Consider the following 56,956-nt stretch of genomic DNA (forward strand, 5'->3'; position numbering starts at 1 on the left):
ACCCAAGCGTTCCGCCTCTATAGCAAGCTCAGCGGTCTTTTGTAATGCCTGCGCATGCGTCATGCCTTCCGATACCGGAGATTGGTCAAGAATGCTGAGTTTTATCATAAAAGTCTGACCTTTCTATTTGGGAATAAGGATAGGCATTAATTATAGCACGCGTAGCCACAGTTACCCAAGAGGGGCCCCTATCAATTTTATAGTGGAAAAGTTTATTTTTCGTAAAGACTTGCGTTCCCTTTATCCGCCTCATAGAGATGCGAACGCTTTTTAAAGAAACTATACAAATGTGTAACGATTACTTTCAAGACGGCATACCCCGGAACCGCCAGTACAATTCCCACCACACCAAACAAATTGCCTGCGGTCAGAATAACGAAGATAATCGTGATCGGATGTACCCGAAGAGATTTGCCCATAATTTGTGGAGAAATTAATTTACCCTCAATGAGCTGTACGACTGTCCACACGATAACCATCTTGAGCAGCATAATCGGTGAGGTGACCAAGGCTACAATTAACGCAGGTGTAATGGCAATGACGGGACCTAAGTAGGGGACAACGCTCGTAAAGGATGCAATGACTGCAAGCGTCAGAGAGTAGTCTAATCCAATGATTAGGTAACCAATATACAACAGCGCCCCAATACAGAAGCTGACAATAATCTGCCCACGAATATAGGAACTGACCTGATGATTCATCTCGGTCATAATGCGATCTGTTTCTTTACGAAACATAGGCGGGAGCATTTTCAGGATAAACTGTGGTAGCTTGTGTCCATCTTTTAGCAAGTAGAACAGAATAAATGGAACCGTGGCAATCGCAAGTACCGTTTCTGTAACCACGCCCAAAAAGCTGCCCACACCCGTCCATGCATTATTAATAAAGCTAGATAACTTTTCAGAAGCTTTGGAGGCCAGCTCAGATGGATTAATTTGAATCGTGTTCTGGAACTGGTTTACAAAATCGCTGCCGATCAGTTTCTCGAATTGTCGTTGTACTTGCTCGCTATAGGCAGGGAAATTTTGAATAAGCCCCTGTATTTGATCACGGATCACAGGCACCACCGATGTAACCACAATCGCAATAACCCCTATAATAAGCAAAAACAATACAACAATGGAGTATACTCGTTTCACCTTGTTACGCTCCAGTACATCAACCAACGGATTGAACAGATAGTACAACACGCCGGATAAAATGACAGGGAGAATGATCGTTTTTAACAGCACCATGACAGGTGTGAATATGTATGAAATTTTGGTAAGCACCAAGATATTCAAGCCGATCAGCAGCAGTACCAGCAGGAATAACACAAACTTGTTGTTCAGAAAAAACTTCTTGAATCGGTCTTTCCATGCCGGAGTTATTTCCACACCACATTCCCCTTCTCTTTACACAAATGAGTATACGTTCTTCATAGATACGATATATTTTTGGAACAAAATATACAAGGTTATACCCAAATAAACACAAAAGCAAACAAAGTTGTACGTCATCGTACGAACTTCGCTTGCTTTCGAGGGTTATGGAGTATCATTTATCGTGGTTGCAGCATCCACCGTCGTGGTCACAGGTTTGTTCTCCTGTTCAAAAAGATTCTGTATGAAGCGCTTGAGCTTTCTTTCGTCTACACCCAATACCTGCGCACCCTTAATGGTTTCCCCGCGCACCAATTCATTCGGCGGGATTTGCTGCTTCGCTACTGTTGTTGCATCGATATTAAAGCCCAATGAAGCCAATTGCAGCATTTCCGTAGTACTCAGGTTCGTTTCAATATAAGGAGAAATGCTATTTAAAATACTCGGCAGTTTAATTAGAGATGAGGTTGACTGAATTTTACCGCCAAGCTCGGTAATGAATTTGCGTTGCCGCTCCGTACGCGTAAAATCGGAAGTCGCATCATGACGGAAGCGTACATATTGCAAGGCTGTTTTACCGTCCATGTGCTGCATTCCCTTTTTCAAATCAATATCAAACTGGTGTTTATCTGCCTTGGAGGTATAATGCATATCTTTTTCAACATCCAGGTCAATACCACCCACAGAATCAACCAGCGCAATAAAACCATTGAAATCAGTATATACATAATATTGAATCGGTATGCCCAGCAGGTCGCTCACGGTCTGTCTAGTCAAATCCGGTCCCCCGTAGGAAAAGGCAGCATTCAATCGACTTTGCCCATGACCTGGGATATTGACGTACGTATCACGAAGAATCGACATCAGTGTAGCCTTTTTCGTAACCGGATCAATAGAAGCAACCATAACGGAGTCAGAACGCCCTGAATCCTCTCCACGGGAGTCGCCGCCTAGCAGCAGAATATTCACTCTTTCTGTCCCATCCCATTCCGGTGGGAGCGATACCTCTACAGGTTGTACATTGGTTTGAGTTTGTGCCTGCGGTTTGAATTTCGAATCCTGTCCGGAAGCAACTGAAATTTGATTCGTAAAATGATATATAGAATACGTATAATATCCGCCCACTAAAAGAACCGCCGCAGTCACAGAAATGCCTAACCATTTTAAAAATTTTCGCATATTTTCGGGTAACCTCGCTTTTATTCATCATCGTTCGGCTTTTAAAAGCATACCCTTCCTGCAAGTTATCTGTCAATTCGCGCCGTCTGTTCTAATGGTCGTCCGCATACCATGGATTCAAATGAACAAGCACCTCATAAACCCGCGGTTCCCGCTTCATGACAGCCCCCTTAATCAGTCGGATAATATCGTGTCCCTGCTGAATCGTCAAAGAGGCATCCACTGAAGCGCGGATATCCACGATGATATAATGGCCGTGCTCACGAGCACGGATACGGTCAATACGTTGAACCTCGGCTACACTCAGTGCGGCTGCGGCGTAGCTTTCAATTTCCTCCGTTGCAATCGCTTTTTCCATAAGTACATCTATGGATTCACGGCCCATTTCCCACGCCAATTTCAGAACTAGCAATGCTACTACGAATCCCGCAATAGGGTCGCCGTAAGATAAAATTGAAATGCTCCAGTGCTCCCCAATCAGCCCCAAGCCGATACCCAGTACAGCAGCCCCAGAGGCGTACACATCAGCGAGATGATCTTTTGCCGTTGCAATAAGACCCTGACTATTGGCCGCTCTCCCGATACGAATCGTGTAGATATACAGCCACTGTTTCCAGAGCAAGGAAATAATGGCGGCCACCAATGCCAGTATATGCTCCTGTGGCATCGGTTCGAACAGTGCTGCAATCGAATGATAGCCGATAAATATACCCGCTCCAAACAATATGACCGCCACCACGCTTGCACCGATCACTTCTGCCTTGCCGTGACCATAAGGATGGTCCTCATCCGGCGGCTGGCTAGATATGCGCATCGCCCCCAGTGCCGTTGCAGAGGCAATCACGTCCCCGGCATTATGCACACCATCGGCTACCAGCACCTTGCTGTTGAACATAAGTCCTGTAATAATCTTAATGCCGGTTAATAGGATGTTGCTAATCAGGCTGATCCATGCTGAGACCATGGCGCGCTTGCCCATATCCTGTTCCTGCATGATGTATAACCCCTCCAAATTTATCTTTTGAATTTATCTTATGGCGCTGCTCTTTCAGCGGTATGGATGAAGATTATAATAGCCCCGGAAGATGAGCCTCCCCGGGGCTATTATGATAACCATAGTGGAGCATTCTATGAGAATACTCCTATTTTATCTATCTGGACCGTCCGCGACGGCCTCCTTGTCCTTGACCACCACGCGGGCCGCCTTTGGCTTGTCCACCGCGGCCACCTTGGCCTCCGCGTGCGGAACCGCCGCTGCTGCGGTCATACCCGCCGCGCTCGCTGCTTTGTCCCGCCGAGCGGCCTTGGCCTCCACGTGCAGAACCGCCGCTACTGCGGTCATACCCACCGCGCTCGCTGCTTTGCCCTGCCGAGCGACCTTGGCCTCCACGTGCAGAACCGCCGCTACTACGGTCATACCCGCCACGCTCGCTGCTTTGTCCCGCCGAGCGGCCTTGGCCTCCACGTGCAGAACCGCCGCTACTGCGGTCATATCCGCTGCGCTCGTTACTGCCGCGGCTAGAGCGACGTTCGCCGCCTGCACTGTCACGACGGCCCGCCTGTTCGCGGCCGCTGCCCCGGCGTCCACCGCCGGAGTCGTTGCCACCGTAGGAACGGCGGTCGTTTCTGCCCGAACGGCGTTCTCGACCCTGCCGATCAGCCGTATCGGAAGCAGGTCTACGCTGTCCGCCGCCCTCACTGCTGGTGAATGTGACACCAGCAACTTTCTGGATGTTCCGAAGCTCTGGAATATCCCTTGGCGTAGCGAGCGTCACCGCCACGCCTTTGCCTCCGGCACGGCCGGTACGCCCGATGCGGTGGATGTAGCTTTCGGCATCCTGCGGCATGTCGTAGTTGAAGACATGCGTGACGCCTTCTACATCCAGGCCGCGTGCAGCTACATCAGTCGCTACGAGCAATTGGAGTTTCGCTTCACGAAACGCCTTCATCACTTGCTCCCGCTTGTTCTGGGACAAATCCCCGTGAAGCTCACCGCTCTGAAAGCCCATTTCTTGCAGCTCTTCGTTCAGTTTGGCAGCCCGGCGCTTCGTACGGCAGAAAATAACAGCCAAGTACGGACGATCCGTATTCAGCATATCCACCAATGCCTGTTGCTTACCACGGTCTGTTGTTTGCACAACGACCTGACGGATTTGGCTCACCGGAACGGAAGAAGCGGATTTTACTTTGACATCTACAGGTTCGTTCATATATACACGAGCCAGTTTGCGAATACCGGCTGGCATCGTAGCGGAGAACAGCATCGTCTGTCTCCGGTAAGGAACTTCCTGAAGAATCGTCTCCACATCGTTCAAAAAGCCCATGTGTAACATTTGATCGGCTTCATCCAGAACCAGCATTTTAATGCCGCCTAGATCCAGCGTGCCACGTCTCAGGTGATCCAGCAGTCGCCCAGGTGTTCCAATAATCAGTTGTGCGCCGCCTTTCAGTTTACGGAGCTGACGCTCCACATCCTGTCCTCCGTATACAGCCAGTAATGACAGGTTCGGCTCCGTAGCAGCCAAGCACTTTGCTTCCTCCGTAATCTGGAGCGCCAGTTCACGCGTAGGTGCAATCACGAGTGCCTGGGGGTGTCGCTTGTCCAAATTCAGCTTTTGTAGAATCGGCAGTAAAAACGCAAGCGTCTTTCCGGTTCCCGTATGTGCCTCGGCGATAACATCCTGACCTTCCATCAGCAGTGGAATCGACTCCTGCTGTACAGGAGTTGGAGATGAAATCCCCTGTTCTTTCAAGGCTTCTACCCAATGCTGCTCTACGCCTAATGCTGCAAAATTCTTCAAGTGGTATTCACTTCCCTTATCTGTATTCAATATGTGTCACGTAAAATAGGTTCATGTGCCATATGACATCTATCGTTCCATAGTTCAGAATTCCCATTTTTGTATCGGTTCTCATTCTACCCTTTTCAGGAAGGGAGCTTATCCGTTATCGTTGAATCTGTTCATGTAACCAACATACGGCCGCAATGCGGCTCAGGACCGTTCCATGTATGACTTTCCTAGTATACGCGAAGTTGAACTGGTTTCCAAACGATTTTAATGAACAGGACCACAGTCTATATAAAAGGTGAATTCGATCTTCATGTCATATATTATGGTATAAGAATTGGTAATTCATGAATAAAGGATGGATGCTTGTGGTTAACAACTTGCATTATAATTTTATAATGACCGGTTCCTTGTCGGAGAAGCACACTTTGTTTGCTGAAGAGTGCTTTACTAACCTGTTCGATTGTTTTGAAACGCTCCTGAATATATCAGGAATCCGCAATACCCGTGTGTCTATCTATCAATCCAAGAAAGCCAAACACGGTAAGATCCGCTGGGACAAGCAGGAACTGCTCCGCATTGTGACCGATGATGAATTGACTCCTTTGATGCTGGTTATAGAGGCGCCTAGTATCAAATCGTCCTATAACAAAGGGACGACGCCGGAAGTGTACATTCTTTTGTCCAATGGCCCTATGGGTCAATCCCCCAACAATTGCGGGATGCTTGTTTCGATCCGTCAGGACGTTTATGAACGTATTGACCGAACAAGCGTGGAAGACGTTATGCTGCAGCTCAGCCAGTTAATAAAGGCAAACAAACTGTTACATAGCTCGCGCAACTTTTATGCTGGCAGTAAAGCACGCGCCATTATGGATATTCTTCCATTTATGCTCGAACAGGATACCCCGGATATGAAGTATGTTTTTCAATCGTGGACTCCGTTCCCTTTACCACACACTTAAACAATCCGTCATACTATTAACCCCAGGAGGCTGCAATTTATGCAAATTCAAGTTCAAAAGGTTGAAAAAAAAGAGAACGAATATCTCATTCATTATCAAGCCGGGGGAGCGTTGCCGTTCGTTCCGCATGATATTGTTCTGATCCATGGCAAACAGTATTTTATAGGCACGATTTTGAAAGTAGAGCCGGAACAAGCCCTTGTACGTATCAATCCGGAATATGAAGGCCAACTGGCAGGGTCCATCGGACTGGAGCTGGCTTTCTCTCCAACCGTTTCTATTCAAGGTGCAGACAGCATTGTCGAAAAGCTCGGCTATTTCCCTCCCTTTCATTATGACCGAATTACGGCTGCTAATATGACGAAAGACCAGATTACGCTGACGATTGAGCTATCCTACGCTAGCGTGCTTGTCCCTAAATCACCGGATCTGGAGCCTTCGGCTGAGGCACCTGTGATTCCTGGAGCTCCAGCAAAAGACGTTCCACGCTATGCAGTTACTTTTACATTTTTGGAAACCAAAGAGCATGTATTAACTCCTGTAGAAACAGAAAACATCATCTTGCAGCTTGATTTCCGCTATGAAGAAGCAGACATGGTCGTTGATATCGATGCATTGACGGGACTGTCAGGTAGCTTTCTATGCAGAGGTATCCAGGCAGAGATTAAGGAACTGAATGAATAAACAGGAGGCTCGTGAGCTATTACGTTGTCATTCTTTTATTCACGATGATCTGGATCATCCCAAAATGCAAAACGGATTTCTAGGGATGCTCCGTCCCTTCCAGGGAGAACTAATTGAGGATAATTTCCATGAGCTGATGACTATCATTGAAGTTCTGGCAGATGAGTTGGAGAAACCATCCGTAGAACAGGAGCTGATTGCCGCTTTGTGGGGGATCTGCCAATATACACGGGCGTGGGCATTGTATCCTGATAGTATGCTGCAGCGTAACAACCTGCTGACCATAGAGCAGATCAATACCCTCGACGATTGGATTGATACGATCTCCTATGCGGTTATGGTGCTGCTGGAGGGTGGCGGACCAGAAGAAGCTTTATCGAACTACAGACATGAGAGTTGATCCGCAGTGATACATATATCTTAGTCAAGGGGGCCGCTTTTGCATTGCTTCGCGCACATAAAAGCATGCCTTTCGCACAACATGCTCTGAAACAATTAGTAGAGCATGAGGAATTCGGTGCATCTGCCAAACGGGAGCTTTCCACATAATCGACAACCAAAGGAGAATCACTCTACTTATGCGTGTAAGAATATTTATATTCATATTGATTATCGGAATTATATGTGTGCCTGCGTATTTTATTATGAGCAGCTTTGGATTATTTCAAAATGAAAAGGTGCTTGTACATTACAAGCTTGCCATTGAGGTAAAGGATAAAAAGTATGATGCCTGGCCTTTAATCAGTAGCTATGCCGCTATAGATAAAAGAGGGGACAGTCGCCAGCTCTACTACCAGGCGGAGGGCTCAGGCTTAGAGTATCTGTTTCAGCTAGCCTATGGACAATATGAACTCCGACCCTCCAAGGAAAATCCTTTCCTCGACGGGGGAATCCACTACACCATGGACCACCCTGAGTATGTGCGTGAGGAAAAGCAGTATGAGAATGCTAACGACTACACGGAATTAACCCATTTTTATAATCAGCAGGAACGGATGATTTATACCTATAATCCCGAAGCCAAGCTCGATAAAACATACGTCCGTTCCATCATCACCGCTGGGATGACTCGCACAACTGGTAATTCAAGCCGTCCGGTTAAGGATGACTATATCAATATCAGTAAGCTGTTTAAGGATAAGCTGGGAGTGAATGTGAAGGTCGAAGTGGATGAGGACAACAAAATCGTCACCCTATCGATGACATGATCTCACAGTGATGCACCGCTGCGTCGTCTCATTTCCAAAAAAGAGATCTATGGTTTACTAGAATCAAGGGGGCTGGTTGTTGATGTCATTCGCAATTGAATCAGGGCTTTTGCCTGCCCAGATCGCAGCATTGGAGGAACAGATACAGCGTATATTGCCCGCTGGCTATAAACGTTTTCTTTCACAATATAACGGATTTTATGTAGCCGCCCCTTTTTATTGCAATGTGCCCTTCGATCGAGTGGATAACGGAGACATTGATTTGACTTGTTTTTTCGGATATGAGGTATCCAACAAAAATCATGACCTTCTAGCGATTAATGATGAATTTCTGGATGAAATCAATCATGTCGAGAGCGCTTTGTTGATTGGTGCAGATGCGGGCGACAATTTTTACGTTCTGACATGTAAGGAATACACCCCGTATGTGTACTACTGGGACCGCACACATCTTCATGCCTATGATGACAAACTGAACTATGATATTGCAGAGCAGGACGAATGTGGACATTTGTATCTGGTGGCAACAGACTTTACAACGTTTTTTAATCAGGTAATTGAACAACTCAACGAGCAGAAAGGGAGACCTACTGATGACAGAAATACATAATGCTAAATGGGGACCGGCTTACTTGGAGGGTTGGGTGGTACCCGAAAACCTGGAGACATGGGTCGAGCAGGAGTGGACAGGTACGCTTCGTTCACAGGCAGGACATACGAAATTCCACATTTTTTATTATGGAGAACTTATGGACGAGCTGATCACTGGAACTGAATTTGCCCCCCAGCTCATTATTGCAGAAGATGCAGTCACAGGTGAACAGATCGTGATTTTTGACGGAACCCGCCATGGTTACGATGCTCTGCTATGCGAAGTTTATACCAAGGAGCAGCAGAACAATCGCACTCCCCTGCTGCCCTATCTGGACGAAGATGGTGAAGATACTTTCGAGATAAGCGTAACTGCCTTTTATAATGTTGATTGGGATAACGAGTTTGCAGACGATGTAGATGAGAATGGGCAGTTAGAGCTGATCAACGGCGAACGATGCGATTTTGAAGATGCGAAGCGAAACGGCTATGATGCGATCAGCATTACGATTACCAGCGCTAAAGGTCTAAAAACAGAAATCATTCAGGAAGAGCTGGCCTGACGATGGTGTTCAAAAGAATCAAGCATCGGGAAGGCGATATTTTTGTTATCCCCCTGCATGACGGCCGATTTGCGGTATGTCAGGTGATCTGCGCACTGTATGGTAGATTCAAAAAAGCGTTCTCCTTCGGGGTTCTATCCATAGGCCAGAATCAAGCGTACGAGGGAGAAACGACATATCTTCCGTTCACTAGTTATCGCAGCCGATTTGAAGTTATATTCACCGCCACCCAAAATCTGACGAAAGGAGTATGGCCCATTATCGATCATCGCCCTCTTTCCGAGGAACAACAGCAGCTAAAATATTTTAATTGCGCGGGCCATCTATACTGTGGGGATGAATATATACGCAATCTGGAACTGGAAGAATATAATCAATATACGGTAATGGGCGTGGCTGGATATGAGTTGGTACAGCAATATTTAGCCCAACATGATGACCGCTAGGAAGAATAGCAGCACAAATAACCACCTTGAAGTTTGAATGCCAAGGTGGTTATTTGACCTGTTAAAAGGGTTCAAACGTATATGGGAATGATGTACGCTCTGTCCCCAATACCGACTTCACGCGCTCTTCATCCACCAACGCTTCGACGAGGCTATACAAATCCGAGGCTGCATACCGAAAATTGCCCCATGTGCGCAGATTCAAAGCATAGATTGGGAATTCCCCCCGTTCATCAGGCGATTGAATATCCCAGATCAGCAAGTCATCCTCTTCACTGGAAGCGAAAGGGACCGCATGCTCCAAAAGCTCCGGAAAACCATCTGGCTCCAGCGCCGCTTCTTGCAAAACCTCTTCTGATTCCAGCAAATCATCAAACCAAGCCCGCCAATCATGATAACGATGAAGCCATGAATCCGGGTGATCGCCAAGAGGAATATGAATGTTCCATAAGCCGCATAGTAGCCCGTAACCAAGAGTTTTGACATAATCTATATAAGAAGGCGGAAAGCCCATACCATTTTCAAAACGATGATCTATTAGAAAAGCCTCATCATAATAAGCCTGAAACTGCGGACGTTGCAGCCCTGTAAAAATGCTCATGTTCACCCTCTCCTTTTGCACGTCCCATTCACCTTTTACCCTTCGGCGCATTGATAAGGCCATTTTCAAGTGTTAATGTTGTTAAGGAATATTATAACATATGAAATATAAAGAGTACGTTTTTACGATCTTTCCGAAAAGGAGGAACGAACATGGAGCAAAAACGCTTCAAAGATGAATATGGATACAAATATGACTTTAGCGCCGTGATTAGAAGAGGAGAACAGGTAACTGTTCACTGCCCCCGTTGTCAGGGCCAAGCTTTTATTTCCATATCCAAAAAAGACTGTCATTACGTCGTTCGATGTTCTCATTGTTACTACACATATCAGCAGCCCGAATCTTATACATTCTATGCACGCGGCGTATGTAACCATTGCGAACGGTATTTTAATATCGAAATCCATGATGACCGAACGAAACTCCATAAAAATACGAATATAAACTGTCCGCACTGTGAAACACGCAATCAGGTTCCGGTGCATCGTGTGCAATCACGCGAATGGCATACGAACGTGATCCAAAACGGAAAAGACCCTATTTTCCAGCTCCAGTTGTACTTCCTTGATTACTATCGGGGTAAACCTGTCTGGGCTCTTAACCGGATACACCTGAATTACCTGCTCTCCTATATCTCTGCCGAGTTGCGAGAAAAGCCTACATCCGGTATGATGCGTACGGCTTCCCATTCCATTCCCAAGTACATTAAGGATGCGAAGAATCGCCAGTCCATCTTAAAGATATTACAAAAGCTACAGCATAAGCCAGCGGCTAAGAGAGGAGCCTCCATACATGAGCATACAAACTTTTGACAGCCTTGAAGCACTGGTCCATGCCGTTGACCAAACAGAAATCAATGAATGGGTATTTGCCAATCTGAAACATGTTCAAAGTAATCCGCTCAATTCTACCTATTACATCATTCCCGAGGAAGAATTGTGGGAACTGGAGGATGCCGGTCTCACCGTCACCAATCATCGTGATGAAAGTATACCTGCATCTCTGCCAGACCATCAGGTGCAATCTTGGCTGGAGGTGGCGACTGTACAGGATGTCATTGAAGTGTTACGCCACAGCGGAAGCGAGCCGGATATTGAACGCATTGCGCAAGGACTGCGATATTATCATGAATATGATGCTTTTATGGAATAAGCGTTTCCAGCAGCTCTTTTACCTCAGGGACAGCCTGCTTCAGGCTGTTTTTTAGTTTCTTCGCGCCACCCCATATACGATAAACAAGCACCTCTTGTTCGTAGTTCTCCAGCTTCTCAAGCTCCTCCACCAGTACCTGTGCCTGCTCTACGGTTTCAATTCCGGATGACTTCAGTGGTTTGGCAGACTCGTTGCCTGCCAGTAGAACCCTCGTCCAAACGGGTATCGTGTCCGGTGTCAGTCCGTGTGCGTCAGCAAATACAGCGGCGTAACCGTCCTGTACGGACTGATGTTCACTGTCCACCAGCTTCATATAACGATTCACTAATGGGAAATAGTTATTTCCTTTTAGGCCCAGTCCCATCACCGCATAGGTTCCCGGCATTGCCGACTTTTCACCGGGCTCTACATCGTTATACCACTTGAACTCTTCCATCACAACCTCAGCATATTCAGCCAGCAACGGATGCAGCGCAGGGTATTCAAGTGCATTGGCGAAGAAACGATGCAACGTAGATTTAGCCAACTTGGGTACAGGCAGGTAGTTTTTCACCTTGCTTTTGAACTTCATCCGATATTCCTTGGTAAAGCCCTTTCTTAAAATATCGCATAAATATACGAGTGCTTCTCTATAGCTCTCTTCTTCCTCTGAACGAACCTGAACCTCCAGCGTTTGCAAAATATCATTGGCTTGGCAGATGACTCGCTCACTTGTATATAACGCTGGGATGCTTCCTGATCCGTTCTTAAGCCACTGGGCTGCCTGATCCGAACCCAACTGTGCAGCAATCTCCAAATACTTCTGCCGTGCATCGGCATCGGTCGAGCCCACCCGCATGGCGGTAAGCAGGAACATCTCCATGGCTGGCGCGGGAATTTCCGAAGGGAGAATATCGGGCTTCACTTTATAATCCAGTCCATAGCTTTTTTCCCGATCCGCATACTTCAGCAGAAATTCATCCTCAGCCCAATGCTTTAAGCCACTGCTGAGCTGATACCTCCATGCTTCCTCACGCTTGCGGCTGACCTTCACTTTGGCATCCATTCGATTCAGCAACTCATTCATCCGCTGGGCGTTTACAGGGTACAAATGAGGATCAAGCAAGTGTCTCACTAAGAAAAAATCGTCCTCTTCCTTCGGGATAGCTTTACTGGAGGGGTTGAGCTTCTGCTCTACAAACTGTTGGATAGTGGCTAACAGTTGCTGCCGTTTATCTTCATTTAGGAGTGAGAATGTAAAATGATTGGCCTTATTCTCCAAGACCACTTCCAGATGAAAATCCAGCCGATAACGAAAGAACATGGAGCTGAATTCTTCCGAATTAAATAGCGCCTCTATCTTTTCCTTGAACATAGGCATCCATTCGTCCTGCACCTGCTGCAATGTTACCCCATCTGTAAACCCAGAAATTTCCGTATCCGGTCTACGACGATCCCAATCAAACGGTTCGTGGGTATCCACCCACAGCCCATCCTTCTTACAAGTAACTTTTAAGTATTTATGAATCCCTTCGTGAAGGACGCTTTTGATTTGGAATTCGGCGATGCGCTTTTGCTCAGAAGCGTATGTCTGGTCAATCTCCTCAAAAATTGGATCGATGTAGGCTTGTACCCCTGATGTCATAAGATGTGTTCCTCCTTCGTCCCCTCACAAATTGTAGTTCCTACGGAATTAAGATAGACTAATCTATAACTATTTTATTTCCTGATTATAGCATATCTCTCATTTACTTTTGGACTCTATCCCTATAGATAGAGTGCCGGAAAGCAGGTGTATTCATATGTATTGGGTTTCCACACAACATACGACGGTGGCTGCCGAAGAACTGACAACTTTCGAACATACCTATGGATTAACTTTACCACCTCCCTATGTAGCATTCCTCACCCGCTATGGGCCTGGTACCTTTTGCGGACTGCTGGTGATTGAACCGCCTGATGCTCAACTATTACAATCCTATGCGGATTACGAACTGTGGACGCATGATGATAACTGTCCGATCACCGTGCAACAGCTAGGCGAGTGCGTGGTCATCGGTAGCTCCATAGATGGGGATTTCCTAGCGGTGCACCCTCAGGTCGAAGGTTTGCTTTGGCTACCGCGACATTCGGAGGTCATTACTAAGAAGCCATTAGATGTTCAGGTTCCATTTACAGATACACTGGAGCATATACTACAGGATGAATTCGGAAGAATAGAGCCATTCCCCCGTTATTTCGAACCTGTCAGTCTGGATAGAGCAGCAACATTTCTACTATTTAATCCACCCGAGACGGCGGAAGCTTGCGGTTCAGCCCATCCGAACGATCAAGCCTTGCAAATAACTCCAGCATCTATACAGGTATTGGCTCAGCGTTTTAAACAGCATTTTGACTCAAATCTATGGATTGAAAACGAGCATATCTGCATGGCTTTTCTTCAGACTCTAGGCGGATATGTGCGTTTTAACTATGCATATGGACGCGAAGTGGCGATCATTTATGAACCCACAGCGATAGCACTTCGTGATGAAATTCTAGCATTCTTGCAAAAAGAGCATTGCCGGGTTGTAGAGTAAGAGGAGGACAAATACGAATGACAGTACATTTTGAACGAACCTTAGAAAAGCTGGGACAGATCGCCGATCGTCTGAGACAAGGTGGGATGTCTGACGTGGTATACCAATGGTCGAAGGGGATTTCTACAAGTGAACTAACTGAGTTGGAGGAACGGCTGCAGATGCCTTTGCCTGCCTCCCTGTCTGAGTTGATAAAGCGGTGTGGCAGCTTACATTTGCTATGGCGCCTCCCTCAACTCTGTATTGTAGCCGATGAACCGGCTTGTTCATATGAAAGCAGTAATGGCCTTGAACAAGAACCGAATATCCTCGACGATATCACAGGAGAATTTGGCTGGAATCATGAGTATATTGGCTATTTTACATCTTATGGGGAAGATACCGACTCAGCAGCGGACGAACAACGATATCTGATCCTTAATTATAATGGTGCGGGTGATCCGATACTGCTTGATATGGCGACATCCGCAACAGAGCCAGCGGTGTTCTGTTATGATCATGAGTTGGATCAGTTTACGCTGCTCGCGGAAAATCTACCCGCCTATATAGAAACCATGCTCACCTTGCACGGACTATGGCTATGGGATTGGTCTAATGTGTCAGACGAGCATGGCATTCAGCTAAACAGTCCACCACTACAACTGTGGCAACGCTGGTTGGACATGTTTTGTACGATGAAGCTGGAGGATGCGCAGTCGTTGGAGACGCTGATCCATTACACCACCATGCATGGCGTAGATCATCCTGCTGTGTTGCAGGCTTTTCAAGCCTATGATCCAAAGGATATTTTTCTTGCCTGGGAGCAGCACTGGCAGAACATTCAACATAGCCAGGTTCCATTCTCTACATGGGCCGTTTGGGTAGGGGAGACCGCAGGGGGTGGGGCTGCTGATTGGGTTCGCTCCTTGTGGGAACCGGAAACCGCGCAAGTATGGACATCTTTAGCTCAAAACAATCCCCTACATGCTAAGGGTGCATTTGCGTCCACACGCGCCTATCTGAGCGCCCGCTGCCTACCCGAGCAGGAAGGCTTGGTATGTGTTTGCAATCACCTGCTACAGTATTCGGTTGCAGATGGCAAATTAGAAGGATACACCGCTAATGGGCAGCTACAGCATTTTCATTCACCGCAGGTTATTAACTGGATACGGGATAAGGTCAATCATCCGGTCGATGGCTGGGCAGTACTTTTCGCCTACTCTTGTCCTACAGCTGAGCAGGTGATTGAATGGCTATCCAGTAGTGAGCTTCATCAGAAGATTGCAACGGAGGCGCTAGATATTATGATTCATCGGGATCTTCTGCCCACTCTGGAAGCAGACGCTTGGGCCAATATCTCAGATCTGCTTCTTGCTTCTTTGCAGCTCGTGATGCTCAAAAAAGATAAACGTCGTATTGAAGCCGTGCTTAAGCAGCTTTCAGATTTGGAACTTCGTTAATCTTTCGGAAGGGTCGTATGCGGATTCACATGTACAGTGATGTGAGGTAAAGAAAGTTAGCCGCTGCATCAGCGGCTTAACCCCTTGAGGAAAGTATCTATAGTAAATGAAATCAATTCATCATTTGATTGTGCCATAGGAAAATCAAAATTCAGGAGCAAAGAAGTCAAGCCGTGCAGCATACTCCATACAGAGCTGGCGAACAAGCGCTCATCTCCTTGAATGATGGAACCCTCCTCCATAACGGCTTTGAGCCCAGCTTCAAGAAGCTCAAAGCCTTTAAGGCTCCCACTGTCTATAAGACTAACCAAGCTTACAGATTCCAGGTTGCTGATAAACAGAATGTTGTAATATTCCGGGTTAGCCGTTCCAAAACGAACATACGCATCAGACACCGCCTTCAGTGTGTCCAGAGCGTTCAATCCCGCTGCCTGTGCTTCATCCGCACGTTGCTGAAGAGCCTGCAGAAACAGGGCATTTCCTTCTAGCAGGAGTTCAATTACAATGGCTTCCTTATTTTCAAAATAATGATAAATAGTTGTTGGTGAATATTCGATCTGATCCGCAATTTTGCGCATGGAGACTTCAGCATACCCTTGATTCAGAAAAAGCGATCGGGCGGCCTCAATGATTTTCCGGCGGATCTCATTGCTTTCACGTTCTCGGCGTTTGATATGTTTCATGAGTAGATGTACTTGCCCTTTCTGCCTACCCCAATTTGGCGGCGATACGATCAGCTTCCATTATACCCGATTCCATAACCCCTTGAAACCCGCCCCCAGGCTGTGTCCAGGCCCCTACCAATGATAGACGCTTTACTGCTGATTTGTGCTTGAGCCTTTTTATACCGGACTGCCGAACCGTTTGTGCGTAGCCATAAACAGCCCCGTCGGGATTAGCGGTATAACGCTGCATCGTGCGTGGTGTGCCCAATTCGGCTACCATCACTTTGCTGCTAAAACCCGGATACAGCTGTTCAAGGCATCCCAATATCTGCTGTGTCACGGCTTCTTTTTTGGCTTTGTATTCGGGACGTGCGGCAGGCCAGTTCTCCAATCTGTCCAAAAATGTAATTGCGATGACACCCTTTCCCGGTTCATTGAGCTTAGGGTCCATGGCGTTATAATTCGTGAGCATCCAGTTGCCTTTCGTATACTGGCCGCTCATCATTACTTCATAATCTGTCTCCGAATCCGGCTCATTACGCAGGATTAAGTCTTCTTCGATGATGCCAAGCTCATGAGGTTCACATGATAATCCCAGATATAGCTGGGTGAGAGACGTGCCAGTCTCCAAACTGCTGACAGCTTCCAGCTCACGACGGGCAGCATCATGGTTTTCCAGTAGACGGCCATAGGTATGATGGGGACTGATACCAGACACAATCCAGTTGGCTTTATATACATCCCCTTTTTTCAGACGGACACCAGCAGCTTTACCACGTTCGAGTATAATCTCAGATACCTGACTGCGCAGGTGAACTTCTCCTCCCGCTGACTTAATAGCGTCAACCAGTGCATTGGATAAAGCCTGTGCGCCTCCCTCAATGTAATACGTCCCCTCCATGTGGTAGCCGATCCAGGGAATAAAAAAATACAAGGCCGCAAGTCGCTTTGGAGGCAATCCGTAATAGGCCCACAGCGCGGTGAAAAATTCCGTGAAGCGGTCAGATAACCCGAACTGGCTTACAGCTTCCCAGGTGGTCATTTGCGTCCAGCGGAAAAAGGTCCCAGCTTTGAGCAGGCCAACCGCCTTGCGCCAGGAAGTGAGAGTAGAAAAAGCAGAAAAGCCTGTTTCAAAACGGCGAATGCCCGCGAATAGACTGTCAATGGCTTTCACCTCAGTAGGAAACATGTTCTTGAGGAGCTGCACATACTCCTGAACATCGGACGGAATATCAATGTTCTGGCCTTCCCAACGAATGGAGTAAGGGTGCTTTTTGCGGAGAGGAACAATTCGCTGGTCCGCATTACAGGCCTTCAGCATCTGACCAAAGCTTCCTTCCTCGAGTCCGCCAACACCATGCAAGGAGACATCAAAGGTATATCCCTTTCTTGTAAATTCAGTTGCGAAACCGCCAGGCAGAGTATGGCTCTCAAAAACAGCTGTTCGGTAACCGAGCGCAGAGAGTCTTGCTGCACAGGATAAGCCACCCAATCCTGCACCGATGACAATAACATCATATTGGTTCATGATTTCATCCCCTTTTTTTAACATCGTTATATAAGTTAACAGTGCTAAGTTAAGGAGATTATATACCATAATATTACCGTTGCGAAAGTAAAACTTTTTTAATAAAACATCAAAAAATGTAGCGCTTTCACTTGTCAGATTCCAATGAAGGTGCTATCCTTCAAGTGGGATTGTTACTGAAAAGGCAAAACCCGAGTACACTTGTGTACCCGGAGTTTGCCTTTTTTTTAATTTGTATGAATTCCACAGCATACAGTTAACCATCCCGAACATGTAGTAAGCGCTTTAAAAAATGACACCAAAGGAGATTAATCTCATGCAAAGAAGACGTTTTGCCCTTGTTTTATTATCTTTCGTGTTCCTGCTAACGATCTTTTTCCCATCCTCCAGCTCTGCCGCAGCAGCGACAGATGTCCCAGCGCCACAGGCTACCCTGTTTACACAGGTACAGCCTTTGGGTGAAGTCGTTTCTGCTGTTGTACTGAAATACAGCACCAATATTGACGGGGCATCCTTATCCACGTCTAGCTTTCAGGTTCAATCTGTACTCAATGATGTATATACAGATAGAACCGTGACCGGTGTATATACCAATGATACTGGAGCCATCACCAACCGCAGCACTCATGGTAAATATGTTGTGATTGAGCTGGATACGCAAGATAAAAATGCAAGTACCCTTACTTACGATGCAACAAGCGCAGTTAACCGCATCAACACGTTGAATTATATTATTAGTCAAAAGGAAAATATCGCAACTTCAAAGAAAACAGTCATCCCAGCCTCTGCACAGACTGTAAAGGCAACAGATAAAATTACACCGATCGTAGACGATTTCCAAAAAAACACCTTTGAAAATAAAGAAGGCTTCAAGCTGAACTACTTTACGTTTGAGCCTAAAGTTGAGCCCGGCAAAACCTACCCTCTGGTTGTATTCCTGCACGGAAACGGCGAACGTGGTGACGGAAACGGAGTAAATTTGCTGGCAAACGCCGGAGCTGTTACTTGGGCTTCTCCTGAGCAGCAAGCCAAACACCCATCCTTCGTAATCGCACCACAAAGCCCGATTGACTTGGAACATAAATTCATTTGGGCGGATGAACCACGCAACAGCGCTGTAGCCGATTTGGTACGTGAAACAGCGTTAAAATACCCAATCGACACCGACCGAATCTATATCGTTGGTATTTCTCAAGGAGCTATGGGTACGTGGAGACTGCTGGAAAAGAATCTTGACTTGTTCGCCGCAGGTGTACCCATTGCCGGTTTGACCAACTATGAAAAAGCCGTTAACATGTATGCACCTGTCGATCCTAAACACGTTGAAGTACTGAAAAACGTTCCGATTTGGGCCTTCCATGCTGCAGACGACACCACAGTTAGTCCTAAAAACTCGCAAGAAATGGTAGCTGCCATTAAAGCACAAAACGGAAACCTCATTCATTTTACTGAATACGAAGCAGGGATTATCAAACCTACAGGACACTTCTCCTGGGTACCGGCTCTGCAAAATCAGGATATGATTGAATGGCTGTTTGCACAAAAGAAATAAAAAAAAGGCACCTGCTTTCCTGTGTACCACCATCAGGAAGGCAAGTGCAATATTAAAACGAGGAGACTAAAAATTTTGACACTGGCATTGCATTTGCAGTTAACTTGAAGCTTGTTACTTCGCGCGCTTCGCAGCTTTGATCGTTCTCAAAGCCCGTCTGCGCGTGATCTTATTCGGACTGCTGAGCTGTCTTCTGGCAGTAGCCACATCCGTTTTAGCCATGTGTAAAGCACTATCCTATTCACTTAGGCTCATATTGGGAGTCTGCGCCTAAAGACTTAAATGATAATGAGAATCATAATCATTTAAAATTATATAATGAAATCTACGAGCATGCAAGAGCTTTTGGGGCATTATGTATCTCTTTTACAACGGTGTTCATTTCACCCTTTTACTCTTCTGTGTTACATTATATAAATAAGACGAGAACAAAAATTCGAAACAGAATTTATGTTCGCTATTTTTCATACCCTTTATTCCGAACTAAATCAAAGTCTATATCTTCTCGACATGTGTTCCATAACAACTCGTCTGTAAGAAAACTTAATGCATCCATGTTGCGCAACCGTTCGACTAACTCGGTAATCACATCTATGTCCTCACGTTGTACATATCTGGCAAGAGTGATGCCGCCTGTATCGCCATCAACATATAGATGCGAATGATGTCTTTCCTTTTTTACATGTCGAAGAGTAAGCACGCTATTGTCGATCATCATGACGTAACGGTCCTTGATTAGATAGCCCTCAAAAAGCTCATACATATGCGGAAGATCACAGGGACCAAGAATGACACTTACTTTTTCAAAATTATCTTTGTTCATTTAGATTAGCTCCCTTCACATCTATTAAATCGGTCTTTACTAAAGATTAGATTTGTAAATTTTATAACTTTTCAAGATTAACCTTTGTAGTTATTTTATATCCTTTAAAGATAAACTTCAATAGTTAATGCTACTTCTATTTAAATTTCTATAATGAGGTGTATGTATGGGAATTGTTTTTAAACTTGAAGAATTACTTCGAGAAATCGGGATTACTAAAAACGCTCTCGCTCGTGAGGCAAAAATCAGACCTAATACCATCTATGAGATGTGTAACAATACATCCAAGCGAATCGAATTTAAAACATTTAATACCGTGATGGAAACACTGATTCGGCTCTCTGGTCGTCCATTAACCCTACATGATGTTCTCGAATATATACCTGAGAATGAATCAGAGAAACACTGATACATTCACAGAATAGTCCGCTGCATCTTATATCTCTGCCCCTGGCAGGGATATTTTTTTCCTTGTTATTTAGCATAATTGTTATCATTATTTCAGAGTACGTGTGACTAGAATCTATACTGATAAAGGAGTATTTTCCATCATGAATGTTCATGAGAGATATCATTTTAAACTTGGCGATATTTTAGAAGAACTTGATATTTCCCGAAATAAACTAGCCGTAGAAGCAAAAATACGTCCGGCTACTGTAATAGATATGGTAAATGGCAAAACCAAAAGACTTGAATTAGAAACACTTGTCCATATACTTGATGCTTTGAACAGAATTGCCCATCAACGAAGATTTTCAAGGACTATTACTCTTGCTGATATTATAGAATACATCCCCGAAGATGAAATGGAGAGACAGTGAGACTATAATATGAGAATGAGGATTACTATTAGCCTCCAAGAGGGCATTTCCATGACGAAATAAAAGGTTGCTAAAGCCCTCTTTTCCCCATATTAAAGAAGCGTTGGGACAGCAAGCCCAACGCTTCTTTATGCTTAATAAGTAACTTATATGATGATTAATCCACCTTTCCGCCTTCTACGACCAGTTGATCTGTAAAGCCTTCTCCATAAACGGAGGTCAGTGTGTCCTTGTAGGCTTGATGGACAAAGTTTTCCTTACCCAACGTTGCCAACTCATTGTTGATCCAGTCTAACAACTCCTTATTTCCCTTTGCTACTGCGGGTGCAATCGTATCTTGACCACCAAAGGCCGGGATGGTTACGGTAAAGCCGGGGTTGGCCTTTGCCCAGGCGATCAGCTCTGTATTATCGTTGGCAATGGCAACGCCGCGTTTGTCTTTGAGGGCTGAGAAAATCTCTGTGTATTGATCGAATTTGAGCAGCTTGATGTCAGGATAATTTTTCGTAAAATAGGTTTCAGCCGTCGTTCCTTTTGCGACAATCAGCTTTTGATCCGAACCCTTCAATTGGTCAATCGTGGTGATTGGAGCGCTATCAGGCGACACAATGCCAAAGGATAATTTCATATACGGGTTGGCAAAATCGACTTTTTCTTTACGCTCATCGGTCACCGTAAAGTTAGCCATGATGATATCTACCTTGTTGGATTCCAAATAGGCGACCCGGCTGGCAGCATCCACCAGAACAAATTCCACCTTGGACTCGTCACCCAAGAGATCTTTGGCAAACCGCTTCGCAATATAGACGTCAAAGCCTTGATTTTTCCCTTCCGAATCCACGTAGCCAAAAGGCGGCTTATCTGCAAATACACCTATTCGAATCTTGCCATTCTTTTTAATATCCTCAATCGAAGCAAATTTAGCCGAGCCTGAACTACCGTTGGTATTTCCGCCTCCTGCACATCCTGCCAAACCCACAAGCAGCAAGCTCAAAGCCAGTAATAACGTCGTGAACTTCATTCCTTTTCTCATCTGTATTCCTCCCCCTGTTTGTCAGCATTTTGCATCATTCGGTTTCTTTCGCTTCTGGGTGCAATATAGAGACCAATAGAAACATTTCGATCTCTATATTGTGATTGGAAGTCGCTCATGGGATTGATGCAAAATGCTCATATCGTTTCGTACTGAAATATATCCAGAAAGTGCTGGGCACGCTCTGTTTCCGGTTGGGTAAAAAATTGCTGCGGCGTAGTCATTTCGCATATCTGTCCTTGATCCATAAAAACGATACGATCTCCTACCGACTTGGCAAATCCCATTTCATGCGTCACGATAATCATGGTCATGCCCTGTTGGGCCAGCTCTCGCATGACATCCAGCACCTCTCTGACCATTTCCGGGTCCAAGGATGCGGTGACTTCATCAAAAAGCATAATTTCCGGGTTCATACACAGGGCGCGCACAATTGCAATTCGTTGCTTTTGCCCGCCTGATAACTGTCTCGGATACGCATCTTTGCGATCCAGCAGACCCACTCGCTCCAATAGCTGCTCCGCTTGCTCAAGTGCCTCCTGCTTATTTCTCCGCTGAACTTTAAGCGGGCCGAGCAATATATTTTCCAAGACCGTCATATGCGGAAACAGCTCATAGTTTTGGAACACCATTCCGATATGCTGTCGCACCTCACGCCAATTCACTTTTATATCCGTCAGATCCTGTCCTCTGTAACGGATATCTCCGCCCTGGACCGGCTCCAGACCATTGAGACATCGAAGAAGCGTACTTTTTCCACATCCCGAAGGACCAAGAATGACCACGACTTCCCCTTTCCTTACGTCCAGACTAATCTGCTGCAGCACTTTTCGATCGCCGAAGCTTTTGTCCAGTCCTCGAATTTCCAATAAAACCTCCTCAGCCTCTCCCATGACACCACCCCATCCTGCTAATTTTGCCATCTGCGTTCAAATCTTTTGGAAAGTCTGGATAACGGATAGCATACAAGAAAATACAATATAAAAATAAAGCCATACACCCAAAAGGATGCCGAAGGCGCTTTGATTACACCTAGCTCAATAATCTGCTGTCCAACCTTCACCACTTCCACTACACCGATCAGCACCACTAATGATGTGGTTTTGATCATCCGTGTCGCCAGATTAATAGAACCCGGAAGCATTCGGCGCACCGCTTGGGGAATGAGCACATGACGGTATAATTGCCAATAGGTCAGCCCCAGTGCCTGCCCGGACTCCACCTGATGCTTAGGCAGTGATTCCAGCGCACCACGAACAATATCACCAATCTCGGCTGCTCCCCACAGGCTGAATACGATAACTGCCGTCAATTCCCCGCTGATATTCACATTCAGCAAAGGCGTAAATCCAAAATACACGACATACAACCACACCAAAATCGGTATAATGCGGAATGTCTCCAAATAGAATCTCAGCACAAATCGAATCGGTTTTGATTGTAAGGTGCGCAGCAAACCCATCAAAATGCCTAGCAGGGTACCGATAATAATGGAAAGTAATGCAATCTCCAGCGTAACGAGCAATCCTCCTAATAGACGCTCAAAATTCGAACCCTCAAAAAGCACATTAATCCCCGAACTCAGCATATCGCACCTTCCTTTCCACCCACGTCAGCAGCATCGACAAAGGTAAAAGCAGAACGAGATATGCCAATACCAGCAGAATCAACGATTCTGTCGTTTTGTAGTACATACCGATCAGGTCCTTTGCCACATTCATCAGATCTAGTAAAGCAATGGCACCCACAATGGAAGTCTCCTTGAGCAGAAAGATTGCATTGGCTCCCAAGGACGGAATACTGATGGCAAATGCCTGTGGCAAAATAACATATCTCGCCAATTGTATCTTGGACAGTCCGAGGCTCAGCCCGGATTCCGTTTGCGTCTTACTCACGGCTTCGATTCCACTACGGAACGCCTCAGCCATATAGCCACCACCCAAAAAGGTCATACCCACAACCGCACATGTCATTTCGCTCATATGCAGACCTATTTTGGTAAACCCGTAGTACAAAAAATATAACTGTACAAGCAGCGGCGTATTACGGGAAAGCTCGATATAGGCTACAATAATTCCGCTAATTCCTCTCACCCTGTAATACAGCACGATGCTGCACAGCAAACCGACGACTAGTGAAAACAGAATAGCAAAAAAGGCAATCTTTAACGTCAGCCACATGGCTTCTCCATATAGCGGCAAGCTTTCTACAATAAACTCCCAGTCTAAGTTCATATGCGTATACCTTTCAATTTTCAATTATTCCTATGTATTTGCTTTGCTTAATAACAATGATTGTATTCCTGCCCATTTATTACGTCAATACTTTGATGAAAATTTGTCATATTTATCTATGATTAAGAAAGAAAACCGTTATTTTTTTTCAGAAATAAATAAAAAAAAGCCCAAAATGGATAAGTTCCATTTTAGGCTTTGCTTTATGCTATATGATTCATCACATGATCGGCTCTGTAACTACAGGACCACCGAGCTTCTCCACAATTAAACGGCTTTCCTCATTTAACCCTTGCAGGGTAATAGTTTTACCTGAGTTTCTGTATTTTTGCAGCACCTTGCCAATGGCAGTAACCGCCGAGTGATCCCACACATGTGAATGGCTAAAGTCGACTACAACGCGGTCCGGGTCATCCGAAGGTTCAAAATGATCAACAAAATGAGACGTTGAGGCGAAAAACATCGGCCCCCTGACATGGTACACCTTTTCTTCATGATCCTCAGTCGTACTGATACGGATTTTAGCCATTTTCCAGCCAAAATGCAGAGCACTTAGCAGTACGCCCACGATTACGCCCTTGGACAAATCATGCGTAGCCACCACGATGATCACCGTGACCACCATAATCAACGTATCTGCTTTGGGAACCTTGGCAATGTTTCGCAGCGATTTCCAATCCACAGTTCCAATACACACCATGAACATAACTCCCACCAATGCGCCCATGGGTACTTCCTTCACAACTCCACCAAGTACGAGCAGCAGAAAGGCCAAGAATACCCCAGCCGTAAAAGTGGACAAGCGCCCTCTTCCGCCTGAGCTGACATTAATGACGGATTGTCCGATCATGGCACAACCACCCATACCACCAAAAAAGCCATTTACAAAGTTGGCAATCCCTTGCCCGCGGGCTTCCCGGTTTTTATTGCTTTTCGTTTCGGTCATTTCATCCAGGATACTGGCTGTCAGCAGCGATTCCAGCAGTCCAACCAGCGCCATCGTAAAAGAATACGGCAGCAAGATCAGCAACGTGTGCCATGACCACTCAATTTGCGGCAAATGGAAGGAAGGCAGCGAGCTGGTTAGCGTACCGATATCTCCTACCGTTTTGACATTCAATCCAAATACATACGTAATGATCGTCATAATGATGATTGCTGTCAACGGAGCGGGAATGCTTTTCACAAATCTCGGTAAAATATATACGATGAGCAATGTTCCTGCTACCATCGCGTACATGATCCAATTGGCTCCATGAAAGTGGGTGAGCTGCGCCATAAAGACGAGGATCGCCAGCGCATTCACAAACCCGGTCATGACTGGCTGTGAAATAAAGCTTATAAAGCGACCTATTTTCAAAACACCCAGCAGCACTTGAATGATTCCTGCCAAAATGGTAGCTGCAAACAGATATTCCACGCCATGATCCTTCACCAGACCAACGACCAGTACAGCTACGGCCCCCGTCGCTGCCGAGATCATCGCCGGACGTCCACCTGCAAAAGAGATGACAATGGCCATCGAGATGGAGGCATACAGTCCGACCATGGGATTGACCCCCGCAATGATCGAGAAGGCAATCGCCTCGGGAATTAGTGCTAGCGCCACGGTCATGCCCGCAAGTATATCGGCCCGGATATTACCGAACCATTGTTGTCTAAGATTCATACTGTCTCGTTCCAGCCTCCTATATTTACAGAGAGTAGCGTGTTGACTCGCAACCCGTGTGTTTCGGGCATCCGTCCAGCTGCCAATCGCCAAGGCTCTCCTATCATTCAGTTCGTCTCTCTCAAACGACCCGGTCCGTTACATTCAGTCCATCATTATAACGTAAGGAATTCGCAGAGACGAATGAGTTAAAAGGCTGTTTACAGAAAAAAACCATCCATTTCCTTGAAATATCGTTCATTTACTTCATCTTATTCGTTTTCTTATATTTAAAATTTTCGCAATTCCTGTACAAGCTCCGATAAAGCTTCAGCAATCTCCGAGCCTGCATGGTGCTTGAGTAAACTCTCAAAGTCAGGCAGTGCTTGCTTCAATAATCGATAGCTATAGTCATAATAACTCCAAAAAGCTACCGGATCATAACCACGTGCTTCTTCCTCTTCCCATTCCAGTTCATCTTCTTCTGGATCGCTGTCTGCTGACCATAGATATTTTTCGTCCAGCAGCATGGTTAGGGAGTCAACAGACTTCTGTGAATCCTCTTGTGCATTTTCCATATCCAATGCTCCAACAACCGCATGGTACAGTTCCAACTCACTCGGCGTGATAGCATCCGAATTTCTCGTATGCAAATTACGCAATAAGAAAAGTAACACCCACGGCGTAACCTGCCACAGTGTGCCTTGATGCTCTATCAGATCAGCAATAGCTGCGTACTCCCCATTGGATATCAATTGTGGCAACTCCGTGCCTCTACCATAAGGAGTAGTCAGGCGGTGCCAAGGCACATCTGCAATTTGGAGATCATCCATTAGGGCAGTGTTCATCTTATGAGTATCCATAACTCTCCTTTCTGGTCGGTATCTAAAACCTTCCCGATTTAAAAATGGAATACAGTAAAAAGGCAACCATTAAGAGAGCGACAACAAAGCCGATTTCAATAGCAGGTACATTCCACAGCATGGTCGCCTGATGATTCAGCGATGAACCGATAATCAGTCCGACCATAATAATGCTGAACGCTAACAGCACGATACTGAATGACAGGCGGTTGCTGATCTGATCCAGCCTGCGCAGAAGCATTTCCAGCTCCGGCACAGTAACCTCCAGCTTAAGCTTGCCCTTGCCGATAATCGAGGCTAAATGCCTCGCCTGTCCTGGCAGTTCCATCAGCGCTTCCACCAGCTCAGTCGCACCGCCGAGCAACTTGCCTCGGATACGACGACCGCTGAAGCGTTCCTTCAGCAGCTTGTTACCAAAGGGCTCAGCCAAAGCGATAATACTGAGGTCGGGGTCCAGATGCTCCACGACCCCCTCCAGTGTCAGCAACGCCTTGCCTAGCAACAGGACGTCCGAAGGCAAACCAATCCGATGGCGCTGCGCTGCGCCAAACAGGTCGTTCAAAGCATCACCAATACTGACCTGTGAAAAAGGAACGTCTGAGTAATCTTCGCGTATCTTGTCCAGATCGGCACGTAGCGCATTCAGGTTGGTATCCGGTTCGACCAGACCCAAACGTTCGATAGACCGAACCATGGCATCGGTATTTTTACGCATCAGGGCAATAATGAGGGAAGCGAGATGATTCTTCATCTCTTCGCTCAGCCTTCCCGTCATGCCAAAGTCCAAATAAGCGAGACTGCCATTTTTCAGAACGAGTAAATTCCCCGGATGGGGATCGGCATGAAAAAATCCCTCTATAAAAATTTGATGCAACATGCTGTTCACCAGCCGCTGCGCCAGTTCTTTCAAGTTATATCCACGGCGTAATAGCTCTTCACGACTACCCAAGTGAGTTCCGTCTAGAAACTCCATGGTCAGTATACGGGAAGAGGTATGATCCCAGTATATTTTCGGAATATAGATATGTGGGTCCTGCTCAAATTGGAGCGCAATCTTCTCTGTATTACGGGCTTCGTGGTTGTAATCCAGCTCCTGAACGAGCGATCTCCCCAGCTCCTCTACCATCTGGCGAAGCTGATACCGCTCTACCCATTCCCAGCGCTTGCCCGCCATTGCGGTCAGTTCCCGCAAAATGTCCAAATCTCGCCGAATGATGCGATTAACGCCAGGACGCTGGATTTTAATGGCGACCATTTCGCCGCTGTGCAGCTTGCCCAAATGCACTTGCCCGATCGAAGCAGCGGCCAGCGGAACATCGTCAAAACGAACCAGTATGTCCTCTAATGACGTGTCCAGCTCCTGCTCCAGAATGCCACGCGCCGTTTCAGATGAAAACGGCGGTACCTGATCCTGAAGCTTAACCAGCTCACGGATAATAGGCTCCGGCAGCAGGTCAGCACGTGTGCTTGCCAACTGTCCAAGCTTGATGAATGCAGGCCCCAGATCCTCCAGCACAAGTCGAATCCGTTCACCTAACGTTTTGGACTCGGGAGTTTCTCTCGTCAGCCACTTGCGAGGCAGTGACAGTAGCTGGAACAGTCCCATTTCTTCCACCATATAGCCAAAGCCATGACGCGCCAGCGCCATGGCAATTTCCCGGTAACGACCGGCGTGCTTCATACGAACCGCCATTTTAATCCAGCCGGTTCGCTTCTTCAGCGTCGCTCGAACCCGTAAGCGCCGCCTTTTCTTTTTCCAGCTCCGCTACCTGTTTTTCCAACAATGCCACACGCTGCTCCAAACTTGTGACATCATTTTCGGTAGGTACTTCCAGCTCCTGCAAAATGCGGCTAACCTGTTCGCGGATCACTGTTTTGAATTGTCCCTGTTCCTCTGCCCCTCGTTCGATCAGACGATCGACCAGTGCTTTGGATTCCGAAGGCGCAAGTTCTCCGCGGTTTACAAGATCCTCGACAGCTTTCTCCACCTTTTCTTTGCTGACAACGGTGAGGCCCCACCCCAATGAGATGGCTTTTTTGAACAAATCGCTCATAATATATCCTCCCCTACCTGTGATTACCTACTAGTATAACCTGAAAAGGGGAGCCGCATAAAGCTCGCAGCTCCCCTTCCTCAATGAATGGAATGATCTATGTTTAACCCGGAAAGCGTCCAGCCCACTTAGCAGCCTGAAGCAGCAGCTTACGGTATCCCTCATGCTGGAAACTTGGCTGATTATGTCCAGGCATCAGGTAGACGACCCGGCCCAAGCCATAGGACAATGACCATGCAGCCGGCCACCACTGACCTTCATACTCGTATTCCATCAGTAGTGTTTTTTCAGTGAATGGGTCAAAATCAAAACGATACGGCTCCTCCTGCATCTCGAACGGCTCGATTCCTTCCATAATCGGATGATCCGGCTCTGTTACCTTGAAGGAAAGCTGCTCCGCTGCCGGATGCCGCAGGAAGCGTGCTCCTATGAGCTGTGCTATTTCATAACGTCCTTGCAATGTGATTCCGTTATGCAGCACAAGCAATCCACCCCCGCCGCTAACATAGGACAGCAGTCCTGCTGTTTGTTGAGGAGACAGAACCTCCTTACGGCTATCGCAATACGAGATGCATAGATCGAATGAGGCTAGATTTTCCTTGAGCAGCATTTTACGATTTTCACTGCATTGTACCGTCATCCAATCTTGTAAAATATGGCTAATCTCTTCGTCCACCCCTTGCAGCGGGTGAAACTCCGGATACGAATAATCTCCTAACAACAATGCTTTTCTTTTTTCCATGATAAATCCTCCTTGCCTGACTTGTATATAAGGACTTTAAAGGCGGGGTCCGTGTCATTCATTCTTGTTTGTGGGGTCAAAACGCTCAGAAAATTCTGTTTGGCCCTCATTCATTTCCCATAACACCGCCATCATTGTCCGAGCTACGGCATATATAAATAATTCTACAGACGACCTATTAAATCCTTTAGCAGAAGATTATAGCATATATGTTCGCTCGGAATAAACTTATTAAAACTTATTCAAAATTTATAAATCTGAACGATGGCGATTCGGCCTCTTTATGGTATACTCGTAAGAAAAAAAGTGCGTCCATGCTTGATTAACAATAAAGGGCCGCTTTTTGTAAGAAATTTATGCTTGCGGTTATAGAATTGATAAGAATTGCCTCAAACCTTATACATTCTATAAATCTTAAAAAACCGGGGAGGTTGCATGAATGAAAAGGACTGGAATGACCCGGCCCTTGGACAGCTTGGGGCGAATTGTGCTTCCTAAAGAGTTGCGCATGACGATGGAGATTGACATCGGCGATCCATTAGAGTTTTTTATTGAAGACCAGACACTCATGCTCCGTAAGTACAAATCAACCAACTGTATATTTTGTGGTGCGGTTGATACTAACACCTATTTTAAAGATCAGTTTATCTGCGATGAATGTGCGGCCTCGATGAAAACGGAAGATTTAGTTCCGGTCACAGCGACTGAAACCCATTCACCCCCACTTAAGCAAAACATGCATATGAAAAAAATTTATCAGCGCACAGACGTTATTTTGGAGAAAATGAGAGAGCTTATGGAAGAACATCCAGCATCTTCACAAAAACAACTCGCCTCCATGCTTGGCGTGAGTCAGGGAAGGATTTCCCAACTGAAAAAGCTCATGTAAGTGAACCACCAAAAAAGTAATGTATACGCTTCCATACCATGTAAGGTTTAACTCTATTGAAATTTAGAAAAGCCGGACCCTTTCAGGGAATCGGCTTCTTTTCGTTTATATGAAATGGTGGACTCGTTTGCAAAACTATGGACTGTAAGCCCGGCATTGTTCCACCCAACGTGCTGCCGCTTTGGGAAGAGAAGCGAGATGAACATGCGTGTAGGCTGCCAAAAGATTCCCTTTCGCATAGCCTTCGCTCTGGAGACCACGCATCCCCTTGGTTTGATAGGCGTAGGAGTAGGGGGCGGATGATTCGTCATAGTGCATGACAGAATAATGAAATTCATGTCCCCGAATGGTCTGTCCAGCCTCCAGCAGTAAGCAATCCTGCAAAGCGGTTGCTTCACGGTATCCCAGTGCGGCCCGTTTCTCCTGCATGCGGACGTCCGACGGAATAACTCCGGCCATGTGATGGGCATTCCCCATACGATCCGTAAGAGTCCGTGCCAGTACCATATAACCTCCGCATTCGGCGAATACTGGCATATCCCAGCTCACCGCGTTGCGGATATCTTCCAAAAAACCTGTATTTGCAGCGATATCTGCGGCAAACTCTTCAGGGAAACCGCCGCCCAGGTATAGGCCGCTTGCCTGCTCAGGTACGCGTTCTCCCGCCAGCGGACTGAAATAGGCAATTTCGGCTCCCGCCTGACGCAGCAAATCCATATTTTCCGGGTAGTAAAAATTGAACGCCGCATCTCTGGCGACGGCGATGACGGGACGTTCCCCGGTATCAGCTTCATGCCCTGCTGATGGAAGCCGATCCAGGGAAAATAATGGGTGCTCGGGCGGGCTGGGCGGCGGAGCCGAATCTGCCAATGCCCGCAGTGCATCCAGATCCGTACCCGCACGGATCAGCTCTGCCGCCCGTTGGAAAAGCGGCTCCAGCTCGCCGCGTTCCACAGCGGGTACTAAACCCAGATGACGCTCAGGAATATCCAGCCCGTCATCACGCTTTAACCAGCCGAGCACAGGGATGCCGCACTCCTGCTCGATCGCCTTTTTGACGATGCCATAGTGCCCTTGGCTGCCGCAGCGATTCACAATTACGCCCACAATGCGTAGCTTGGGCTCCAAGCGCTGAAAGCCAAGCACAATAGCAGCGGCGCTTCGTGCCATACTGCGCACGTCGACCACCAGCAATACAGGGCTGTCCGTCAGCATGGCGATTTCAGCGGTCGAGCCGGTATTGCTGAGCGGGTCCTTGCCGTCATACAGCCCCATGACGCCTTCAATCACGGAAATATCCGCGCCTTCGGAAGCACGGATAAAGGTTTCACGCACCGTATCTGGTGAGGTCATCCATGAATCCAGATTACGGGAAGAAGTCCCAGTCGCGGCAGTATGATAGGTCGGATCGATATAATCCGGCCCGCATTTAAACCCCTGCACTCGCAGGCCGCTGTCGGCGAACGCCTTCATCAGCCCAAGGGTAACAGTCGTTTTGCCTGCGCCGCTGCCTGTTCCGGCAACAACAATACGGCTTCTGCGCGTAGCAGCAGATGGATCAGACTGTACAGCCTGCTTCATGATGTCAGTCATAGGAAACCCGCGCTACAGACAGCGTCATATTGCCGCTTTTTTTCTTCTCCAGTAGCCAATGGTCTGCACCAGAAGACAACAAGGCTGAAGGTTCACTGACCCCATATGCGCCAGTGTATTTGAACACGGTTTCCGATGGATTGGGAAGCTGCACCGTATTCAGCTCTGACGGGGTGTACGTCACCAGCTCCCAGCCGTATTTAGCGCAAAGATCAAGTAAGCCCTCTTCGTCCTTTTTCAGATCAATGGTGGCAATATTCCGTACGCTTTTCACAGACAAACGCAGCTCTTGCAAGGTGTTCAGCACACCCGCCTCCAGCTCCTCCAATGCAGTCCCACGGTTACAGCCGATGCCAAGCACCAAGCTTTTCGGACGGTACAGCACGCCATTAGAAAGAAGCTGATCTTCTTCCTCCGGCTCCAATAAGCGGTCACTCACGACCAACGCGGCGTTAAACGGTTCTTGTAATGCTTCTGCCGTCGAAGCATATACCTTGATATGCCCAGGTACAGGTTTGTCATAACGCCACCAGTTCCGTTCGCCTGTCTCTTGTATGAGCGCAACAGGCTCCTCGTTCACAACAGCGGCGCTCACAGGAGTGGCCTTGTCGAAGCTATCGATCACCCAACCCAATTCACGCCCAAACATGTCCACCGGAATCGTGCCCTGCACGTCCGATGCAGTTGTGATTACCGCACGTGCGCCTAGTACAGCCGCTACATGGCGGGTCAATTCATTGGCGCCACCCAAATGCCCAGACAGTACGCTAATAACATGTTCTCCGCGATCATCAATGACGACCACGGCGGGGTCCACCTTTTTATCCACCAAAATCGGTGCAATCATACGAACCACTGCACCGAGGGAAATAAATAAAATAATACCGTTATATTGTTTAAATAAATCCGGCAAAATCAGTTTGACCGATCCTTCGAACAACTGAATGCCACGCTCCTGCTCATCGCCACGCTCAAACTTGGACATATAATACACATCCGTGCCCGGAAAGTTGGCTCCCAAATTGCGGACCATTTCCACTCCATGCTTCGTGATCGCCACAGCGGCAAATGGATTACTCACCAGGCTTCACTCCCTTCCGGTAGCCATGGGTGAACGACTTATCATACAGCTTGGAACGATGCGCATCCTTGTCCACCAGCTCTGGGTCGAGCGCCCAGCCCGCCAAAATCATGGCATGCATCGTTATGCCTGCTGCACGCAAATCGGCGGGTAATTGAGCAAGCGTCGTACGCACGATCTTTTGGTCCGGCCAGGTTGCGCGCTGTACAACTGCTACAGGCGTGTCCTCGCTCCAGCCAGCCGCCAGAAACTCAACGACTACCTTCTTCGCCAGTGTCGCGCTGAGGAATAAAGCCACTGTACAGTGATGAGAAGCTAGATCACGCAGCTTTTCCCGATCAGGTACAGGTGTACGGCCTTCAGCACGCGTCAGAATGACGGTCTGTGTCAGGTCAGGCACCGTTAGCTCTGCACCCAGCACGGCTGCAGAAGCAAAGACCGAGCTAACGCCCGGCACGATTTCGTAGGCTACTCCGCGCTGCTTCAGCAACACCATTTGCTCCAAAATGGCACCGTACACTGCCGGATCGCCTGTATGTACGCGAGCTACACTGCGTCCAGCCTGCACAGCCTCGCTCATAATCTCAACCTGCCGCTCCAGATCCATGCCTGAGCTTTGCAATACCTGCGCCTCTGGTTTGGCCGTGGCAATCAACTCGTCGTTCACGAGTGAATCCGTGTACAATACCACATCGGCCGTGCGTAGAATCCGGGAGCCTTTGACCGTAATCAGCTCCGGGTCTCCTGGACCTGCTCCTACGATATATACTTTGGGCTCCAACGTCATTTGCTCACCACCATTAAACTCAAATATTCAAGCTCCTGTCCGCGCAGCTCACGTGCGTTGCGCCATACCATTTCATAAGGAGAAGTGACCTTGGTAATGACCGATGCACAGTCCCCAAGATTAAGCTCATCCAGCACATCCAAAATCAAATCCAACACCTTGGCAACCTTAATAAACACGACCGTATCGTGATTCTCAATCGCCCGCTTCATCGCTTCCCGATCATCCGTAGCCGGTATAATACCGACCTGCTGATCTCCGTCTGCCAAAGGCAATTCCAGCGCTGCCGCTGCGCCCAACACAGACGAAATGCCCGGAATAGATACAATTGGCACCTCTGGATGGAGATCCTTCATGAGTCGTGCCAAGTGAATAAAGGTACTGTACAGATTGGGGTCTCCCTCTGTGACAAAAGCTACATCCTTGCCTTCACGCAGCGCTTCCCAGCAAGCAACCACCGTTTTGTTCCACTCCCGCTCCAGTACAACCGGGTCCTTGGTCATTGGAAAAATGAGTCCCAGCATCTCCTTTTCCTCCGGGTTGACGTACAACTCCACGATCTCGTGAGCATACGATTTGCCCCCCCGGCGTTTCTTCGGATAAGCCACAACTGCACATTCCTGAATCATGCGATACGCCTTGACTGTAATCAGCTCGGGATCACCCGGCCCCACGCCTACGCCGTAAAGTGTTCCTGTTGCCGCCGTATTCATGCTGTCTCTCTCCCCCTTTTGAATTACCAGCTTACTCCCCTGCTACTTCATCAGCCACGTCCACCGACGGCTGTCCTGTAATGACATATATCGGATTGAGTCCGTCAAAACGCGTCATATTCAAAATCGGCTTGCTGCGCGCTGTTTGCAGTAACGTCACCGAAGTATCGAGTCCTGCTGTTTGCATCGCCTTCATACCGTCATGTAGCGTCTCAATCGTTGCAGCATTCACTACAATTCGTCCATCCTTACGCAGACGGGAAGCGCACAGTCGAATCAGCTCGGACAATTCTCCCCCGCTCCCACCGATAAACACCGCATCCGGGTCTGGCAGCTCATCCAATCCGGCAGGCGCTTTGGCATGAATAACCGGGAAATCGGTGCGGAATTTGATCTTGTTTGCTTCGACATTAGCCAGGTCGCCTTCGTTCTTCTCAATGGCAAATACTTGCCCATACTTAGCCAGTCGCGCACATTCTACCGCTACAGAGCCGGAGCCTGCGCCGATGTCCCATACGATGCTTCGCTCGGTCAGACGCAGCTCAGACAAGCTGAATACGCGTACTTCACGCTTCGTGATCAGTCCTTTTTCCGGCTTACGCTGGTAAAATTCCGCATCCTCGAAGCCAAATCCCCGCCGAATTGCAGGCACGTCTTCACCTTTACGGCGGCGCAAAATAACCACATTCAGTGGTTGGAACGTTCTCTGCGCCATCTCATCCAGCGTATAATGCTGATACACCTCATCCGGTCCGCCCAAGTACTCGCCGACGAAGGCATCATATTCCGTCATGCCATAATGCAGCAGATAGGCAGCGACTGCACCGGGATGATTCCGGTCGTCCGTCAACAGCGCGACCTTGTTCTGTCCGTCAATCCGCTGCGCCAGTCCGGTCATCGGGCGACCGTGTACGCTTTCCAGCACCGCATCCTGCCAGCTTTCACCGAGACGCGCAAACGCCAGCTGAACCGAGCTGAGATGCGGCATAATATCCAAATGTTCCGCCCCTAGCTTGGCAGACAAATAACCTGCAATTCCAAAAAAAAGCGGATCGCCGGACGCAAGCACGACAATATCCTTGTGCTCACGCAACCGTCCCAATTCTTCCACCACGGCGGATAAGCCGCTCTTTAATGTTCGTTTTTCTCCTGCGGCTTCCTCGAAAAAAGCTAGCTGGCGTTCTCCACCAACCAGCAGGTCCGCACGCTCAATTTGCTCCAATGTTTCCTGCGACAAACCTGCCGCTCCATTTTCACCGATACCAATGACACGGATCACTTTACTCACCGACTCTCGCCCTCCCCAGCACGTTCCCTTTCAGCGTTATCAGTACCATTTCTACAACGATTCCACCACCTGCATGCTCCAGACAATGCTGACATCCATAGGTACACAGCTTTTCAAAAAAGCTCAGCGCATTCGCTTCGGTCATCATATCCGCCACCTGCGTAGCTGTATTTGCCTCTGCCACTGCCGCTGCAAGCGACTCGTCCACACCTGCTTCACGCGCGACCTCAGCCAAAAAGCCAAAATCCACCGGAGCGCTCTTGGAGTGAACCATCATGATACCTTGAGCGACCTTGGACAGCTTACCGGGCATACCGACGAGAATAATCTTTTTCATTCCCAGCCGTTTCCCATGCTTTATAGCAAAGCCAACAAAGTCCCCCATCTGAATAAAGGCCTCTTCCGTCAGCTGATCATACATTTGCATGGCGTATTTTTCACTGCTGCCGCCTGTGGTCAGGACGATTTCCTGGCAGTTCATCGCTTGCGCAACTGATATGGCCTGCACGACACTGGCTTTATAAGCTGACGTGGAAAACGGAACGACCACACCACGCGTGCCTAGTATGGAAATACCGCCAAGAATGCCAAGCCGCCCGTTCAGCGTTTTCTTGGCAATTTCTTCACCGTCCGGTACGCTGATGACGACACGGACACCTTTGGCCGATCCGTGCTCCTCAAGCACACCTGTCACAGCCTCCGTAATCATCCGGCGCGGCACCGGATTAATCGCTGCTTCTCCGACAGGCACAGGCAGACCGGGCTTCGTTACCCGCCCCACGCCGATGCCACCGTCCAATTCAATGCCCGGCTCCTCGCGCCAGCTAACGGACGCGATAATTCTCGCCTGATGCGTGGCATCTGGGTCATCGCCACCGTCCTTGATCGTCGTGCAGGAAGCTTCGTCCGCGTCCAACACAGGCTCAATCAGCTCAAACGCATGATCGAAGCCCGCGGGCAGCGATATCACTGCTTCCTTCGGCGGAATGCCCGTGATGAGTAGTTGTACCGCTCCTTTGGCTACTGCAGCCGCACAAGCTCCTGTCGTAAAGCCTGACCGCATTGGCTTGTCCGGTGCGGGAGCTTCACCGCTTTTCATCCGTTTGGGCTTGTCGGCGGACGCCGCTTCCTTTTCCATGCCAATTCCTCCTTAACCTCTTCTGCTGATCATGCCAATTCATTTCATGATACAGCAAACGGACAACCGCATCTAGCGGACAGCCATTAAGGAGATCGCATTCAATGCTGCTACGACAATTGTACTGCCGCCCTTGCGTCCAATATTCGTAATGAACGGAATATCCAGCTTGCGCAGCTCGTCCTTGGATTCTGCCGCCGATACGAAGCCTACGGGCATGCCAATCACCAGTCCGGGCTTGGCCGCTCCTTCTTTCACCAGACGAATCAGCTCCAGCAACGCTGTCGGCGCATTACCAATCGCATAGATGCCACCTTCGCCCGCCTGAATCGCTTTGCGCATCGAAATAATGGCGCGTGTCGTATTCAGCCTTTTCGCTTCTTCCATGACGTCAGGGTCAGATATGTACACATGCACATCCCCACCAAATTGACGGATACGATCCTTGCTCAGCCCCGCTTGAATCATCTGCACATCCGCCACTACCTGCTGTCCTGCGCGAATAGCTGCAATCCCGGCTTCAATCGCCTTTGGATGAAACACCATGCTGCGGCCCAGCTCAAAATCAGCAGATGCATGAATGACACGCTGTACAACGGGATATTGTTCTGCTGTAAAAGGATGCTCTCCCAGTTCTTCTGTGATCATCTCGAAGCTTTTGCCTTCAATCTCCTGCGGCTGTACCGTTAGCGGTTTAAATTCTGTTTTGAAATCCATGGTAGACCACTCCCTTATGGAAAATTAGAAAATAGTTTAGGAAAATGACAATTCATTGCTACTAAATCATGGATACCTCTAAAAAACACCTGTTTTAAGATGACTATATTTTAAATACATGCCAGAAGTCGTTCCTGATGAACTGGACTCGCAGGGGTAAGGCTCAACTCAAATTGAAGTTTTCTCTTTTGCTGTACGCAGTGCGTTGATGACTCCGTCGAATTGATCAAATACTGTGCCAAATTCCACTTCCGGCCTGGAAATCAAAAGTACGTGAATCCCCAGCTCCAATGCAGATTGAACCTTTTCATCCACTGCTCCCGTGCTTCCGCTTTCCTTGGTGACCATCACGGTCGTGCCATAGTGCTTGTACAATGCTTCGTTCATCTCGCGGGAAAAGGGTCCCTGCATGGCAATAATATTTTTTTGCTCCATGCCCAGTTCGCCGCATTTCTCCATATTGTCCAGGCGCGGCAGCATGCGTATAACCAGACGAATCTCCGGATCTCCGAGTAAATGCTTGGTGAACGTGCCGAGCGTCTTACTGCCTGTCGTAAGCATTACAGAACCTTTGAGTTGCTTCGCTTGTAATGCGGCCTCTTCATAGGAAGACACGATGTGGAGCAACGGATGATTGTCATATACAAGTCCTGTCCGCTCATAGCGAATATAAGGAACCCCGGACTCGCGAGCGGCTGTCATCGCATTCGCATGTGCTTCTTCTGCAAAAGGATGACTGGCATCAACAACCGCCTGTATTCCAAGCTCCCGAATCATTGCAGCCATTTCATCGGCTGTCATTCGGCCTGTACGTACGTCTAGTCCCGCTTCAGACAAGCTGGCTGCCGCGCTTTCGGTTACGACTGAGGTCAATACGTTGAAGCCATTGTCACGGATTTGCAGCGCCAATTCCCGAGCATCGCTCGTTCCGCATAGCATGAATATCATGAGCCCTTCACCTGCCCGCTTCCATTCACTACAGATGGCGTATGTGAATGCTCGTGATGGTGAGCATGGTCATCATGGCTGTGAGCATGGACATGCTCATGAGTGTGATCGTGGCTGTGTGTATGGTGATCATGATGGTCGTGCTCATGTGCATGATGGTGGTGATGTTCATGTTCATGATGATGATTGTGGTCATGATCGTGGTGATGATGGTGGTGCTCCTGCGCCTCCAGACGGAACTGGCAGTTATCACAATTGGCCGTAACCTTGCCGAACAAGCCTTCCTTAGCTCGCTCCAGCACCAGTTCAATCAATTGGGGATGGAAACCAAAATATCCGCCCATCTCCACTTGTAATGCAGGGTGAGCCTCGGCAAATTCCTGGGTCATTTCTCCGATGCGTTTAATCAGCACACCCGTGAACAGAAAATAGGGAAGCACGATAATCTTTTTGGCCCCCAATCGTACACAACGCTCCAATCCATCGGGAAAGGAAGGCTGCGTCACACCGATAAAGCTGCTCTCTACCCATGTATAAGAAAGCTTCTCCCACAGCATACGGGTGATTTTGAAAAAGTCACTGTTCGCATCTGGATCGCTACTTCCGCGTCCTAATACAAGTACCGCCGTTTCCTCGTCAGATACCTCGACAGATGCCTCGACAGCGCTAATCATCCCCGCTGGAACTGCAACCGGCCGGGCCTCTTTCAAGCGGCTTTGCAGAATGCTGACGATTTTCTCGTGAACACCAATCGGACGTCCGTATACAAATTCCACCTGCGGATATTTCGCCTTTGCCCGGTCAATAGCCATCGGAATATCAATTTTGGCATGTACCGCTGCGAACAAGATAATCGGAATAAGAACGACACGTGTCGCCCCTTTCTCCACACAAGTTTGCATCCCATCAGCAATGCTGGGACGTGCCAGCTCCAAGAAACAGGTTTCCACGCACATATCCGGTACCCGATCTGCCACTGCCTGTGCAAATTCCAGCAGTTCCTGGTTCCCCTCCGGGTCCCGACTTCCATGTCCAACCAACAATATTGCATCCACTGCTGTTGTTTCCTCCTCTTTAATAGGGATAGCCTGCATGACGCCCTATTTTATATATATGCTTGTATCCCGTTCATCAGGCCTTCAGTCCATTAATCACCACAAACCGCATTCACTTCTACCGTTACTGGTGCATCTTCATGCCGGAACCCTGCAACGACACCTACACGCTTGAAAAATTTATGAAAGCGCTCATTCGGATGCCCTTTTTCCTTATATTCAGCGATGACGTTCTCCACGATGTCCGTAATTTGATCACCCGGAATTCCTTCCGCTACAGGCTGAGCGGCATGAGCATTGCGGCCGAATTTTTTGCCACCGAGGAAGAGATCGTACCCACCCTTGCGATAGACGATTCCGATATCCTCTAGTACGGCTCCATAGCAGGCCATACCGCATCCGTTCAAAGCAATGCTCGTTTCCTTGGGTGCCTGTAATCCACCAAGTACAACCTGTAAATGCTCAGCCACAGGCACAGCGTCATCCTTCTCCATATTGCAGAAGTCGCACGCCTTTACCTTAAACACATCGCCAATCGGCATGACAATGAATCGTTCATCCCGCAGCCGCCCGACCAGTTCCTCGGGGTCTGCACACGGCACGCGCAGCACGATCTGATGATCCGGCGTATATTCCAGCTCGCCATCATCACCCGCTACCTCGGCGAGCAGCGCCATCTGGCGAGCGGTGAACTTCTTGTTTCCCACACCCGGGGAAACGCCCACCTCAAATAGCGCAGGCTTGCCAAAGCCGCCTGTCTCCATCCCGGCCGTGGCCCCTGCTCCGGCCACTGCTGACGTTCCGGCGGTGCTCTCGGCGGTAGGCGCTTGCCCGCTCCAGCGAGCGTTGGCTTCGCCAGGCAGCTTGCCGCCGACAGCGAGGCGGCTTAGCGCCTCTGCGGCCAACGATGCCGGGGCTGCGCCGGTTTGCACAGCAGTCGTTGCCTGCACGGCAGCCATCGCTTGCGGGCGTGCCTGCATGGCAACCGCAGCGCCGCTCGCGGAGGGTCCAGCGGGCGTAGTCGGGGCTGCGCCTGCCCGCGGTGTATCCTCTTGCGCGCCCAGCGACCACGGCTCCGCTTCCGTGCGGAGCCGCTGATGCGGCTTGAGCGCCTGCTCGGTCGCATCCAGCGTGTATTTGCGCTGATATCCGCGCGGAGTCACGATCAAGCCGTCATACACCGTCGTCGAGGAATTGCCGATGATTACAGTCGTCAGCATCCCGATATCATGGTTCAGCATATCTTCCAGCGTCGTTACAATAACTTGCTGACGTTCACGATAAGCACTTTTCACCAACCCGACCGGAGTCTGCGGATCGCGGTAACGCAGCAAAATGGACTGCGTCTCCACAATCTGGCGGGTACGCCGACCACTGCGCGGGTTGTATAATGCAATCACAAAATCGGCCGAAGCCGCAGCTTCTACACGCTTCACAATCGTTTCCCATGGGGTCAGATGATCACTCAGACTGATCGTGCACGCATCATGCATAACTGGCGCCCCCAACAGTGAAGCACAGGACTGAATAGCCGAGATCCCCGGCACGACTTCTACCTCAACCCCGTCCTCGCGTCGCCAGCCTTTTTGCATCAGCACTTCGTACACCAGCCCTGCCATGCCATAGACTCCTGCATCTCCACTGGAAATGACGGCTACCTTCTTGCCCATCTCTGCTTGGCGAACCGCCTCCTGCGCACGGCTCACTTCCTCTGTCATCCCTGTACGTACAATCTCCTGTCCGTTCAACAACGGACGGATCAAATCAACGTAGGTGTTGTAGCCGATAATGACCTCACTTTCGGCCAGCGCATCCAGCGCCCGTTTTGTGATATGTTCCATATCTCCTGGTCCAAATCCAATCACCAGCAATTTTCCTAATGGGCTCATCGTGCTCCTCCTATTCATCCTTTTCAGGGCAGCTATGCTATCTATTCCAATGATTTTTGGACATCCTGTAACTCAAAAAAGCCCCATCCTACCCGGATGGGGTTTCTATGTACGTATCTCTCATCAGACGAACAAACAGCGTAAGAAGACACGATTTGTCTTCCTCCAGCCTGCCGTTGTTTTCCATCTGTCTGTTTACGCTTCAAACGCTGCTGCACGTTCATATCCACGCAAACCTCTAGCCAACATGGAAAAAGCAACGTGTGCCTGATTTCCTGATTTCGTACACCCATCCTCTCCGCGAAGGTTAACGGTGCATACAGATCAAGGTAGGTCTCCTGGCTTGGCATCAACGGATTCTTTCGTCTTCCCCATTTTTCACGAGTGACCAATAAAAAAAAGCCTCTTCCTTACAGTGGCGGGACCGCTCGGGATTTGCACCCGATTCCCTGTTACCCTTTGCTCAACCGCAAAGGCACCTTGTCTGTCCGCTATTTGATTATGGGTCTTATCATAACCTTGCCTCAATCAGTTGTGCAAGCACGAAAAAAGCTTTATTTCAAGTTCTCTGCTTTATTTTTTAACATCTGTAGCAATTTGTCCGGGTCCGCAGAGATACTTAATAACGCTGGGTGCTCAGCCCCGGTAAACCCTTCTTGCACGCTATGACGCACCATTTCTACTAACGGGTCAAAATATCCATTCACATTCAGCAGCCCAATGGGCTTGCGATGAATACCGATTTGCGCCCAGCACAATACCTCGAACAGCTCCTCGAAGGTTCCCAAGCCACCCGGAAGGGCGATAAACGCATCGGCCATCTCGCTCATTGCCGCTTTACGCTCATGCATGCTCGCTACCTCAATAAATTCGGTAACTCCCCGATGAATGATCTCTGCATCAAATAATAGGGTGGGCATAATGCCCGTGACCTGACCATCACCCGCTAGTATTCCATTCGCCACCTCTCCCATCAGCCCCCTGCTAGAGCCACCATAGATCAGACGGATATGATGGCGAGCCATGGCTTCTCCCAGCTTGCCTGCTGCCTCAACATATACCGATGAATGTCCAGGTCTGGACCCGGCAAATACGCAAATAGAATTCATTAACGTCTCAGCTCCTGTCCTAAGTAGCATCGAAACTTATTCATTATATTAGATAAACATTTTCGCTATAACAAAAATCTTTGTCGATGCATGTCCAACAAAAAAAGATAAAGACCTCGTAGGCCCTTATCTTTATTTTACTCTGTATCCCGAAATATAAGTTCATTTTTTAGCATACTGCAATTATAATTTTGATCTCATTTCAATGACCATTCATGATCTTCAGACCACAGCCATGCACCGAATCGTTATGTTCAAAATATTTGCCCAGCTCCACCATCATCGCGCCCATGCGCTCTTCGGTTGGAAACACGACTCGATCAATCCCTTCTTCCACAATGGACTGTGCAGTCACCTTCCCTACGGATACAGCAATCACATCCTCACGGAAAGCTTCCAGTAAATCCTCGATTCGATTTTGCTCTCTGGCATATTGGGCTAAAAATCGAATTTGCGGACCACTCGTGAACGTAACGGCATCAACGTTACGCTGGATAACATCTTCCAGTAACGCCTGCAATTTTGCTTCCTCAGGTGGGATATGCTTATAAGGAAGTACCTGTCGGGTCACTGCCCCCTGCTCGTCCAGCCATTTTACCAACCGTGGGGCTGGATCGCCATGCAGTTGCAACAGCACTTCCTTCCCCTTCAGATCGTATGGGGCGAAAGCTCCTGTCAATCCGATCAAACTTCCGTCCTCGTCTCGTACTGCTGGCGTAAAGCCACGCTTTTTGAGTCCATTGACCGTCTTGTAGCCCCGCGCTGCAATGTTGGAGGATTGCAGCAACTCTATAATCTGCTCAGCCACGCCCATATCCTCTGCCATATCAAACAGAGCATCCAGTCCCATGCCTGTCGTGAAGATGTACCAGTCCGGAGGGTTCTTTACCCACGATACAACAGCGTTGCGCAGCTCGATATCATCCAGAAAAACAGTGCCCTGGGCCGGGCGCTCTACTGGCTCGCCCCCCATCTTCATAACTAGCAGCGCCATTTCTTCTGCTTTACGGGGACCGGCAAGAGCGACTCTCTTACCTGCCATGCGTTGTGCCATGCTGTTGCCTCCCTTGTAGAAGTCGTATTTCTTTCTACCAAGTATACAATTAGAGGGGCAAAAGACAAATAAGAATTACTTTTCCGCTAAATACAGTAAACTTATAAGTGGCCGTGCCCTGTTCTGCCTCCATGCTGGCTTTCTTTCTGACTACTACTATCCCGCTCTCCGCTAGATGCCTTATCATCGTCGCCTCTCCCTTTAGATTTGGGTCGGAGCAACATCCACAGCACGAAGGGCATCAATACAAAAAAAATGACCATAACCACGGTCCACTCCCGACTGAATTCATATATTTGTACAATGTTAGAGAACAGCATAAAGGAACAGACGTAACCCAACAAACCAACTGGCCAAACAATCAAATTCCCCCAGGCTGGAGCAAACATACGCTTGACAGTCAAACTGGTGACGTACAGATCAAACCCCATTTTCGTAAGCAGGGTCGGCACGGTAAGAGCGCCCACAAATAAATCGAACCGATCCAGAAAATCGGTCACTTGCAACTGACGTGCCAGTTCATACGAAGGATAAAACAGTCGTGACAAAATGGGGACACCGATAACCAGCTCTGCCAGTAACACAATCAGAACCAAAAAAACGGTTCCAGTCAGATGCCCAAGCCACGCGCTCCGTGGACTATAATTTTTTCCAAAAATCACAAAAGGCAACATCATAATGTCTGCCATATAACCAAGCATACGCCAGCTCCCTTTGACCACTCCACCTACATCTGGATGCAAGAACGGCCTCAGTACCGCAAAATCCATATTACGACCGAAAATAAGCGGCATGGTCAAGAGCGTCAGGATCATCAGCGGAACAAAAACTTCCGTCATATTCACGATAGTGCTAATTCCACCTTTAGCCATAAACACTAAAGTTAACAATATAATCAGAGAAATCACGACAATTGGGGTCAATGGCAACAGCGTAACCTGTACCAGATCCGTAATAATTCTCAAATCCCGTGCAAATATAATCAGGAAAACGATAAGGTACACCGAGAGCAGCATGCGTCCCAGTACGGGATGAGAGCTTACTATGGCCTGAAGCATATCCTGATCTGGAAAACGCCTCCTGATTCTAAGCACCACATAGATCGGCAGGCATAGCACAATGGCGGCAACCATACAAGTCCAATAAGCATGCTGGTCTGCATAATCTGCTGCCTGGGCCGGAGCATGTACAAGGGTAATACTGGCCTGCAGCAATACACCAAGCAACACGATTTGTCTGGTTTTGAACTGTTTCATGAAGGTACATCTCCTTTTGGCCCACAGGCATCCATTACACGTTACAACGTAGGGGGGAGCCACATATCAATAAAACGGGTCAGCCATGTAGCCACATAAACGGAACTTCTTGTCGATGTTCCGTAGATCCAGATACCAATACTAATTACGTACAATACACGTGAGATCCATCGGTTGACGGCAGGTGCAGCGTTGAGACTTTTGCGGTCAATCAGATACATGAAGAGAATAGACAGCACCAATGGCAGTAGAAATACCTTATTCATTCTGAATATTCTCCTTTTTGACCCCAAATGGCTTGGTGATTGCACCAATATTTTCGATGTGTACGACCGGATCTATGGTGACCTCTGCCTTGGGATACAAATGATCCCATTGGGGTTTAATCCGCTTCCATTCATCTGGGCGACTTGTAATGATAACCCGGCCCAGACCAAGCACATCCGAATGATACTTTTGCTGAATAACACGAACAGCCTCTCCCAGTTCCTTCTTGATCTGCTCGGCAACCTGCTGTTCCAGCCACTTCAGGTTTGCCTCTTTGGAAATATCGAAAGTCGTCTCATTCTCTTTTGCATTTCCGTTGCAGTTTATATGAATGGTCATCCGAATCTCATCCCCCCGAATATTGGGTTCGATATTGACCTTATTTTCGATGAGATCTACGGAAATGTAACCTTTTCCTTTGGGTGGAAGTACAAAAATTTCCGTATTCTTGGCCTGATTCATACCCAGTAGCAAAAACCGGCTTAAATGATTATCTATTATGCCAGTCACCCTGTCTTTGCGAAATACAGCCAGCCCGTCGACCTGAATATTCGTCTTCTTGTCCTTCAGACTGGCTGGACCATTCTTCACCAATGACATGACCGGCACAGCCGGATCAATACCATCCAGCAGGATCGTATTCAACAGCAGCTTAATTGAACGAGGGTTCTCCATATAGGAATAGTTGAGCTCGCGAACCATTTCTGCCGGATACTGCTCAATCGGAGCATCCGCCTGCAGTACTTCCAGCGCGGATCCCTTCGTTATGACAACGAGAGATGATAAACGGTTCTGTGGGACGCGCGCCAATACATCCATCATATTGCCTATCCCTTCCCGCGCCAGTGCCTCGCCGAACAACAGCACCCGGCGATGGGAGTAATTCAGCGTTCGTGAAACCCCTCGCTGTTCCTCGGCGCTTGCTCCCCGAAAGCTTGGACCTGTCTTGGACTCCAGATAATAGGACTTCGTCCCGCTTGTGCCTCCCCCGCCTCCTGTGTTTCCCGAAGCCCCGAGCTGTCCGGGGAGCGCAATTTGCATCGTAACCCGATATTGATCCCCTTCCTTATCCATCCCGGTGCCCATCACAAAGGCCACATCGTTCACCTCACGGCGATCCCAGCATCCCCCCAAAAGAACAGAACAGAGCAGCAGACAACTAAGCACAGCCGTTTTACGTATTTTCCCTGTATCAGAGCCTTGGGGCTTCATCACCATCCCTCCTCGGTTGTCGACGTCCCATTCATCTTTTCTTTTTCCCGTTTGTTGTTGTCTTTTCTGATCCATGAAGGACGTTTAATCATTTTCCACCAAGGTGCACGAACAATGATATCCTTTTGATCCGTATGGTTGTATGGGCTGTATCCACTCATGTAAGGCACGCCAAACGACGTTAGCTTGGTTAAATGTGTGGCGACCAGCGTTGTGGCAATAATGATCCCAAACAGTCCAAACATCCCCGCCATCAGCATGATCGGAAACCGCAGCAAACGAACTGTAATAGCAAAGTTAAAGCGTGGAATGGTAAACGAAGCAATACCTGTGAGCGACACCACAATGACTATGGGTGCCGATACAATCCCTGCCTGTACTGCGGCCTGCCCAATAACGAGTGCGCCAAGGATACTGACGGCCTGACCGACCGTTTTGGGGAGACGAATCCCTGCTTCACGTAATGCCTCAAAAGAAATTTCCATCATTAACGCTTCCACCAGTGCTGGAAAAGGGATGGATTCACGAGCCGCTGCAATACTCAATATGAGTGTCGTCGGCAGCATATCATGATGATAGGTCGTAACCGCTACATATAATGCGGGCAGAAAGAGAGCCATGATGAGAAAAAGAAAACGAATCCAGCGCACCATATTACTGATGAAAAAACGTTCGTAATAGTCCTCGCTTGCTTGCATCATCTGCCACATGGTGACCGGCCCAATCAGGGCAAAAGGCGTTCCGTCTACAAAAATAGCAAAACGTCCTTCCAGTAATTGTGCGGTGACGGTATCCGGGCGTTCAGTATATTCCATTTGCGGAAACGGAGAAAACGGATGATCCTCAATCAGTTCCTCAATATATCCAGTCTCCAGAACACCATCAATTTCAATATCGCTGAGCCTTTTTTTTACATCCTCTACCAGTTTGGGATCTATGATCCCTTCAATATAGGTAAGGACGACGCTCGTTTGAGTTTCTGTTCCGATGGTCATGCTGTACATCTTGAGCTTGGAGGTCTTCAACTTGAAACGCAACAGTGCCGTATTGACGCGAAGGGTCTCAGTGAAGCCCTCACGCGGCCCGCGAATAACCGCTTCCGTCTGGGGTTCCTCTACGCCACGGCGGACACCACCCTTGGCGCTAAAAATATAAGCACGAGGCGTACCATCTACGAACAAGGCGGCATTGCCGTCCAGTATCGCTGCCGCTACCATCTTCCATTCGTCCATCGTTTTGGTCTGGGACATCGAGATGCGAGTTTCATCCAGCGGCTCCAATTTGCCGTTCACTTCAGGGTCCTTGAGCATCATGCCCAGAATGACAGGTCGCAGGATATGATCCTGCAAATCCTCTGATTTTACCGTACCTTCAAAATAAGCCAACAACCCTTTGCGTTCAGGAGAAATCATGAGCTCTCGGTAGACGATATCAGAGCAATCCTTGAAAATGTCACGCAAAGCAATCAAATTGTCTTCCACATTGCTACGCAGCGGGTGTTCCAGCCACGAAGACTCAGGCAGTCCTTTGGGCACATTGGAATTTCGTGTCTTGCGGTCTGCGGCTGGAATCGCTCTCCGGCTCCACGGTAGCTTCGGCAACTTGGGAAAGCGCCCTTTCTTCATCGTTATTCCCCCTTTACGAATGAGCCGAACAGATAATATGACCTATAGGATGTACCAGCCTGCAAAGGATTATGTATCCAATGAACTCAACATGTTGAACGGATAACAAAAAGACCCTGCAATGATGCAGGGCCTTCGAAAAATCCATTATATATCTGAAGATTTATGATAAAGGAATGATTAATCTCCCCAATACTCCTCGGGATGGTATTCAATCTCAGAACCAGCTTTGAACCTAAGCTCATCTGTCTGATCATGATATTCCACGCTTTCCGGAGTGACGTAATACCAATGCTTCACCACGGCTCCATCATCTACCGGCGATACAAAACGAAATACGTTCAACTCCCCGCTATAACGCACAATCGCCTCTGCCGTCTCACGCGGCAGCCCTTGAAGCGTGAAGCGAAACACGCCGTCCACCGATTCCAAATGACAATCGAAAACCTGCTTGCGGCTGTCGGCAAAGCTACGTCCCGTGACGGCATGCTTGATCAGCCATGTTTCCTGCTGCGCCATATGCGCACCTCCTTTTAGGGCAAATCAATCAACATATAAAAAGCAGACTCCTCTGCTTCCAGTGCTAGCTTCGGCTCCTGCTCAATACGAGCTGAATCGCGCCCTTGCAGAATATGTTCACCGTTCACACGCAGTGAGCCTTCAATGACGAACAGGAACACGCGCCGCCCCTCGGCCTGTGTGAATTCTACTTGCTCTCCAGGCTGAAGCTTGCTTAAATAAATCGTTAGATCCTGGTTAATTGCAGCAATTTCACCCTCTGTGCCTGGTACACGCTTTCCGGCAACGACAGGCAGAAGCTGACCGTGCAGACGCTCAGGATTGAACGCTGTCGCCTCATATGACGGTTCCAGTCCTCTCATTTGCGGGCTAAACCACAATTGCAGCAGACTGACATCCTCCGTTTGTGATGCGTTGTGCTCCGTATGAATGATGCCGTGGCCCGCTGACATTCGCTGAATGCCTCCAAAACGGGTCACTGCTACATGTCCACGGTTGTCTTCATGACGCAGTTCCCCATACAGCACAATCGAAACAATCTCCATATCACTGTGCGGATGCGCCCCAAAGCCCCGTCCCGGTGTGATGACATCGTCATTACAGACACGCATAGGACCAAACGCTGTATTGTTCTCATCCTGATACTCCGCGAATGAAAAGCTGTGACTCCCCCGCAGCCAGCCCTTATCGAAGCTGAATCGGGAAGCCGCCGGATATATTGTAAACATAATAGCCCTCCTTCAGGAAGAAAAATGAGATCAAATCCCTCTCATTGTACCCGAGCCCAATCGATAAAGCTATGCCTCTGTCTGAGTGATAATCTCATCTATAAAAGACTGCAAGGTACTGGTAACAAAGGCTTCCTTACGTCGGATAAACACCGTTGTTACTTCATTGTACGGCTCAGGCATTGCATGACCGCACACATGGCCTTGAGCCACTAGCCCGCTGATCGAAGATTCGGGAAATACGGTCATTCCTATACCAGCCGCCACACTGCCGATAATCGTCTCAAATGTCCCAAACTCCATAATCTGTTTGGGAATAATTCCTTCCATTTTGAGCCAGGTTTCCAGCCGTCCCCGGTAGCCGCAGCCTTTTTTATATAAGAGAAGCGGACGGGTCGTGAGATCCTCAACGGAAAAATCGTCTCCTTGGGATACAAGGACCAGCTTTTCCTGAAATACATCAAACTGTTCAATGAGCGGATGCTTGACCGGCCCGGTCACAAAAGCTCCATCCAGCCGTATTTCTGCAACCTCCTGCACCAGAGACTCCGTAACCCCAGCCTTGAGAGACAACTCGACATCCGGGTACTTGCTATAGTAAGCATGTAAAATGGCCGGGAGGGCAATGACAGTCTCTACGATGCCAATCTCCAGCACCCCCGAAGGTGCAGAGGTATTCTGAAACGCATGTTTCATTTCCTCAAATTGCGATAAAATGCTTTTCGTATATTGCAGCAGACGCTTGCCCTCGGCATTGAGGATCATCCCCCGCTTATGTCTATTAAATAAAGGCGTTTGCAATTCCTTTTCGAGCAGCTTGATTCTGGCCGTTACATTGGACTGGACATAGCTAAGCTCGGCTGCAGCCTTGCTGACACTGCCATGCGCAGCCACCGTCTGGAAAATGTTTAAATCGTTCAGATCCACTACTGCTCCTCCTTATTGTGAAGGGCAAGGGGCCACCAAAATTGACGCGCCTTGTCACTTATTATCATTTTAAATGATCATAATGTTTATTTTCAATCATTTTACCAACAGCTTCCCATCCTTTATGATGTTGTCCATAAGATATGTCCGCTGAGACCGGCAAGGAGGAGCTTTTGCACACCATGAACAGACAAATCATGACCGGATCTTTATTATGCCTAATCGCCAGTATGTCCTGGGGGGCGATGTTTCCGGTTTCGCACATTGCATTACAACACATCAATCCACTGTACTTTTCATTTTTGCGCTATTTATCGGTTACACTCATTTTAGTCGTACTATTGTGGCTCAAAGAGGGACGGACTGCATTTCGCTTTGAGGGCAAGGGCAAGACGTTGTTATTCTTCGGGACCATGGGATTCACCATTTATAATATGGCCGTTTTCCAGGGACAGCACGCGATGGGGGCAGCAGGCACTCTGGTAGCCTCTATAATGGAAGTGCTAATGCCGATGATTTCTATTGCGATGGTGTGGGTCATGACCCGTAAAATGCCTCCGAGATATACACTAATCAGCATGGTGATTGCGCTGGCCGGGGCTTTACTGGTGATCACGAACGGAAAATGGACCTTTTTCACACTTGCCGGACAACATTTACTGCCGCTGCTGCTTATTTTCGTAGGCGTCGTCGGATGGGTCGTATATTCCATGGGAGGCAGCCATTTTGCAGGATGGTCTACTCTTCGGTATTCAACCCTAACCTGCCTGCTCGGAACTCTCGTCTCCTTCGTAGTCGTCACATTTGCCTCTGCTTTCAACTGGATTGTGGTGCCGGACTGGCAGGCTGTGTGGTCAGTTAAATACGAAATGAGCTTTATGATCCTGCTTCCAGGGTTAGCGGCCCTGCTTAGCTGGAATGCCGGAATACGAAAGCTATCTCCACTGAACGGAATTCTATTTATTAACTTTGTACCGATTACCACGCTGGTACTCATGTACTTCCAAGGTTATGTCATTAGCCGTTTTGAACTATATGGGACAGTGTTAGTCATTTTCGCACTGATTCTGAACAATATGTTTCAGAGAAGTTCGCTGCGTCCTTCCGACTCACGGGATGTCCGTTTCCGTCTGGACCGCCGCAAGTCCTTCCAACGTTAACTTCTAACTCTGCAAACCAAAAATTATGCTAAAAGCATTAAAAAAGCGCCGGGATACAGAGTACAATCTCCTGGATCCCGGCGCTTTTTATTATTTTTATGACTTTCCTTCAACCTGGAAACGTCCAACCAGTTCGCGCAATTCCTCTGCCATTTGGCTCAGATCCGCTGTAGATGAAGCAATTTCCTCGATAGAAGCGAGCTGTTGCTCAGCTGCCGCTGAGATCGACTCGGTGTTGCTCGCTGCCTCGTCCGAAATGTGGGCAATATCGCTCATAATATCTACGACACCTACAGTCCCCCGTGCCATTTCCTGAGTCACTCCGGTAATGTCATTGATATGCCCCATAGCTCGTTCCACGGCCTCGCTGATTTCCGCAAAGGATTGTTCAGACGTGGTTACCGAATCAATGCCTTCTGTCACCCGTGTCCGCGCTCGATGCATAGCGCCCAGAGCATGATTCATATCCACCTGCATCGCTTCAATGCGCTCCGAGATCAAGGTAGCCGACTTCGCTGATTCCTCAGCCAGCTTACGCACCTCCGTAGCAACCACGGCAAATCCTTTGCCATGATCTCCGGCACGTGCGGCCTCAATGGACGCATTCAGTGCCAACAGATTGGTCTGTTTGGCGATACCCGATATAACGCTGATAATATTCACGATTTCACTGGAGCGCTCATTGAGGGAGTCCATGGCCTGTCCGAGATCGTTAACGGTCTCATCGATGTCATGCATCTTCTGTACAGCCTGCGTAGCAGCCTTGCTGCCCTCCTGAGCTGACTCGGCGTTCATCTTCACATGTTCAGATACGCCCAGCATACGCTCGGATACGTTCGCTGCTTGCTGAGCAAGCTCCTCCATATTTACAGAGCCGTGCTTGACGCTCTGCACTTGACGTTCGCTGCCCACAGCCACTTCCTGGATAGCAATGGTGACATGCTCAATCGCTTGGGTTGTCTGATCTGCACCCGCAGCCAGTTCCTCCGCTGAAGAACTTACCCGATCTGTCGTTTCGTGAACGCTTCGGATCATCGTGCGCAAACTGTCGACCATGGTTTGGAAGTGAGATGACAATTCGCCTACCTCATCCGTTTTTCCGGTTTCCAAATCGCCCGTCAAATCTCCTTCACTGATTCGTTCTGCTGATTTTTGCAGCTTACGAATTGGTACCAGAACAGAACGGGTGATCAGGAAAATCGCGAGTAGCGCAATCACCAATGAGCCAGCCAGCACAAAAATGGTTACATAACGCATGGCAGCCGTGGCATCGCTAATCTCGGATTGATAGAAGGTACCTGCAATTTTCCAACCAGTATCCGTATTCGTTACATAGGTCAAATATTTTTCGTGACCTTCATGCATATATTTAAAGTTCCCGCTCGGCGCAGTATACAACGTATCAAGCACTTTCTCCTGTGGAGATGAGCCCGGTTTAGCCGTAGGATGGACTACAAATTTCTTCGTATGATCCAAAATAATGATATACCCCTCCTGGCCCACTTTGATGGAGGCCAGTTTACGTACACTTTCCAGATTTAGAGAAATCCCGATAACCCCGGACTTGTCGGAAAGTGTTTGAGACACTACGACAACAGGAATACCTGATGAATTGATGATAACAGGCGTAATTGCAACCTTACCGGGCTGCTTCATCGCTTCTATGTACCATGGTCGTGTACGAGGGTCAAATGTCCCCTCATCGTCCTTGGGCACCCCCCGGATCATCAAGCCCTCTGGTGTACCGACGAAAACATCCATCGCATCTTCGTGCAAACCCTTGTATTGGATCAGCTTGGGCTGAATCAAGGGGCTATTTCGACCATCAATCATCGAACTGTCAAGTCGTTCTGCCAAATATCCCACATCTTCGATTTTACTGGCGATTGCATATTCAATAATCGAGTTAGCCGTCGCTACCCCCTGATTCGCACTGCTGTGGAGCTGTTTTTCCATAGCATTATATGATGATTTATAGGTCGCACTGGAAATACTTAAGCTCGGAATCAGCAAAACAAGCAAAAAGCCTAAACTTAGCTTGTTCCTGAGTGTCCATATAGTTTTTTTCTTTCGCGTTGTTGCCATGTTTTTTCCCCTTTGCTCATAAAACGATATATTTGAATTACATTCCGTGTTAGTTATATCGGTTGAAAGTAGCAAATGATTTACAATGAAATTTCACAAAGGAGAAAAACAAAAACCGCGTCCTATGATACTAAGGACGCGGTTTTATGAACATTTAGACCTGTACGTTACTGTTTTCAGCCTTTTTACGGCCAAATAACTGATCCACTGCCAGAAAACGTCCACCGACAAGCGCTTGCTGAAGACTGGTGAACAGAATCAGCAGATCAAATTCAATCGAGCCAAAAGGCTGTCCTTTTTTAGCCGTTAGCAATACACCGATCATAACGATGGTCAATGCCGCTCCAGCCAGTCGTGTTCCGATTCCCAGAACCAGTGCAATACCCCCAACCAGTTCAACCGTAGCGACCACAGGAGCCATCCAGCCAGGGAGTCCGATACTTTGGAAGAAGCCGGAGGTTCCGTCTAGTCCCTGAAACTTTTGTGCACCGTGAACGATAAAAATAACCCCTGTAAAAATCCGTACCAACAATAATCCAATATTCATAAGCGTTTGATTCATTTGCTCATCTCCTTTTAAATTGTATAAAAATTCTGCAATAAACTACACATTGTAGTGTATTACACATTGAGAATCGGTAGCGCAAAAAGCGCCACCTGTAGGAAACATCTTGCCAAACTTAGATTAGCGCCAGTGCAAACATAAGTGTCAGCATCACTAGCACATAGCTGGAAAACATAATCGAACGCCAAGGCATCCGAATGACAGGTTCTTGCTGAGGGTCTAAAATACGTGAGATACGATAGTTAATGGACGTTTCTGCAAACGAGGAACAAGCGGCGGAGTTTACCAGGCGAGTATTGGCAGGCGTCATACTCAGAAGCTTGAGCAATGCGCTCCCAATCCCAACTGGTGAACCCGCTTGATGAATCGCTTCGTTATCAGCCAAAATCTCACGGGCCGTCTTATAATGATGGGTAATGTGACGTAGCACCGGCAAGTAAAACAGCTGTTTAGCACATACTTGCAGCAACCAGGTCTTCAACGGATCATAATGCTTCATATGATAGGCTTCATGGTATATGACAGCTTCTTCTTCGTGTTTGTCCAGTACAGACAATAGTGCAGAGGACAATACAATACGTGGCTTCCATAATCCCATGGTGAAGGCGGCTGGCTTGGCATAATCAATGACCCATATCCGATCGGTCCCGAGTTCACGATATCGTTCACCCAGTGCTTCGGTCAGCGGCAGGTCACGCATTCGGTGCAGTCTGCGAAAAGCTGCCCTGGTAGCCATACACTGTCTGACTGCTTCTCCTCCGGCGATAGCGAAGGTAACGAAAACCAGCCCGCTGAGCGCATCCACCATGTAGCCGATTCCGTAATGCTGCAACAAACTTCTGCAAATTTGAAACACGTTATAATTCAATTTCCAGCCGAAAACATGCTGCCCGGCGTACATACCCATCTGTATAAGGGCGAAACCCGAAATCAAGGCGCCTGCTGTAAACAGTAATTTAGAACGTGTTTTCCACATCGCTACATATCCTTTTTCCATTGTTTAATTTTTTGTTCCAGACGTTCGATCAACTTCGGATCGGCCACCTCCAGAGCATCAATCATATGATTGACAGCAAGCGGACCAAATTCGTCCACCAATTCGTGACTCAGTCCCTTGGATTGCTCATCCATGAACTCTTCCCTGCTTAAAACTGGACGATATAAAGACGTTCTCCCACGTATACTCTTACTCAGTATTCCCTTTTCCACTAAACGGTTCATCACGGTCATTACCGTATTGAAGTTAAAGTCCCGATCCCCCTCCAACGCGGTCTGCACTTCTTTGATACTCCGATCCGAAGTGGACCATAAAATATCCATAATTTTGGCTTCCAGAGGTCCGAAAAATCGGTTAAGCCCGGTTTCGCCAGCTTTAAAATTCAGTCGTTTCATAAGAAGCACCTCACACTACCGATTGTAGTGTATATCTCCTGACAAAGTCAACCGTCACACCTAATGTCAGTTTCTTCATGGAATCATATACAAACCGCCGAATGTCTCCATCCGGCGGAAATTCATCGGTATTCATAACTTTCAGCTCAATCTGCCAATCTGTATCCTACACCTCTTACGGTTGCAATATATTCAGGTTCTGCAGGCCGATCATCCAGCTTCTTGCGCAAACTTTTGACATGCACATCTACAACGTTGCTGCCGCCTACAAAATCTGTCTCCCAGATATCGTGCATCATTTGCTCGCGGGAGATCACTTTGCCTTGAGCATCAATCAGCTTCAGCAGCAAATCGTATTCTGTTTTAGTCAGATTCAATTGACTCTCTTCTTTATATACCAGCATTTTATCCCGGTCAATCCAGATGTCCTTGAATACCGTACGACGGCTGGCTTGCGCTGCCTGACGGGAAGTGGCAGGATGGCGTACGATCATCCGTTCAATGTCATGCACCATATGATTGGAAGCCAGCGGCCACACCAGTACCTCTTCTGAAGGGAGTAGCTCATTCGCATGTACAGACACCCGATCCTGAACCACATACATAACCGGTGTGTCTTTCATGTGTTCTACCTCAAGACGATTGCGGATATCCAGTAATTCACTCTGTGGTTCGGTGGCGGTCAAATCGTAAATCAACAGATCGCTTCCCAGATGACGCTGCACTTCAGGCTCCCAGCGATGGAAAACCATCACATCAAAACACGCATCTGACAGCGTACGCACCAACCCATGAACTACACCCGGTACCGAACTGATCAGAATGATACGACGTGTAGTTGGACAATACAAAGGCTCATTGGAAGGAACGGTCTGCACCGTAGGTGTAGAGGGAGCAGCTAACACCGATGTCCAACTGCCCTTCACCCGTCTAGGCATGTCAGCCATTTTGAAACGATTTGTTATCTGATTCGCTTGCTTTGACATTCCTTACACACTCCTCCGAATACGACATGGGCATGGGCAATATTATACCCCGTTTCATGCGCAACCGTGTCAATCCAATCATGTGGGACTTCACTCATCACTTCATCTACTCGGCCGCATACCTGACAAATAATATGCTGATGATCGTCCATCCGTCCGTCATAGCGACTCGCAGCTTCCCCCAGCTTCAATTCACGGATTAATTCCTTATCCGTCAAATAACGCAGTGAATTATATACCGTTCCATAGGCCAGATTATATCCGCGCTCCATCAACCGATTCATAACATCGGCCGCAGTAGGATGATCGTGAGCTTCACGAACCACATCATATACCGCTTGGCGCTGCGAAGTTAAATTTAAAGTTCTCATACCGCATCTCCCTTAACCAACGCAGATTATATTAATTACAAACTTACAATCATATTAAAGATCAATTTAGAATAAGTATAAATCTTAATTTATTTCAAGTCAA

At 48.0% G+C, this 56,956-nt stretch carries 63 protein-coding genes and 1 riboswitch (1 of these 64 only partly in view); of the genes, 16 read left to right on the plus strand and 47 right to left on the minus strand.

What is annotated here, in order from left to right:
• From MKY35_RS24190 to MKY35_RS24210, 5 genes are all read right to left on the minus strand, one after another.
• Positions 1–108, minus strand: partial view of an LLM class flavin-dependent oxidoreductase gene (locus tag MKY35_RS24190; RefSeq protein WP_029518548.1) — the beginning only. 912 nt of this gene lie to the left of the window's left edge; 108 of the gene's 1,020 nt are visible here — the first part of the coding sequence; its start codon is at positions 106–108; its stop codon lies beyond the left edge, outside the window.
• A gap of 104 nt (positions 109–212) precedes the next feature.
• Entirely contained in the window at positions 213–1,376 is a 1,164-nt protein-coding gene (locus MKY35_RS24195; RefSeq protein ID WP_029518549.1) for an AI-2E family transporter, read from the minus strand.
• Between the two features lie 150 nt (positions 1,377–1,526).
• A complete protein-coding gene (locus MKY35_RS24200) occupies positions 1,527–2,540 on the minus strand; it encodes an LCP family protein (RefSeq protein ID WP_013312376.1) in 1,014 nt (337 codons plus the stop codon).
• A gap of 91 nt (positions 2,541–2,631) precedes the next feature.
• Positions 2,632–3,534, minus strand: a complete 903-nt coding sequence (locus MKY35_RS24205) for a cation diffusion facilitator family transporter (protein WP_013312377.1) — start codon at positions 3,532–3,534, stop codon at positions 2,632–2,634.
• A 157-nt stretch (positions 3,535–3,691) separates the two neighbouring features.
• Positions 3,692–5,341, minus strand: a complete 1,650-nt coding sequence (locus MKY35_RS24210; RefSeq protein WP_342445015.1) for a DEAD/DEAH box helicase — start codon at positions 5,339–5,341, stop codon at positions 3,692–3,694.
• Positions 5,342–5,676: 335 nt separating this feature from the next.
• Here MKY35_RS24210 and MKY35_RS24215 point away from each other — a divergent pair, with 335 nt between their 5' ends.
• From MKY35_RS24215 to MKY35_RS24245, 7 genes are all read left to right on the plus strand, one after another.
• The gene (locus tag MKY35_RS24215; RefSeq protein WP_342445016.1) at positions 5,677–6,294 is read left to right on the plus strand and encodes a hypothetical protein; all 618 of its coding nucleotides are present in this window, start codon (positions 5,677–5,679) and stop codon (positions 6,292–6,294) included.
• A gap of 39 nt (positions 6,295–6,333) precedes the next feature.
• Positions 6,334–6,978: an immunity 50 family protein gene (locus MKY35_RS24220; RefSeq protein ID WP_342445017.1), complete on the plus strand. Its 645-nt coding sequence runs from the start codon at positions 6,334–6,336 to the stop codon at positions 6,976–6,978.
• Positions 6,971–7,378: a hypothetical protein gene (locus MKY35_RS24225; RefSeq protein WP_342445018.1), complete on the plus strand. Its 408-nt coding sequence runs from the start codon at positions 6,971–6,973 to the stop codon at positions 7,376–7,378. The genes MKY35_RS24220 and MKY35_RS24225 overlap by 8 nt, the downstream gene beginning before the upstream one ends.
• Positions 7,379–7,556: 178 nt before the next feature.
• Positions 7,557–8,186, plus strand: a complete 630-nt coding sequence (locus MKY35_RS24230) for a hypothetical protein (RefSeq protein WP_342445019.1) — start codon at positions 7,557–7,559, stop codon at positions 8,184–8,186.
• An 82-nt stretch (positions 8,187–8,268) separates the two neighbouring features.
• Positions 8,269–8,796, plus strand: coding sequence for an SMI1/KNR4 family protein (locus MKY35_RS24235; protein ID WP_342446700.1), 528 nt, complete (start codon positions 8,269–8,271; stop codon positions 8,794–8,796).
• Positions 8,780–9,340 carry a hypothetical protein gene (locus MKY35_RS24240; RefSeq protein WP_342445020.1) on the plus strand — a complete coding sequence of 187 codons (561 nt, stop codon included), beginning with the start codon at positions 8,780–8,782 and terminating at the stop codon, positions 9,338–9,340. The genes MKY35_RS24235 and MKY35_RS24240 overlap by 17 nt, the downstream gene beginning before the upstream one ends.
• A gap of 2 nt (positions 9,341–9,342) precedes the next feature.
• Positions 9,343–9,786 (plus strand): immunity 26/phosphotriesterase HocA family protein, encoded by a 444-nt coding sequence (locus tag MKY35_RS24245; RefSeq protein ID WP_342445021.1) that lies wholly within the window; start codon positions 9,343–9,345, stop codon positions 9,784–9,786.
• Positions 9,787–9,847: 61 nt separating this feature from the next.
• Here MKY35_RS24245 and MKY35_RS24250 read toward each other — a convergent pair whose 3' ends face one another.
• The gene (locus tag MKY35_RS24250) at positions 9,848–10,387 is read right to left on the minus strand and encodes a hypothetical protein (RefSeq protein ID WP_342445022.1); all 540 of its coding nucleotides are present in this window, start codon (positions 10,385–10,387) and stop codon (positions 9,848–9,850) included.
• A gap of 152 nt (positions 10,388–10,539) precedes the next feature.
• Here MKY35_RS24250 and MKY35_RS24255 point away from each other — a divergent pair, with 152 nt between their 5' ends.
• Together MKY35_RS24255 and MKY35_RS24260 are read left to right on the plus strand one after the other, a co-directional pair.
• On the plus strand, positions 10,540–11,199 hold the full coding sequence (locus MKY35_RS24255) for a hypothetical protein (RefSeq protein ID WP_342445023.1): 660 nt from the start codon (positions 10,540–10,542) through the stop codon (positions 11,197–11,199).
• Positions 11,180–11,539, plus strand: coding sequence for a hypothetical protein (locus MKY35_RS24260; RefSeq protein WP_176715670.1), 360 nt, complete (start codon positions 11,180–11,182; stop codon positions 11,537–11,539). The genes MKY35_RS24255 and MKY35_RS24260 overlap by 20 nt, the downstream gene beginning before the upstream one ends.
• Here MKY35_RS24260 and MKY35_RS24265 read toward each other — a convergent pair.
• Positions 11,529–13,163: a DUF6138 family protein gene (locus MKY35_RS24265; RefSeq protein WP_342445024.1), complete on the minus strand. Its 1,635-nt coding sequence runs from the start codon at positions 13,161–13,163 to the stop codon at positions 11,529–11,531. The two genes, MKY35_RS24260 and MKY35_RS24265, sit on opposite strands and share 11 nt — an antisense overlap.
• Positions 13,164–13,320: 157 nt before the next feature.
• Between MKY35_RS24265 and MKY35_RS24270 the strand changes: the two genes are divergently transcribed.
• Together MKY35_RS24270 and MKY35_RS24275 are read left to right on the plus strand one after the other, a co-directional pair.
• Positions 13,321–14,097 (plus strand): SMI1/KNR4 family protein, encoded by a 777-nt coding sequence (locus MKY35_RS24270; protein ID WP_342445025.1) that lies wholly within the window; start codon positions 13,321–13,323, stop codon positions 14,095–14,097.
• A 17-nt stretch (positions 14,098–14,114) separates the two neighbouring features.
• Complete coding sequence (locus MKY35_RS24275; RefSeq protein WP_342445026.1) at positions 14,115–15,536, plus strand: SMI1/KNR4 family protein; 1,422 nt, start codon at positions 14,115–14,117, stop codon at positions 15,534–15,536.
• A gap of 68 nt (positions 15,537–15,604) precedes the next feature.
• Here the strand turns inward: MKY35_RS24275 and MKY35_RS24280 are convergent, their stop codons facing one another.
• Both MKY35_RS24280 and MKY35_RS24285 read right to left on the minus strand, forming a co-directional pair.
• Positions 15,605–16,219, minus strand: coding sequence for a TetR/AcrR family transcriptional regulator (locus tag MKY35_RS24280; protein WP_029518565.1), 615 nt, complete (start codon positions 16,217–16,219; stop codon positions 15,605–15,607).
• 25 nt (positions 16,220–16,244) lie between these two features.
• Complete coding sequence (locus tag MKY35_RS24285; protein WP_342445027.1) at positions 16,245–17,729, minus strand: NAD(P)/FAD-dependent oxidoreductase; 1,485 nt, start codon at positions 17,727–17,729, stop codon at positions 16,245–16,247.
• A 316-nt stretch (positions 17,730–18,045) separates the two neighbouring features.
• Here MKY35_RS24285 and MKY35_RS24290 point away from each other — a divergent pair, with 316 nt between their 5' ends.
• On the plus strand, positions 18,046–19,281 hold the full coding sequence (locus MKY35_RS24290) for a PHB depolymerase family esterase (protein ID WP_342445028.1): 1,236 nt from the start codon (positions 18,046–18,048) through the stop codon (positions 19,279–19,281).
• A 114-nt stretch (positions 19,282–19,395) separates the two neighbouring features.
• Here MKY35_RS24290 and MKY35_RS24295 read toward each other — a convergent pair whose 3' ends face one another.
• Both MKY35_RS24295 and MKY35_RS24300 read right to left on the minus strand, forming a co-directional pair.
• Positions 19,396–19,503 carry a putative metal homeostasis protein gene (locus MKY35_RS24295; RefSeq protein ID WP_158453606.1) on the minus strand — a complete coding sequence of 36 codons (108 nt, stop codon included), beginning with the start codon at positions 19,501–19,503 and terminating at the stop codon, positions 19,396–19,398.
• Between the two features lie 235 nt (positions 19,504–19,738).
• Positions 19,739–20,104: a hypothetical protein gene (locus MKY35_RS24300; protein ID WP_322251530.1), complete on the minus strand. Its 366-nt coding sequence runs from the start codon at positions 20,102–20,104 to the stop codon at positions 19,739–19,741.
• Between the two features lie 166 nt (positions 20,105–20,270).
• On the opposite strand from MKY35_RS24300, the gene MKY35_RS24305 reads away from it, so the two are divergent.
• Both MKY35_RS24305 and MKY35_RS24310 read left to right on the plus strand, forming a co-directional pair.
• Entirely contained in the window at positions 20,271–20,513 is a 243-nt protein-coding gene (locus MKY35_RS24305) for a helix-turn-helix transcriptional regulator (RefSeq protein ID WP_029518571.1), read from the plus strand.
• A gap of 142 nt (positions 20,514–20,655) precedes the next feature.
• Complete coding sequence (locus MKY35_RS24310; protein WP_039271640.1) at positions 20,656–20,925, plus strand: helix-turn-helix transcriptional regulator; 270 nt, start codon at positions 20,656–20,658, stop codon at positions 20,923–20,925.
• A 157-nt stretch (positions 20,926–21,082) separates the two neighbouring features.
• Here the strand turns inward: MKY35_RS24310 and MKY35_RS24315 are convergent, their stop codons facing one another.
• From MKY35_RS24315 to MKY35_RS24355, 9 genes are all read right to left on the minus strand, one after another.
• Positions 21,083–21,958 carry a cysteine ABC transporter substrate-binding protein gene (locus MKY35_RS24315; RefSeq protein WP_342445029.1) on the minus strand — a complete coding sequence of 292 codons (876 nt, stop codon included), beginning with the start codon at positions 21,956–21,958 and terminating at the stop codon, positions 21,083–21,085.
• 137 nt (positions 21,959–22,095) lie between these two features.
• Positions 22,096–22,851, minus strand: a complete 756-nt coding sequence (locus MKY35_RS24320; protein ID WP_342446701.1) for an amino acid ABC transporter ATP-binding protein — start codon at positions 22,849–22,851, stop codon at positions 22,096–22,098.
• A gap of 17 nt (positions 22,852–22,868) precedes the next feature.
• On the minus strand, positions 22,869–23,546 hold the full coding sequence (locus MKY35_RS24325; protein WP_025677530.1) for an amino acid ABC transporter permease: 678 nt from the start codon (positions 23,544–23,546) through the stop codon (positions 22,869–22,871).
• Positions 23,527–24,192: an amino acid ABC transporter permease gene (locus MKY35_RS24330; protein ID WP_342445030.1), complete on the minus strand. Its 666-nt coding sequence runs from the start codon at positions 24,190–24,192 to the stop codon at positions 23,527–23,529. Before MKY35_RS24330 ends, MKY35_RS24325 begins: the two co-directional genes overlap by 20 nt.
• 220 nt (positions 24,193–24,412) lie before the next feature.
• Complete coding sequence (locus MKY35_RS24335; protein ID WP_342445031.1) at positions 24,413–25,861, minus strand: SulP family inorganic anion transporter; 1,449 nt, start codon at positions 25,859–25,861, stop codon at positions 24,413–24,415.
• A 269-nt stretch (positions 25,862–26,130) separates the two neighbouring features.
• Positions 26,131–26,703 carry a hypothetical protein gene (locus MKY35_RS24340; RefSeq protein ID WP_342445032.1) on the minus strand — a complete coding sequence of 191 codons (573 nt, stop codon included), beginning with the start codon at positions 26,701–26,703 and terminating at the stop codon, positions 26,131–26,133.
• Positions 26,704–26,725: 22 nt separating this feature from the next.
• Positions 26,726–28,396 (minus strand): AarF/ABC1/UbiB kinase family protein, encoded by a 1,671-nt coding sequence (locus MKY35_RS24345; protein ID WP_342445033.1) that lies wholly within the window; start codon positions 28,394–28,396, stop codon positions 26,726–26,728.
• 1 nt (position 28,397) lies between these two features.
• Positions 28,398–28,757, minus strand: coding sequence for a phasin family protein (locus tag MKY35_RS24350; protein WP_013312404.1), 360 nt, complete (start codon positions 28,755–28,757; stop codon positions 28,398–28,400).
• Positions 28,758–28,860: 103 nt separating this feature from the next.
• Complete coding sequence (locus MKY35_RS24355) at positions 28,861–29,499, minus strand: ThuA domain-containing protein (RefSeq protein WP_029518581.1); 639 nt, start codon at positions 29,497–29,499, stop codon at positions 28,861–28,863.
• A 439-nt stretch (positions 29,500–29,938) separates the two neighbouring features.
• On the opposite strand from MKY35_RS24355, the gene MKY35_RS24360 reads away from it, so the two are divergent.
• The gene (locus MKY35_RS24360) at positions 29,939–30,388 is read left to right on the plus strand and encodes an AbrB/MazE/SpoVT family DNA-binding domain-containing protein (RefSeq protein ID WP_025721620.1); all 450 of its coding nucleotides are present in this window, start codon (positions 29,939–29,941) and stop codon (positions 30,386–30,388) included.
• 135 nt (positions 30,389–30,523) lie between these two features.
• Here MKY35_RS24360 and MKY35_RS24365 read toward each other — a convergent pair whose 3' ends face one another.
• The 20 genes from MKY35_RS24365 to MKY35_RS24460 all read right to left on the minus strand — a co-directional run bounded on the left by MKY35_RS24365 (position 30,524) and on the right by MKY35_RS24460 (position 50,294).
• On the minus strand, positions 30,524–31,981 hold the full coding sequence (locus MKY35_RS24365) for a cobyrinate a,c-diamide synthase (RefSeq protein ID WP_342445034.1): 1,458 nt from the start codon (positions 31,979–31,981) through the stop codon (positions 30,524–30,526).
• Positions 31,974–33,062, minus strand: coding sequence for a cobalamin biosynthesis protein (locus MKY35_RS24370; protein ID WP_342445035.1), 1,089 nt, complete (start codon positions 33,060–33,062; stop codon positions 31,974–31,976). The genes MKY35_RS24365 and MKY35_RS24370 overlap by 8 nt, the downstream gene beginning before the upstream one ends.
• A complete protein-coding gene (cobM, locus tag MKY35_RS24375; RefSeq protein WP_160788663.1) occupies positions 33,055–33,849 on the minus strand; it encodes a precorrin-4 C(11)-methyltransferase in 795 nt (264 codons plus the stop codon). The genes MKY35_RS24370 and cobM overlap by 8 nt, the downstream gene beginning before the upstream one ends.
• The gene (gene cobI / locus MKY35_RS24380) at positions 33,846–34,562 is read right to left on the minus strand and encodes a precorrin-2 C(20)-methyltransferase (RefSeq protein ID WP_069010067.1); all 717 of its coding nucleotides are present in this window, start codon (positions 34,560–34,562) and stop codon (positions 33,846–33,848) included. Before cobI ends, cobM begins: the two co-directional genes overlap by 4 nt.
• Positions 34,563–34,593: 31 nt before the next feature.
• Entirely contained in the window at positions 34,594–35,850 is a 1,257-nt protein-coding gene (gene cbiE / locus MKY35_RS24385) for a precorrin-6y C5,15-methyltransferase (decarboxylating) subunit CbiE (RefSeq protein WP_342445036.1), read from the minus strand.
• Entirely contained in the window at positions 35,843–36,988 is a 1,146-nt protein-coding gene (locus tag MKY35_RS24390; protein WP_318627962.1) for a cobalt-precorrin-5B (C(1))-methyltransferase, read from the minus strand. Before MKY35_RS24390 ends, cbiE begins: the two co-directional genes overlap by 8 nt.
• 72 nt (positions 36,989–37,060) lie before the next feature.
• Complete coding sequence (locus MKY35_RS24395) at positions 37,061–37,705, minus strand: precorrin-8X methylmutase (protein ID WP_039271658.1); 645 nt, start codon at positions 37,703–37,705, stop codon at positions 37,061–37,063.
• Positions 37,706–37,873: 168 nt separating this feature from the next.
• Complete coding sequence (cobK, locus tag MKY35_RS24400; RefSeq protein WP_342445037.1) at positions 37,874–38,653, minus strand: precorrin-6A reductase; 780 nt, start codon at positions 38,651–38,653, stop codon at positions 37,874–37,876.
• Positions 38,650–39,708 (minus strand): sirohydrochlorin chelatase, encoded by a 1,059-nt coding sequence (locus MKY35_RS24405; RefSeq protein ID WP_342446702.1) that lies wholly within the window; start codon positions 39,706–39,708, stop codon positions 38,650–38,652. The genes cobK and MKY35_RS24405 overlap by 4 nt, the downstream gene beginning before the upstream one ends.
• 92 nt (positions 39,709–39,800) lie before the next feature.
• Complete coding sequence (gene cobJ / locus MKY35_RS24410) at positions 39,801–41,597, minus strand: precorrin-3B C(17)-methyltransferase (RefSeq protein WP_342445038.1); 1,797 nt, start codon at positions 41,595–41,597, stop codon at positions 39,801–39,803.
• A 41-nt stretch (positions 41,598–41,638) separates the two neighbouring features.
• Entirely contained in the window at positions 41,639–41,857 is a 219-nt protein-coding gene (locus MKY35_RS24415; protein ID WP_342445039.1) for a hypothetical protein, read from the minus strand.
• Between the two features lie 50 nt (positions 41,858–41,907).
• A riboswitch (cobalamin riboswitch) is annotated at positions 41,908–42,095 on the minus strand.
• Positions 42,096–42,151: 56 nt separating this feature from the next.
• On the minus strand, positions 42,152–42,706 hold the full coding sequence (locus MKY35_RS24420) for a TIGR00730 family Rossman fold protein (protein WP_342445040.1): 555 nt from the start codon (positions 42,704–42,706) through the stop codon (positions 42,152–42,154).
• A 202-nt stretch (positions 42,707–42,908) separates the two neighbouring features.
• Positions 42,909–43,760 (minus strand): uroporphyrinogen-III synthase, encoded by an 852-nt coding sequence (locus MKY35_RS24425; RefSeq protein WP_342445041.1) that lies wholly within the window; start codon positions 43,758–43,760, stop codon positions 42,909–42,911.
• 101 nt (positions 43,761–43,861) lie between these two features.
• Entirely contained in the window at positions 43,862–45,016 is a 1,155-nt protein-coding gene (locus MKY35_RS24430; protein WP_342445042.1) for an endospore germination permease, read from the minus strand.
• A gap of 41 nt (positions 45,017–45,057) precedes the next feature.
• Entirely contained in the window at positions 45,058–45,282 is a 225-nt protein-coding gene (locus MKY35_RS24435) for a hypothetical protein (RefSeq protein ID WP_307351244.1), read from the minus strand.
• Positions 45,275–46,495 (minus strand): Ger(x)C family spore germination protein, encoded by a 1,221-nt coding sequence (locus MKY35_RS24440; protein WP_342445043.1) that lies wholly within the window; start codon positions 46,493–46,495, stop codon positions 45,275–45,277. Before MKY35_RS24440 ends, MKY35_RS24435 begins: the two co-directional genes overlap by 8 nt.
• Positions 46,495–48,120 (minus strand): spore germination protein, encoded by a 1,626-nt coding sequence (locus MKY35_RS24445; RefSeq protein WP_342445044.1) that lies wholly within the window; start codon positions 48,118–48,120, stop codon positions 46,495–46,497. Before MKY35_RS24445 ends, MKY35_RS24440 begins: the two co-directional genes overlap by 1 nt.
• 180 nt (positions 48,121–48,300) lie before the next feature.
• The gene (locus MKY35_RS24450) at positions 48,301–48,639 is read right to left on the minus strand and encodes a hypothetical protein (protein WP_342445045.1); all 339 of its coding nucleotides are present in this window, start codon (positions 48,637–48,639) and stop codon (positions 48,301–48,303) included.
• A gap of 14 nt (positions 48,640–48,653) precedes the next feature.
• Positions 48,654–49,367, minus strand: coding sequence for a pirin family protein (locus MKY35_RS24455; protein WP_250240689.1), 714 nt, complete (start codon positions 49,365–49,367; stop codon positions 48,654–48,656).
• 69 nt (positions 49,368–49,436) lie between these two features.
• Positions 49,437–50,294, minus strand: coding sequence for a LysR family transcriptional regulator (locus MKY35_RS24460; protein ID WP_342445046.1), 858 nt, complete (start codon positions 50,292–50,294; stop codon positions 49,437–49,439).
• 182 nt (positions 50,295–50,476) lie between these two features.
• Between MKY35_RS24460 and MKY35_RS24465 the strand changes: the two genes are divergently transcribed.
• A complete protein-coding gene (locus MKY35_RS24465; RefSeq protein WP_342445047.1) occupies positions 50,477–51,454 on the plus strand; it encodes a DMT family transporter in 978 nt (325 codons plus the stop codon).
• A gap of 96 nt (positions 51,455–51,550) precedes the next feature.
• Here the strand turns inward: MKY35_RS24465 and MKY35_RS24470 are convergent, their stop codons facing one another.
• The 7 genes from MKY35_RS24470 to MKY35_RS24500 form a co-directional block, all read right to left on the minus strand.
• Positions 51,551–53,539, minus strand: a complete 1,989-nt coding sequence (locus MKY35_RS24470) for a methyl-accepting chemotaxis protein (protein ID WP_342445048.1) — start codon at positions 53,537–53,539, stop codon at positions 51,551–51,553.
• Positions 53,540–53,693: 154 nt separating this feature from the next.
• Complete coding sequence (locus MKY35_RS24475; RefSeq protein WP_028540751.1) at positions 53,694–54,101, minus strand: DoxX family protein; 408 nt, start codon at positions 54,099–54,101, stop codon at positions 53,694–53,696.
• A 118-nt stretch (positions 54,102–54,219) separates the two neighbouring features.
• The gene (locus tag MKY35_RS24480) at positions 54,220–55,080 is read right to left on the minus strand and encodes a M56 family metallopeptidase (protein WP_342446703.1); all 861 of its coding nucleotides are present in this window, start codon (positions 55,078–55,080) and stop codon (positions 54,220–54,222) included.
• Positions 55,081–55,082: 2 nt separating this feature from the next.
• Positions 55,083–55,496: a BlaI/MecI/CopY family transcriptional regulator gene (locus MKY35_RS24485; protein WP_013312429.1), complete on the minus strand. Its 414-nt coding sequence runs from the start codon at positions 55,494–55,496 to the stop codon at positions 55,083–55,085.
• Positions 55,497–55,506: 10 nt separating this feature from the next.
• Positions 55,507–55,632 (minus strand): hypothetical protein, encoded by a 126-nt coding sequence (locus MKY35_RS24490; protein ID WP_275041150.1) that lies wholly within the window; start codon positions 55,630–55,632, stop codon positions 55,507–55,509.
• Between the two features lie 10 nt (positions 55,633–55,642).
• Positions 55,643–56,482, minus strand: coding sequence for a response regulator transcription factor (locus MKY35_RS24495; protein ID WP_342445049.1), 840 nt, complete (start codon positions 56,480–56,482; stop codon positions 55,643–55,645).
• Entirely contained in the window at positions 56,458–56,853 is a 396-nt protein-coding gene (locus tag MKY35_RS24500; protein ID WP_023990809.1) for a transcriptional repressor, read from the minus strand. Before MKY35_RS24500 ends, MKY35_RS24495 begins: the two co-directional genes overlap by 25 nt.
• Positions 56,854–56,956 lie beyond the last annotated feature (103 nt).

The organism is Paenibacillus sp. FSL L8-0638, assembly GCF_038593075.1.
Classification (GTDB): Bacteria; Bacillota; Bacilli; order Paenibacillales; family Paenibacillaceae; genus Paenibacillus; species Paenibacillus polymyxa_D.

Coding starts and splice junctions, on each gene's coding strand:
- MKY35_RS24200 (WP_013312376.1), bottom strand. CDS start 2,540: ATGCGAAAATTTTTAAAATGGTTAGGCATTTCTGTGACTGCGGCGGTT.
- MKY35_RS24205 (WP_013312377.1), bottom strand. CDS start 3,534: ATGCAGGAACAGGATATGGGCAAGCGCGCCATGGTCTCAGCATGGATC.
- MKY35_RS24215 (WP_342445016.1), top strand. CDS start 5,677: ATGAATAAAGGATGGATGCTTGTGGTTAACAACTTGCATTATAATTTT.
- MKY35_RS24220 (WP_342445017.1), top strand. CDS start 6,334: ATGCAAATTCAAGTTCAAAAGGTTGAAAAAAAAGAGAACGAATATCTC.
- MKY35_RS24225 (WP_342445018.1), top strand. CDS start 6,971: ATGAATAAACAGGAGGCTCGTGAGCTATTACGTTGTCATTCTTTTATT.
- MKY35_RS24230 (WP_342445019.1), top strand. CDS start 7,557: ATGCGTGTAAGAATATTTATATTCATATTGATTATCGGAATTATATGT.
- MKY35_RS24235 (WP_342446700.1), top strand. CDS start 8,269: ATGTCATTCGCAATTGAATCAGGGCTTTTGCCTGCCCAGATCGCAGCA.
- MKY35_RS24240 (WP_342445020.1), top strand. CDS start 8,780: ATGACAGAAATACATAATGCTAAATGGGGACCGGCTTACTTGGAGGGT.
- MKY35_RS24245 (WP_342445021.1), top strand. CDS start 9,343: ATGGTGTTCAAAAGAATCAAGCATCGGGAAGGCGATATTTTTGTTATC.
- MKY35_RS24250 (WP_342445022.1), bottom strand. CDS start 10,387: ATGAGCATTTTTACAGGGCTGCAACGTCCGCAGTTTCAGGCTTATTAT.
- MKY35_RS24255 (WP_342445023.1), top strand. CDS start 10,540: ATGGAGCAAAAACGCTTCAAAGATGAATATGGATACAAATATGACTTT.
- MKY35_RS24260 (WP_176715670.1), top strand. CDS start 11,180: ATGAGCATACAAACTTTTGACAGCCTTGAAGCACTGGTCCATGCCGTT.
- MKY35_RS24265 (WP_342445024.1), bottom strand. CDS start 13,163: ATGACATCAGGGGTACAAGCCTACATCGATCCAATTTTTGAGGAGATT.
- MKY35_RS24270 (WP_342445025.1), top strand. CDS start 13,321: ATGTATTGGGTTTCCACACAACATACGACGGTGGCTGCCGAAGAACTG.
- MKY35_RS24275 (WP_342445026.1), top strand. CDS start 14,115: ATGACAGTACATTTTGAACGAACCTTAGAAAAGCTGGGACAGATCGCC.
- MKY35_RS24280 (WP_029518565.1), bottom strand. CDS start 16,219: ATGAAACATATCAAACGCCGAGAACGTGAAAGCAATGAGATCCGCCGG.
- MKY35_RS24285 (WP_342445027.1), bottom strand. CDS start 17,729: ATGAACCAATATGATGTTATTGTCATCGGTGCAGGATTGGGTGGCTTA.
- MKY35_RS24290 (WP_342445028.1), top strand. CDS start 18,046: ATGCAAAGAAGACGTTTTGCCCTTGTTTTATTATCTTTCGTGTTCCTG.
- MKY35_RS24295 (WP_158453606.1), bottom strand. CDS start 19,503: ATGGCTAAAACGGATGTGGCTACTGCCAGAAGACAGCTCAGCAGTCCG.
- MKY35_RS24300 (WP_322251530.1), bottom strand. CDS start 20,104: ATGAACAAAGATAATTTTGAAAAAGTAAGTGTCATTCTTGGTCCCTGT.
- MKY35_RS24305 (WP_029518571.1), top strand. CDS start 20,271: ATGGGAATTGTTTTTAAACTTGAAGAATTACTTCGAGAAATCGGGATT.
- MKY35_RS24310 (WP_039271640.1), top strand. CDS start 20,656: ATGAATGTTCATGAGAGATATCATTTTAAACTTGGCGATATTTTAGAA.
- MKY35_RS24315 (WP_342445029.1), bottom strand. CDS start 21,958: ATGAGAAAAGGAATGAAGTTCACGACGTTATTACTGGCTTTGAGCTTG.
- MKY35_RS24320 (WP_342446701.1), bottom strand. CDS start 22,851: ATGGGAGAGGCTGAGGAGGTTTTATTGGAAATTCGAGGACTGGACAAA.
- MKY35_RS24325 (WP_025677530.1), bottom strand. CDS start 23,546: ATGCTGAGTTCGGGGATTAATGTGCTTTTTGAGGGTTCGAATTTTGAG.
- MKY35_RS24330 (WP_342445030.1), bottom strand. CDS start 24,192: ATGAACTTAGACTGGGAGTTTATTGTAGAAAGCTTGCCGCTATATGGA.
- MKY35_RS24335 (WP_342445031.1), bottom strand. CDS start 25,861: ATGAATCTTAGACAACAATGGTTCGGTAATATCCGGGCCGATATACTT.
- MKY35_RS24340 (WP_342445032.1), bottom strand. CDS start 26,703: ATGGATACTCATAAGATGAACACTGCCCTAATGGATGATCTCCAAATT.
- MKY35_RS24345 (WP_342445033.1), bottom strand. CDS start 28,396: ATGGCGGTTCGTATGAAGCACGCCGGTCGTTACCGGGAAATTGCCATG.
- MKY35_RS24350 (WP_013312404.1), bottom strand. CDS start 28,757: ATGAGCGATTTGTTCAAAAAAGCCATCTCATTGGGGTGGGGCCTCACC.
- MKY35_RS24355 (WP_029518581.1), bottom strand. CDS start 29,499: ATGGAAAAAAGAAAAGCATTGTTGTTAGGAGATTATTCGTATCCGGAG.
- MKY35_RS24360 (WP_025721620.1), top strand. CDS start 29,939: ATGAAAAGGACTGGAATGACCCGGCCCTTGGACAGCTTGGGGCGAATT.
- MKY35_RS24365 (WP_342445034.1), bottom strand. CDS start 31,981: ATGACTGACATCATGAAGCAGGCTGTACAGTCTGATCCATCTGCTGCT.
- cobM (WP_160788663.1), bottom strand. CDS start 33,849: ATGACGTTGGAGCCCAAAGTATATATCGTAGGAGCAGGTCCAGGAGAC.
- cobI (WP_069010067.1), bottom strand. CDS start 34,562: ATGAATACGGCGGCAACAGGAACACTTTACGGCGTAGGCGTGGGGCCG.
- MKY35_RS24390 (WP_318627962.1), bottom strand. CDS start 36,988: ATGGAAAAGGAAGCGGCGTCCGCCGACAAGCCCAAACGGATGAAAAGC.
- MKY35_RS24395 (WP_039271658.1), bottom strand. CDS start 37,705: ATGGATTTCAAAACAGAATTTAAACCGCTAACGGTACAGCCGCAGGAG.
- cobK (WP_342445037.1), bottom strand. CDS start 38,653: ATGATATTCATGCTATGCGGAACGAGCGATGCTCGGGAATTGGCGCTG.
- cobJ (WP_342445038.1), bottom strand. CDS start 41,597: ATGAGCCCATTAGGAAAATTGCTGGTGATTGGATTTGGACCAGGAGAT.
- MKY35_RS24420 (WP_342445040.1), bottom strand. CDS start 42,706: ATGAATTCTATTTGCGTATTTGCCGGGTCCAGACCTGGACATTCATCG.
- MKY35_RS24425 (WP_342445041.1), bottom strand. CDS start 43,760: ATGGCACAACGCATGGCAGGTAAGAGAGTCGCTCTTGCCGGTCCCCGT.
- MKY35_RS24430 (WP_342445042.1), bottom strand. CDS start 45,016: ATGAAACAGTTCAAAACCAGACAAATCGTGTTGCTTGGTGTATTGCTG.
- MKY35_RS24435 (WP_307351244.1), bottom strand. CDS start 45,282: ATGAATAAGGTATTTCTACTGCCATTGGTGCTGTCTATTCTCTTCATG.
- MKY35_RS24440 (WP_342445043.1), bottom strand. CDS start 46,495: ATGAAGCCCCAAGGCTCTGATACAGGGAAAATACGTAAAACGGCTGTG.
- MKY35_RS24445 (WP_342445044.1), bottom strand. CDS start 48,120: ATGAAGAAAGGGCGCTTTCCCAAGTTGCCGAAGCTACCGTGGAGCCGG.
- MKY35_RS24450 (WP_342445045.1), bottom strand. CDS start 48,639: ATGGCGCAGCAGGAAACATGGCTGATCAAGCATGCCGTCACGGGACGT.
- MKY35_RS24455 (WP_250240689.1), bottom strand. CDS start 49,367: ATGTTTACAATATATCCGGCGGCTTCCCGATTCAGCTTCGATAAGGGC.
- MKY35_RS24465 (WP_342445047.1), top strand. CDS start 50,477: ATGAACAGACAAATCATGACCGGATCTTTATTATGCCTAATCGCCAGT.
- MKY35_RS24470 (WP_342445048.1), bottom strand. CDS start 53,539: ATGGCAACAACGCGAAAGAAAAAAACTATATGGACACTCAGGAACAAG.
- MKY35_RS24475 (WP_028540751.1), bottom strand. CDS start 54,101: ATGAATCAAACGCTTATGAATATTGGATTATTGTTGGTACGGATTTTT.
- MKY35_RS24480 (WP_342446703.1), bottom strand. CDS start 55,080: ATGTGGAAAACACGTTCTAAATTACTGTTTACAGCAGGCGCCTTGATT.
- MKY35_RS24485 (WP_013312429.1), bottom strand. CDS start 55,496: ATGAAACGACTGAATTTTAAAGCTGGCGAAACCGGGCTTAACCGATTT.
- MKY35_RS24490 (WP_275041150.1), bottom strand. CDS start 55,632: ATGAATACCGATGAATTTCCGCCGGATGGAGACATTCGGCGGTTTGTA.
- MKY35_RS24495 (WP_342445049.1), bottom strand. CDS start 56,482: ATGTCAAAGCAAGCGAATCAGATAACAAATCGTTTCAAAATGGCTGAC.
- MKY35_RS24500 (WP_023990809.1), bottom strand. CDS start 56,853: ATGAGAACTTTAAATTTAACTTCGCAGCGCCAAGCGGTATATGATGTG.